Annotated in this window: 48 protein-coding genes and 1 pseudogene (2 of these 49 only partly in view); 28 read left to right on the forward strand and 21 right to left on the reverse strand. The window is 43.9% G+C overall.

From position 1 onward, the window contains the following. Positions 1–184: the beginning of a class I SAM-dependent methyltransferase gene (locus L2730_RS00910; protein ID WP_248972864.1), read on the reverse strand. Its footprint begins 356 nt before the window's first position; only the first 184 of its 540 coding nucleotides appear in the window; it begins with the start codon at positions 182–184; its stop codon lies off the left edge, out of view. Continuing rightward, positions 159–569, reverse strand: a complete 411-nt coding sequence (locus L2730_RS00915) for a hypothetical protein (RefSeq protein WP_220735815.1) — start codon at positions 567–569, stop codon at positions 159–161. Before L2730_RS00915 ends, L2730_RS00910 begins: the two co-directional genes overlap by 26 nt. A 184-nt stretch (positions 570–753) precedes the next feature. On the opposite strand from L2730_RS00915, the gene L2730_RS00920 reads away from it, so the two are divergent. Both L2730_RS00920 and L2730_RS00925 read left to right on the forward strand, forming a co-directional pair. Next, positions 754–1,743 carry a 2-hydroxyacid dehydrogenase gene (locus L2730_RS00920; protein WP_248972865.1) on the forward strand — a complete coding sequence of 330 codons (990 nt, stop codon included), beginning with the start codon at positions 754–756 and terminating at the stop codon, positions 1,741–1,743. A gap of 193 nt (positions 1,744–1,936) precedes the next feature. After that, positions 1,937–2,674, forward strand: coding sequence for a dienelactone hydrolase family protein (locus L2730_RS00925; protein ID WP_248972866.1), 738 nt, complete (start codon positions 1,937–1,939; stop codon positions 2,672–2,674). Positions 2,675–3,125: 451 nt separating this feature from the next. On the opposite strand, the gene L2730_RS00930 is transcribed toward L2730_RS00925, so the two are convergent. Continuing rightward, positions 3,126–3,650, reverse strand: coding sequence for a DUF3332 domain-containing protein (locus tag L2730_RS00930; RefSeq protein ID WP_248972867.1), 525 nt, complete (start codon positions 3,648–3,650; stop codon positions 3,126–3,128). A 307-nt stretch (positions 3,651–3,957) separates the two neighbouring features. Here L2730_RS00930 and L2730_RS00935 point away from each other — a divergent pair, with 307 nt between their 5' ends. The 4 genes from L2730_RS00935 (at position 3,958) to L2730_RS00950 (ending at position 8,835) form a co-directional block, all read left to right on the forward strand. Then, positions 3,958–4,701 (forward strand): spermidine synthase, encoded by a 744-nt coding sequence (locus tag L2730_RS00935; protein ID WP_248972868.1) that lies wholly within the window; start codon positions 3,958–3,960, stop codon positions 4,699–4,701. 339 nt (positions 4,702–5,040) lie between these two features. Continuing rightward, on the forward strand, positions 5,041–5,610 hold the full coding sequence (ahpC, locus tag L2730_RS00940) for an alkyl hydroperoxide reductase subunit C (protein ID WP_248972869.1): 570 nt from the start codon (positions 5,041–5,043) through the stop codon (positions 5,608–5,610). 423 nt (positions 5,611–6,033) lie between these two features. After that, positions 6,034–7,596 carry an alkyl hydroperoxide reductase subunit F gene (gene ahpF, locus L2730_RS00945; RefSeq protein WP_248972870.1) on the forward strand — a complete coding sequence of 521 codons (1,563 nt, stop codon included), beginning with the start codon at positions 6,034–6,036 and terminating at the stop codon, positions 7,594–7,596. Between the two features lie 171 nt (positions 7,597–7,767). Beyond that, the gene (locus L2730_RS00950; protein ID WP_346347806.1) at positions 7,768–8,835 is read left to right on the forward strand and encodes a GGDEF domain-containing protein; all 1,068 of its coding nucleotides are present in this window, start codon (positions 7,768–7,770) and stop codon (positions 8,833–8,835) included. Here the strand turns inward: L2730_RS00950 and L2730_RS00955 are convergent. From L2730_RS00955 to ohr, 4 genes are all read right to left on the reverse strand, one after another. Beyond that, complete coding sequence (locus L2730_RS00955) at positions 8,832–9,029, reverse strand: cytoplasmic protein (RefSeq protein ID WP_248972872.1); 198 nt, start codon at positions 9,027–9,029, stop codon at positions 8,832–8,834. The genes L2730_RS00950 and L2730_RS00955 overlap by 4 nt on opposite strands. 100 nt (positions 9,030–9,129) lie before the next feature. After that, complete coding sequence (locus L2730_RS00960) at positions 9,130–10,542, reverse strand: cytochrome C biosynthesis protein (RefSeq protein ID WP_248972873.1); 1,413 nt, start codon at positions 10,540–10,542, stop codon at positions 9,130–9,132. A gap of 365 nt (positions 10,543–10,907) precedes the next feature. Next, positions 10,908–11,354 (reverse strand): hypothetical protein, encoded by a 447-nt coding sequence (locus L2730_RS00965; protein ID WP_248972874.1) that lies wholly within the window; start codon positions 11,352–11,354, stop codon positions 10,908–10,910. Between the two features lie 251 nt (positions 11,355–11,605). Then, positions 11,606–12,031 (reverse strand): organic hydroperoxide reductase Ohr, encoded by a 426-nt coding sequence (gene ohr, locus L2730_RS00970; protein WP_248972875.1) that lies wholly within the window; start codon positions 12,029–12,031, stop codon positions 11,606–11,608. A gap of 113 nt (positions 12,032–12,144) precedes the next feature. On the opposite strand from ohr, the gene ohrR reads away from it, so the two are divergent. From ohrR to chrA, 3 genes are all read left to right on the forward strand, one after another. After that, entirely contained in the window at positions 12,145–12,588 is a 444-nt protein-coding gene (ohrR, locus tag L2730_RS00975) for a transcriptional regulator OhrR (protein WP_248972876.1), read from the forward strand. 176 nt (positions 12,589–12,764) lie between these two features. Further along, a complete protein-coding gene (locus L2730_RS00980) occupies positions 12,765–13,940 on the forward strand; it encodes a glycerol-3-phosphate dehydrogenase/oxidase (RefSeq protein WP_248972877.1) in 1,176 nt (391 codons plus the stop codon). A 94-nt stretch (positions 13,941–14,034) separates the two neighbouring features. Beyond that, a complete protein-coding gene (gene chrA, locus L2730_RS00985) occupies positions 14,035–15,228 on the forward strand; it encodes a chromate efflux transporter (protein ID WP_248972878.1) in 1,194 nt (397 codons plus the stop codon). Between the two features lie 89 nt (positions 15,229–15,317). Here the strand turns inward: chrA and fdhF are convergent, their stop codons facing one another. Together fdhF and L2730_RS00995 are read right to left on the reverse strand one after the other, a co-directional pair. Further along, positions 15,318–19,601, reverse strand: a complete 4,284-nt coding sequence (gene fdhF / locus L2730_RS00990; RefSeq protein ID WP_248972879.1) for a formate dehydrogenase subunit alpha — start codon at positions 19,599–19,601, stop codon at positions 15,318–15,320. A gap of 836 nt (positions 19,602–20,437) precedes the next feature. Next, positions 20,438–20,878, reverse strand: coding sequence for a hypothetical protein (locus L2730_RS00995; RefSeq protein ID WP_248972880.1), 441 nt, complete (start codon positions 20,876–20,878; stop codon positions 20,438–20,440). Between the two features lie 189 nt (positions 20,879–21,067). Between L2730_RS00995 and L2730_RS01000 the strand changes: the two are divergent. Both L2730_RS01000 and L2730_RS01005 read left to right on the forward strand, forming a co-directional pair. Then, positions 21,068–22,073 (forward strand): annotated as a pseudogene (locus L2730_RS01000) (transposase). A gap of 352 nt (positions 22,074–22,425) precedes the next feature. Next, a complete protein-coding gene (locus L2730_RS01005; RefSeq protein ID WP_248972881.1) occupies positions 22,426–22,830 on the forward strand; it encodes an MAPEG family protein in 405 nt (134 codons plus the stop codon). A 363-nt stretch (positions 22,831–23,193) separates the two neighbouring features. Here L2730_RS01005 and L2730_RS01010 read toward each other — a convergent pair whose 3' ends face one another. Then, entirely contained in the window at positions 23,194–24,186 is a 993-nt protein-coding gene (locus L2730_RS01010; RefSeq protein WP_248972882.1) for a pentapeptide repeat-containing protein, read from the reverse strand. 415 nt (positions 24,187–24,601) lie between these two features. Here L2730_RS01010 and prfB point away from each other — a divergent pair. Together prfB and lysS are read left to right on the forward strand one after the other, a co-directional pair. Next, positions 24,602–25,700, forward strand: a protein-coding gene (gene prfB / locus L2730_RS01015; protein WP_248972883.1) for a peptide chain release factor 2 whose coding sequence is annotated in 2 segments (ribosomal slippage) — positions 24,602–24,676 and positions 24,678–25,700 — 1,098 coding nt in all. Because the reading frame shifts where the segments join, the coding sequence is not laid out codon by codon here. Positions 25,701–25,712: 12 nt separating this feature from the next. Next, positions 25,713–27,215: a lysine--tRNA ligase gene (gene lysS, locus L2730_RS01020; protein ID WP_248972884.1), complete on the forward strand. Its 1,503-nt coding sequence runs from the start codon at positions 25,713–25,715 to the stop codon at positions 27,213–27,215. A 103-nt stretch (positions 27,216–27,318) separates the two neighbouring features. Here the strand turns inward: lysS and L2730_RS01025 are convergent, their stop codons facing one another. Next, complete coding sequence (locus tag L2730_RS01025) at positions 27,319–27,486, reverse strand: hypothetical protein (RefSeq protein ID WP_248972885.1); 168 nt, start codon at positions 27,484–27,486, stop codon at positions 27,319–27,321. 398 nt (positions 27,487–27,884) lie between these two features. Between L2730_RS01025 and L2730_RS01030 the strand changes: the two genes are divergently transcribed. Continuing rightward, positions 27,885–28,226, forward strand: coding sequence for a hypothetical protein (locus L2730_RS01030; RefSeq protein ID WP_248972886.1), 342 nt, complete (start codon positions 27,885–27,887; stop codon positions 28,224–28,226). A 239-nt stretch (positions 28,227–28,465) separates the two neighbouring features. Here L2730_RS01030 and L2730_RS01035 read toward each other — a convergent pair whose 3' ends face one another. Next, the gene (locus L2730_RS01035; RefSeq protein WP_248972887.1) at positions 28,466–29,065 is read right to left on the reverse strand and encodes a short chain dehydrogenase; all 600 of its coding nucleotides are present in this window, start codon (positions 29,063–29,065) and stop codon (positions 28,466–28,468) included. Positions 29,066–29,162: 97 nt separating this feature from the next. On the opposite strand from L2730_RS01035, the gene L2730_RS01040 reads away from it, so the two are divergent. Beyond that, positions 29,163–30,056 (forward strand): LysR family transcriptional regulator, encoded by an 894-nt coding sequence (locus L2730_RS01040; protein ID WP_248972888.1) that lies wholly within the window; start codon positions 29,163–29,165, stop codon positions 30,054–30,056. A 42-nt stretch (positions 30,057–30,098) separates the two neighbouring features. Here L2730_RS01040 and L2730_RS01045 read toward each other — a convergent pair whose 3' ends face one another. Continuing rightward, complete coding sequence (locus L2730_RS01045; protein WP_248972889.1) at positions 30,099–32,618, reverse strand: PKD domain-containing protein; 2,520 nt, start codon at positions 32,616–32,618, stop codon at positions 30,099–30,101. Positions 32,619–33,277: 659 nt separating this feature from the next. Further along, positions 33,278–34,357 (reverse strand): hypothetical protein, encoded by a 1,080-nt coding sequence (locus L2730_RS01050; RefSeq protein WP_248972890.1) that lies wholly within the window; start codon positions 34,355–34,357, stop codon positions 33,278–33,280. A gap of 391 nt (positions 34,358–34,748) precedes the next feature. Between L2730_RS01050 and L2730_RS01055 the strand changes: the two genes are divergently transcribed. Genes L2730_RS01055 through L2730_RS01070 form a run of 4 tightly spaced genes read left to right on the forward strand, consistent with a single transcriptional unit; the run spans position 34,749 to position 39,866 of the window. Continuing rightward, complete coding sequence (locus tag L2730_RS01055) at positions 34,749–36,158, forward strand: MFS transporter (RefSeq protein WP_248972891.1); 1,410 nt, start codon at positions 34,749–34,751, stop codon at positions 36,156–36,158. Further along, positions 36,145–38,550, forward strand: coding sequence for a GH36-type glycosyl hydrolase domain-containing protein (locus L2730_RS01060; RefSeq protein WP_248972892.1), 2,406 nt, complete (start codon positions 36,145–36,147; stop codon positions 38,548–38,550). Before L2730_RS01055 ends, L2730_RS01060 begins: the two co-directional genes overlap by 14 nt. Continuing rightward, positions 38,547–39,089 (forward strand): gluconokinase, encoded by a 543-nt coding sequence (locus L2730_RS01065; protein WP_248972893.1) that lies wholly within the window; start codon positions 38,547–38,549, stop codon positions 39,087–39,089. The genes L2730_RS01060 and L2730_RS01065 overlap by 4 nt, the downstream gene beginning before the upstream one ends. A 3-nt stretch (positions 39,090–39,092) precedes the next feature. Further along, the gene (locus L2730_RS01070; protein ID WP_248972894.1) at positions 39,093–39,866 is read left to right on the forward strand and encodes a CBM9 family sugar-binding protein; all 774 of its coding nucleotides are present in this window, start codon (positions 39,093–39,095) and stop codon (positions 39,864–39,866) included. Positions 39,867–39,933: 67 nt separating this feature from the next. Here the strand turns inward: L2730_RS01070 and L2730_RS01075 are convergent, their stop codons facing one another. Further along, positions 39,934–41,037, reverse strand: a complete 1,104-nt coding sequence (locus L2730_RS01075; RefSeq protein ID WP_248972895.1) for a PQQ-dependent sugar dehydrogenase — start codon at positions 41,035–41,037, stop codon at positions 39,934–39,936. A gap of 322 nt (positions 41,038–41,359) precedes the next feature. On the opposite strand from L2730_RS01075, the gene L2730_RS01080 reads away from it, so the two are divergent. Continuing rightward, positions 41,360–43,897, forward strand: coding sequence for a putative bifunctional diguanylate cyclase/phosphodiesterase (locus L2730_RS01080; protein ID WP_248972896.1), 2,538 nt, complete (start codon positions 41,360–41,362; stop codon positions 43,895–43,897). On the opposite strand, the gene L2730_RS01085 is transcribed toward L2730_RS01080, so the two are convergent. Continuing rightward, positions 43,894–44,526, reverse strand: coding sequence for a pseudouridine synthase (locus L2730_RS01085; RefSeq protein ID WP_248972897.1), 633 nt, complete (start codon positions 44,524–44,526; stop codon positions 43,894–43,896). The genes L2730_RS01080 and L2730_RS01085 overlap by 4 nt on opposite strands. A 365-nt stretch (positions 44,527–44,891) precedes the next feature. On the opposite strand from L2730_RS01085, the gene nagB reads away from it, so the two are divergent. From nagB to L2730_RS01100, 3 genes are all read left to right on the forward strand, one after another. Further along, positions 44,892–45,683, forward strand: a complete 792-nt coding sequence (gene nagB, locus L2730_RS01090) for a glucosamine-6-phosphate deaminase (RefSeq protein ID WP_248972898.1) — start codon at positions 44,892–44,894, stop codon at positions 45,681–45,683. Positions 45,684–45,950: 267 nt separating this feature from the next. After that, the gene (locus tag L2730_RS01095; RefSeq protein ID WP_248972899.1) at positions 45,951–46,487 is read left to right on the forward strand and encodes an SRPBCC family protein; all 537 of its coding nucleotides are present in this window, start codon (positions 45,951–45,953) and stop codon (positions 46,485–46,487) included. A 68-nt stretch (positions 46,488–46,555) separates the two neighbouring features. Then, positions 46,556–47,227 (forward strand): nitroreductase family protein, encoded by a 672-nt coding sequence (locus L2730_RS01100; protein ID WP_248972900.1) that lies wholly within the window; start codon positions 46,556–46,558, stop codon positions 47,225–47,227. 73 nt (positions 47,228–47,300) lie between these two features. On the opposite strand, the gene hmpA is transcribed toward L2730_RS01100, so the two are convergent. The 3 genes from hmpA to L2730_RS01115 all read right to left on the reverse strand — a co-directional run bounded on the left by hmpA (position 47,301) and on the right by L2730_RS01115 (position 50,288). After that, positions 47,301–48,503 (reverse strand): NO-inducible flavohemoprotein, encoded by a 1,203-nt coding sequence (gene hmpA / locus L2730_RS01105; protein ID WP_248972901.1) that lies wholly within the window; start codon positions 48,501–48,503, stop codon positions 47,301–47,303. A gap of 105 nt (positions 48,504–48,608) precedes the next feature. Next, positions 48,609–49,865, reverse strand: coding sequence for an NnrS family protein (locus L2730_RS01110; protein WP_248972902.1), 1,257 nt, complete (start codon positions 49,863–49,865; stop codon positions 48,609–48,611). 66 nt (positions 49,866–49,931) lie between these two features. Next, positions 49,932–50,288 carry a hypothetical protein gene (locus L2730_RS01115; protein WP_248972903.1) on the reverse strand — a complete coding sequence of 119 codons (357 nt, stop codon included), beginning with the start codon at positions 50,286–50,288 and terminating at the stop codon, positions 49,932–49,934. Between the two features lie 230 nt (positions 50,289–50,518). On the opposite strand from L2730_RS01115, the gene norR reads away from it, so the two are divergent. From norR to L2730_RS01140, 5 genes are all read left to right on the forward strand, one after another. Continuing rightward, complete coding sequence (norR, locus tag L2730_RS01120; protein WP_248972904.1) at positions 50,519–52,132, forward strand: nitric oxide reductase transcriptional regulator NorR; 1,614 nt, start codon at positions 50,519–50,521, stop codon at positions 52,130–52,132. Then, positions 52,125–52,442, forward strand: coding sequence for a cupin domain-containing protein (locus tag L2730_RS01125; protein ID WP_248972905.1), 318 nt, complete (start codon positions 52,125–52,127; stop codon positions 52,440–52,442). Before norR ends, L2730_RS01125 begins: the two co-directional genes overlap by 8 nt. 55 nt (positions 52,443–52,497) lie before the next feature. Then, the gene (locus tag L2730_RS01130; RefSeq protein WP_020914266.1) at positions 52,498–52,704 is read left to right on the forward strand and encodes a zinc ribbon domain-containing protein; all 207 of its coding nucleotides are present in this window, start codon (positions 52,498–52,500) and stop codon (positions 52,702–52,704) included. A gap of 213 nt (positions 52,705–52,917) precedes the next feature. Further along, positions 52,918–54,864 carry a peptidase U32 family protein gene (locus L2730_RS01135; RefSeq protein ID WP_248972906.1) on the forward strand — a complete coding sequence of 649 codons (1,947 nt, stop codon included), beginning with the start codon at positions 52,918–52,920 and terminating at the stop codon, positions 54,862–54,864. 136 nt (positions 54,865–55,000) lie between these two features. Beyond that, positions 55,001–55,375 (forward strand): PH domain-containing protein, encoded by a 375-nt coding sequence (locus tag L2730_RS01140; RefSeq protein WP_248972907.1) that lies wholly within the window; start codon positions 55,001–55,003, stop codon positions 55,373–55,375. A 47-nt stretch (positions 55,376–55,422) separates the two neighbouring features. Here the strand turns inward: L2730_RS01140 and L2730_RS01145 are convergent, their stop codons facing one another. Together L2730_RS01145 and L2730_RS01150 are read right to left on the reverse strand one after the other, a co-directional pair. Further along, the gene (locus L2730_RS01145) at positions 55,423–56,604 is read right to left on the reverse strand and encodes an AAA family ATPase (protein ID WP_248972908.1); all 1,182 of its coding nucleotides are present in this window, start codon (positions 56,602–56,604) and stop codon (positions 55,423–55,425) included. 133 nt (positions 56,605–56,737) lie between these two features. Then, positions 56,738–57,671: the 3' portion of a membrane dipeptidase gene (locus L2730_RS01150; RefSeq protein ID WP_248972909.1), read on the reverse strand. Its footprint extends 221 nt past the window's final position; only the last 934 of its 1,155 coding nucleotides appear in the window; the start codon falls outside the window, past its right edge — the gene reads right to left on this strand; the stop codon is at positions 56,738–56,740.

Here is a 57,671-nt window from a genome sequence, read left to right on the forward strand (position 1 = left end):
CAAGCTGGCTTAAGTCCCGATCAAGAAACGTAACATGGCAACTATGTTCTAAGAACCAGTTGCCATTCCGTCCTGTACCACAGGCTAGATCTAATACAGTACTGTTTGGAGGTAGCAAGGTTTGTAACGCGGGGAAGCCACTGATCAGCGCCGCGGCTTTAGCCTTTAACTTCTTTTCTGCCATCTATTCTGCGTCCATGTACGATTGAAAAGTGTCTTAGGCCTGCTGGCCCATGAGAGACTATCACCGACAGTAACACAATCGTAATCAGCAGTTCAGGTTTATAGTTTGCTAAAGGAATAAATAGCGCAAGTAGGCCTAACTTCACGAGAGTTAACACGCCTTTTAGTTGAATCAACCAGCGCCAATCTCTGACCACTTCCCAGAGCATCATTGCTGCGCCTGTGCTCATAGCCATAATCCAATAGATCTGCCATTGATCTTTAGGGACATGCATTAAAATGCCGCCGCCAGCACCAGTAATACCTAATATATGCAAAGCACGCAAACTGGTTTTTGAGAAGCGTTGGATCCAAAATTGCTTTTCGCTGAGCTCTTTTCTAGCCATAGTAAAATGAATCATCCTATCAATTTGAGTAAAGCTTATCAGTAATTGTGGCAAAGGTAAGCGGAGATTGATCACAGCTTGCTTATCTATCTTGAGAACGCAATTACAGTGTGCAAGACAAACTTATGAATATCACATAAACTTACTTCCCATATTATCTACTTATTTTGGATAAGGTTCTGCAATGAAAATCGGTTTTTTTAGCGCTAAGCATTACGATATGCAGCATTTTGACCGCACCAATAGCGCATTCGGTGCTGATATTGAATACTTTGATTACCGTCTATGTATGCAAACGGTGAAACTTGCAGCGGGCTTTGAAGTCATCTGCGCATTTGTGAATGACTCTCTTTGTGAAGAGGTGTTAGTGGAGCTTGCTAAAGGCGGCACTAAGATTATAGCAATGCGCTGTGCAGGCTTTAATAACGTCGGCCTAGAAGCAGCAGAACGCTTGGGGATGAAAGTGGTTAACGTTCCAGCCTATTCGCCAGAGTCTGTCGCTGAGCATACCGTTGCGTTAATGCTGACGTTGAATCGTAAAATTCATAAAGCCTATCAACGTACCCGAGATGCTAACTTCTCACTTGAAGGGTTAGTGGGCTTTAATATGCACGGCCGCACAGTGGGCGTAATTGGTACGGGTAAAATTGGTTTAGCCACCATTAAAGTGTTGCAAGGGTTTGGTTGTAAGGTGATTGCGCATGACCCTTACCCAAGCCAAGCGGTAATCGATTTAGGTGTTGAGTATGTCTCTCTTGAAGATATGTACCCTGTTTGTGACGTGATCAGCCTGCATTGCCCATTGACCGCGGATAACCATCACCTATTGAGTGAAAAGAGTTTTACTAAGATGAAGCCTGGCGTGATGGTGATTAACACTAGCCGTGGTGGTCTGTTGAATGCCCTTGATGCGATGGAAGCCCTTAAAACTGGGCAATTAGGCTCTTTAGGGCTTGACGTATATGAGAATGAAAAAGAGCTGTTTTTTGAAGATAAATCGAGTGAAATCATTCAAGACGATGTGTTTAGACGTTTATCAGCCTGTCATAACGTTATCTTCACTGGCCACCAAGCTTTCTTAACAGAAGAGGCGCTTGGAGCAATAGCGGCGACGACTTTGACTAATGTGCAGCAACTACTGGCTGGAGAAAAGTGTCCTAACGAACTTTACTAGCATGTAATCTCCATTAGTAGTGAAAGAAGCAGGTGCAGCGGGTAACGCGGTATCTGCTTTTTTGTGGCTAAAAATCGCTGACTGCTTTAGGCTAGAGCCTGATATTTATCTGAAACATGCTATTTACTTGATGTAATATCTTGCTAGGTTTAACTAATCAGCGTCTACGACTGACTCTAAGGAAAGAAAGCCGATGGTCATCACCCAAGAAACCCATGATATTTCAACTGCCACCGGTACGATGCGTACCTATCTTTATCGCCCAGATAGCGAAGGTCAGTTTGCAACCATCATCTTTTATTCAGAAATATTTCAGCAAACCGCACCGATTGCCCGCACCGCTGCATTACTTGCAGGACATGGTTTTGTGGTATTAGTGCCGGAAGTATTTCACGAGCTTAACCCGATTGGTACTGTGTTAGCTTATGACGATGACGGCAAAGATAAAGGCAATGCTGATAAGTTCACTAAGCCGTTAGAACATCATGATAGTGATACAGAAGCTTTGGTTGATTTCGCTCGTAGCTTGAGCTTTTGTACGAGTCAGGTTGGCAGTATGGGAGTGTGTATTGGCGGGCATCTGGCATATCGAGCTGCGTTAAACCCTGACATTCTTGGTGCATTCTGCTTATACCCAACTGATATCCATTCCAATACGCTACCTTGTGAAAAAGATAATGATTCACTGCCTCGTACTGGCGATATATCTGGCGAGTTGGTTATGGTGTTTGGCAAGCAAGATCCGCATGTTTCTAGTGAAGGCCGTAAACTTATCTATGCCAAACTAGAGGCGACTGAGCGCAACTTTAGTTGGCATGAGGTGAATGCCCAGCATGCCTTTATGCGTGATGAAGGTGACCGTTATGATGCGGCAATTGCATTGCAGATTTATCTACAAGCGGTAGCATTTTTTCAGCGTACTTTGAAATAGTTTGCAGAAAGGGTAGCGATAAAAAAGGGCGATATTTGTCGCCCTTTTTTATTTTTAGCAAGGATTCATACCAATTGCATTAAGTATTTGACCATTTCAGAGCCCTCAGCCTTTTCAATGCAAAGCAGAAGTGGAAAGACTGAAGGGCTCACGTAGTGCGGCTGAGGTTAAACAAATTGGCAAAACGCTGTATGCTTCGCTATGGGATTTGGATATACGACTAAATGGTCTATTTTGTTCCATAAAAAATAAGACATTCCGGCCCTCCTTGGCGGTCAGATTTAGGAGGTACGAGACCAAGGATGGTCGAAGGTAGAATAATGCAGGAGCAATTATCGAGAGCGAAGCAGGATGCCAGAGCCGAGAATAACTATTAACTCAAATCCCACTACTTGCCTACAACGTTTTGAATTCCCGCTGAATGGTCAAACTTTTAATGCAATTGGTATCATTAGCTTTGCTGATATTTTACCAGTTCATCTAAATCTACTCGTGCGATAAAAGTATCATCTAAGTAAAAATCCACATGCTTATCTTGCTTGAGGCCTGACATCAATTGCTGGCTGCCATCTTCATAGGTGAGCACCATCAGCAATGTATTCTCATCTTTTGCTTCAATGGTCGCCTGGGTCAGTTTAACCTCAGGAAGCGGTGCTTTCGTTAGATCATCGTTTAAGTGTTGATTGACTTTGAATATTGCCTCTACTGGCATATCGACAACAGCAGGAGAGCGGCCTGTTACTGGGTTTGTTCCTGTCCAGAATTCAATGCTATTAACAATAAACAGGTCTGCTGTTGCTGCGAGCCCATAGACTGGGCTCATTAAAACAAATAAACCAGCACGGCCGTAGCGATTATCGACGGCACTTAAGTTACCTTTGGTGACCATCGCACTCAGCCCCATTTGCCCCATACAGCCCGTCAATTGACTTGTCAGTAATCCTGTTAGTACTAGCGTAGATATTTTCTTTTTCATAGGTAGATTCTAGTTTTTAGATCATTTAAGCAGGAAGCTGATTGTAAGTATTAGCGCAAAATGAATTGCGATCGGCTTCTCATTATTAGGTTGATATTTTGCTGGGTAAGTTATCTATTTGTGCTGCTATGATAATGATTCTGGGTACTTTGGGATTAGTAGCTGAGCAATGACTTTATTAGTAAGGATAGTGTTACGTGCTAGTAGGTGAGGAATTGGCTTTATAAGGGCAACTTTGACTGTTTTCATCCCATTCAATTGTTATTCAATTTAACGCATAATAGCTACCGCTATTACTGGAGAGCACATGTCAGAACACCAAGTATTACATCAAACTGAAGATCAATACGGACCACTCATCGTATTAGACGATAAAGAGAGCAGGATTTTAGCTTTCGCTGAGCATGATGAGCAAAGCAAGCTACTTAAAGCGGCGCCGCATATCCCGCAGCACACCTATGTACAAGCGATGTTACTGGTATTGCTCTATAGCCAACCAAAAAGTGCCATAGTACTTGGGTTAGGCGGAGGCGGGCTTATCCATGCTCTGCGTCATTTCGACGCAGGTATTAAGTTGACCGCGGTCGAGCTGAGAGCTGATGTGATTGAAATTGCCAAACGCTATTTCCAGTTACCCCTTAGCAAGAAACTTAAGCTGATTAACCAAGATGCGACTCAGTTTTTGGCTACGGGTGAGCATAAGCGGGTTGATATCATTTTTACCGATATCTATAGCGCCGAAGGTGTCGATGCCGCGCAGGTATCAGAAGCATTTATCGCCCAGTGTGCAGCGCTAATAAAAGCCGATGGTTACTTGGTACTTAACTGCTGGAAAGAGCACAGCAAAAATCGAGAACTATTAGCCTATCTGGAACAATACTTTGTTGAAGTGCGAGCTTGCCTCACTGGCAGCGCTAACTGGGTGGTGATTGCGGGTAAAGCTAAGCGAGATATCAGTGCTAGTGGACTTAAGCAACAAGCACAAGTCTTGTCACAAAAGCTTGATTTTCAGTTGGGGCGTTCTCTCAATCGATTTGATATTTGGGAGTAGGTGAAGCCTCTTTGCTATTTAGAACAAGTAAATTAGAACAACAAAGTTTCCACCGCAGAAGTGGATGTTATTCGCTAATTTCTAACTCAATTTATACAAGACCACTCACAGCAATATTAGCGCTGTCGGTGGTACCGCTTTTCATTTTACTCTCCATTCGGAAAAACAGATTAAGATAATAGCTTTTATCCGTTATATTAATTTCTCGTGCTGCTCTATTATTCTCACATCGGAAACGAACTGGCTTAAAGAGACTCATCATCACTCACCCTAGTTTGTTGAATTATAAAGACTCATCATCTTATTTTTTAATTTTTAATATTTAAAACGGAGCTTCACATGACTCAATCAATTATCAACTCAACGATCAAGCCTTTTTCAGCAACTGCTTTTCATAAAGGTGATTTCCACCCCGTGACTGAGCAAGACCTATTAGGCAAGTGGTCAGTAGTCTTCTTCTACCCAGCTGACTTCACCTTTGTTTGTCCTACTGAACTAGGCGATATGGCTGACCATTACGAGAAGCTACAATCTATGGGCGTTGAAGTTTACTCAGTATCAACTGATACTCACTTTACGCACAAAGCATGGCATGCAAGCTCTGATACTATTAACAAAATTCAGTACCCAATGATTGGTGACCCAACTGGCGCAATCACTCGTAATTTCGGTGTGATGATTGAAGAAGACGGTCTAGCACTTCGCGGTACTTTCGTTATTAACCCAGAAGGTGAAATCAAAGTGGCTGAAGTACATGACCTAGGTATTGGTCGCAGTGCATCTGAATTGGTTCGTAAGATTCAAGCTGCTCAGTATGTTGCTACTCACGATGGTGAAGTATGTCCAGCAGCATGGCAGCCAGGTGAAGAAACACTAGCACCATCAATTGACCTAGTAGGTAAGATTTAAGCGATAGATAAATGAAATCAGTGTGCTAGCGAGCCCCATCTCTTGTTATCACATTGATATTCATCTTCGAATTAAATCTCCATTGTTCAGCTTAGCGCCCCCTGCAGTTTAAGCTGAACAACCCTTAATTACTAACCGTTAGTCGCTGCACCTTTTTATTTTCGATTCAGTTTTATTTTATTTCTTATATTTATACCCGTGCTACCTGAAGATGCAGGGTTCAGTGGCATTGTGCCAGTCCACTTCGTTGTTGCACTAACTTAAAAGGGAATAACCATTTCCACATTAGTGCGCCTAGAATTGAACGGGCACAATGCCTCTGAAGCGAGCATCTTCAAGTAAAACGGGTATAAGCGCAGGCTTACGACCACGGCTGTCTGTAAGTTGACCAACCAGCATTGCTTTACCTTATTAGGAGTCATCATGTTAGATGCAAACGTAAAAAATCAACTGAATACTTACCTGCAGAACCTCAAACAGCCAGTTGAGCTTGTTGTATCTGCCGATGACAGTAAAAAAGCCCAAGAACTTAAATCACTTGCCAGCGATATTGACAGCTTATCGCCACTTATCTCTGTCACAGAAAAAGTGGGTAAACGCACGCCCTCAATGGCGGTGATAAACCCACAGCTTGGCAGTCAAATTACCTTCGCAGGTTTACCTATGGGCCATGAATTTACCTCTTTGGTATTGGCTTTACTGCACAGCGGCGGACATCCAATCAAGCTCGATGCGGATGTGATTGAGCAGATCCGCGATCTTCCTGGTGAATATCAGTTTGAAACCTATGTATCGCTAAGCTGCCAAACCTGTCCTGAAGTTGTGCAAGCGCTCAATATGATGGCGGCAATTAACCCTAATATTACTAACGTGATGATTGATGGCTCTTTGTTCCAAGATGAAGTCAATGAGCGAAATGTGATGGCGGTTCCTTCGGTATTTCTTAACGGTGAGCAGTTCTCTATGGGGGCAATTAGTACTGTAGAGATCCTTAACAAACTAGACGTTAATGCAGCCGGTCGGAAAGCTGAGCAACTTAATGAGAAAGAACCATTCGAAGTCTTAGTCGTCGGTGGCGGACCTGCTGGTGCGTCAGCAGCTATCTACGCTGCTCGTAAAGGTCTACGCACAGGGATTGTTGCCGATAAATTTGGTGGGCAAGTGGCTGAAACCGTAGGCATTGAAAACTTTATCTCTGTTAAAGCGACTGAAGGCCCTAAGTTGGTGGCAAATCTTGAAGCACATGTTCACGAATATGATGTAGATATTATGGATAGTCAGCGCGCATTGAGCTTAAAGTCAGGTGAACTGTTTGAACTCACGCTGGAAAGCGGCGCGGTGCTGCGTAGTAAAACCATATTGTTAGCAACTGGTGCACGCTGGCGTGAAATGAACGTCCCTGGAGAACAAGAATACCGTGGTAGCGGCGTAGCATACTGCCCACATTGTGACGGCCCACTGTTCAAAGGTAAACGTGTGGCGGTCATCGGTGGTGGCAACTCAGGTATTGAGGCTGCAATTGACTTAGCCAATATCGTTGAGCATGTCACTGTACTGGAATTTGATAATTCCTTGCGCGCAGATGACGTTTTGCAGCGTAAAGCCAAATCAATGGGCAACATTGAAATCATCACTCAGGCAATGACCACTGAAGTAACCGGTGACGGCAAACGAGTTAACGGCCTTAACTACACCAATAGAGCTACAGGCGAGTCACACCACGTTGAACTGGCTGGCATTTTTGTACAGATAGGTTTGGTGCCGAACTCTGAATGGTTGAAAGAGACAATTGATATGACGGCTAGAGGCGAGATAATTGTCGATGTTAAAGGTGAAACATCACTGCCAGGCGTATTTGCCGCAGGTGATGTGACCAACTCAGCTTATAAGCAAATTATCATTGCAATGGGCAGTGGCGCTACCGCTTCACTGGGGGCGTTTGACTACCTTATTCGCCACAATGTTGATGAAGCGGTTGCAGCATAACGCTTAGTATTTTGTTTGCTCGACTTATTTATCTCGTAAGAGCCAGTGTTTACTGGCTTTTTTTATTGGAAAACTCAACTAACATTGAAGGAGTGAAATCGTTATCAATACTAGGGCGTTAGTCTGAACAGCAACCAATATAAACATCAGCTCAAAATTGAAACTCAAAAAATCCTTCAGACAGGGATCTTTTGGGCGATGTATATGACGCTGTTTTTGGTGTTGGTAGTGATACTTAATACCTATTATTTTGCCCATGATATCTATGATCTCAAAGATATTCTACCTGAGCTAGCGCCAGTGACCTTGTTAGTTCTCATAGGCTTTGCTGCAATTAAATTAAGGCATATCGATAGCGTAACCCCCAAGCAAAGCCAGCTCTTTTTAATGTTGCTTATTTTAGCTTGGTGTTATCTGCTGTATGGGCTGATTCAATTATCAAGCGAGCCTCTACCTGGCATAGAGTCTCTGGCTGATATTCTCGTGATGGTGTTCGTGTTTGCCTTGTTTCCCAATCGACAGGTGATGTTACTCGGTATTTTACCCTTTCTATTGTTCTCCTGTTTTTATCGATTACACGAGTTTCCTGAATCCCCTGTATATCCACTAACAAAATTCGCCTGTGTATTGGCGATAATCATCTCTGGACAAAAAATTATTTCTGGCTGGTTTATTAAGGCTGTTATTCGTGATTTTGAAAAGCAGAAGCTGGTTAAACAATTTAAACGTTTAGCACTCATCGATGGGCTTACTAACATTAGCAATCGCCGTCACTTTGATGAGATTTTGAGTCAAGAGATACGCGTTTCCGAAAGGAATCATCATGCGCTAACGATTATCCTGATTGATATCGATTTCTTTAAACGACTTAATGATACGTTAGGGCATCAAACGGGTGATGAGTATTTGATCAAGGTGGCGGAAGTGATTAGTTCTGCGGTCAATCGTCCGCGGGATTTAGTCGCGCGTTATGGCGGCGAAGAGTTTGTTATCGCCCTGCCCAATACTAATCTTGACGGTGCAATTAGAGTCTCTGAAAAAGTCAAAGAGTTACTGCAACAAGCTGAGCTACTGCACCCATGCTCAGATGTATCGGAACAAGTGACATTATCTCAAGGTTTAGCACAATGGGAGCAAGGCATGAGTCAAGACCAGCTAATAAAGGCGGCTGATCGCATGTTGTATCGTGCTAAATCAGCCGGTCGAGATCGTTACTGTTTTGAAGGCAATGATGACTAAGCTTTAGTGCTAATAATATGCCCGGCATTACCAACTGGGGCTGGAGGTGTTTCAGGCAAAGCTGCTTCAATCAATTTTAGCGCAATATCACCCTCAATTTTTTGCTGCTCTTTAGACATCTGCGCGACTTTCAAACCGACACTACCGTGGCTCATATTAGGTTCGAGATTTGGGGTGGAGAGTGAAATAGTCATAATGGACTCGTGGTTAAGGGATTCAAGCTTCTATCGGCGCTGCACACTGTAACTTAAGTGCTTGTTTGTTACAGTGTGTATCGCCGTTTTAGCTTGAAAATTAACTTAGCTTTTTATTCCTTTTTTCTATCAATTTGCGAGTCAAAGTGATGATAAAGGTGAGTACTATAGAGCTTAAGATAAGTCCAATTGCCAGTACAACGTTTTGCAAGGCCGTTGGATCCATCGCCAGCATACCGCCAAGTCCAACCATCATGATGCCTGACATTAACTTTAATGTTTGTCCCTCTTTTTCTGTGAGCTTACGTTTGCCCAAAGAGATACTGAAGGCGATAACAATAATGGCCAATGGAATGACATAGACAATGTTATAGAACACTAAGTACATGTAGCGCTCTGCGGCCTCTAAATCATGCATCGACAACACACTGGTGTAGATCATTGGGAAGCCAGCAGTGCAAAGCAATTCATAAGCATTAGCTAGTATTGAGAGCACCACAGTACCGGCTATCATTGCGGTCATGCTACTCGCACTGGTGAGTTTGCCCATGCGTTTAATGAGTCCCGTTCGATTTTCTGCAGACATGGAGAGGGTGACTTCCCCTTTAGTAAAGAAGTAGTCTTTTATGTTCACCGCCCCCGCAATGAGCGCCAGAATACCTGCCCCGAGAATGATTAAACCGCCATCGCTTCCAGCGCCAAGTAGTTGGAAAATATTCAGCCAGGCGCTCATAAAGATAAAGTAGATAAAGCCTGAGAAGAACACAAAAATACCACCAACAATGAGCATTCGAGTGCGGCTTTTGGCGTTAACCATTATCGATAATAGGAATAGCAACACGAAGAATGCGCATGGATTAAATGCATCAACGCCAGCAAGAACTACGGTTAACAATGGCAGAGACATCTGTTCTGGGTGAACCACGCCCACAAGTGGTATTTCTACTGGCTGCACATCAGAGGTACTGATGTCGCTGGTAGTCTCAAGGCCTAAATCACAGGTGCCTTCATCGGCACTTTCACTACAAGTTTCAAAAAATGCACCGGCAGCTGGTGTTTGTACGGCATAGCTATTGCCGTCTTCTGGCTGCAGCTTACCGCCAAGGGAGGTGTAATAAGACTTTAATCGGCTCACTAAGAATTCGCCAGTAACCGCTTGGCTGCTATAACCTACTACCGCTTTTTCGCCGCTAGCAAAGTAGGGCACTGAGCGGGCTTCGGTACCTGTTTTACTGGCAATATCTTGCCAGATTTCCATAGTACCCGGATCTGACACTAAATGTTCTTCCACTTCGATCCACGGAAAACGTTCAGGCAGACTATTAATAAAAGGGTGTGCTTCTTTACAGTGTGGGCAGGTTTGCGACCAGAAGAAGTGGAGTTTAACCTTTAGCTCACCAGCATCATTGGTATAGTGCCAAGTTGTAGGTTGCTCTGTGGTGGAAGCTGCAAAGCTTGGGAGTGAAAAACTCGAAAATAACAGGGTAGCTAAGAGTAAAATATATTTCGTCATAGGGACTCCGAATTGGCAAATGACGTAGAGCTAATAGGGTTAATTGTTATTTTACTGAATCGTAATGTTATTGGTAAATAAATGTGTCAGTTCTGCGGCGAGATTCTCGAATTAATAACTTTTGGGAACAGCAGTTTGTTTTTAATAATATTTTGAAACTTTCCTTGGTGTTGAGAGTCTGCTATTTAAGCCTGTTATCAATTAGATATATTCAATGAATCGTTGAAGGAGCATTTACCTGATGTTGATAACTCACAAATTCTGCAAGTGTCATTGCGCCATAAAAACATAATCTAATGATGCACTCAGCATCAATGCTGCAACATAATATGTTGCAGTTAGCGCTTTAAAACGTTATCTGCGCTTTATTGAGTGATAACCGTTGGAGTCTCAAGCTTTGCCACTCGCAAGTTTGACTCTTGTTCGGGGAAAGCGCACCAATGTATGGCAACTGAACGATCGGTATTAGTACTAGCCGTTAAAATTCTACTGATAATAGGCGCAGAATATTCAGACTCATTGAGGTAAGTTCTAATACGATCCACTCTACGATTTGCCAACCATTTATTATACTGACGCACATCTTCACTGGGCTGGATCTTATTTACTTTAAACTCCAGTAATAAGTAACCTGATTGTTTGGGAGGATGAGCAATCAGTTCATCAAGCTCAGAACCGTACTTACTGCTGAAGTAAGAGCTATTTTTAGCATACGGAATATCAGTAATATGGACTTTTTGGTTACACTGCGCCATCACTGAGGTTGCAGTGAGACTGATGAAAATTAGCCACGTAACAGTTATAAACCTCATTTCTAACATTCCTTTGTAAAATAAAAGACTTAAAAATACTGTGTTGGCAGCATTATACGTTGATTTTATCGCGAGGAATTTATGCTATTGTGCAGTTGATTGCAATGGAAAATTGTATTTTTTTAAGACGAAAGTACTGCAAAGTAACGCTGCAATATGAGTGTCATTAAATGGTCGCCCGATTTCACTCGGCTAGCTTTAACTGTGACCAATTTAATGACAATTATTTGACTCTTTTTTGAGCAAATGAATTATGCTAATACTTGCTTATTTACTGTCAATTCAACCTCAATATTGTTACGTATTGCATTGGAGTATGGGCATACTTGATGAGCAATACGAACCAATTCAACAGCGGCAGATTGTTCAAGTTCAAGCTCAATTGCTAGCGCTGCTGAAAGTGAAAATCCACCTGATTGATTAGCGCCTATACCAATTGTTGCGCTTACCGGTGCCGCACTAATAGCTATTTTTTGTTCACGAGCGACATGTAAAATAGCATTTGAAAAACATGCTGCGTAACCCGCTGCGAAAAGCTGCTCAGGGTTAGTGGCATTGCCGGCTCCGCCCATCTCCTTTGGGTAGCTTAAATTTACTTCCAGTAGGCCATCTTCTGTTTTAGCGATGCCGTTACGGCCAGCAGTAGCATTTGCAGTTGTTTGGTAGATAGTTTTCATAATTAGTTCCCAGATTTAAAATTGCGCGCAATTCAATTGCTGGCAAGTTTACCTCGATTTTTATGTTTAACGCAAGTATATTGTGCGCAATTAAATTGTTAGAGTATTTTTAGATGGCTAATGACAGCATGCGCGACCCACTTTGTTTAGATAACCAAATCTGTTTTTCGCTGTATAGCGCGACCAATGCAATGGTGCGAGCATACCGACCATTGTTGGAGAAACTCGATCTTACCTATTCACAATATTTGGCGATGATGGTGCTGTGGCAAAGTGATGGGATTAGTGTGAAAGATATGGGCGAACAACTGCATTTAGATTCTGGCACGTTAACTCCGTTATTAAAACGTTTAGAAACTAAAGGCTTGGTGATAAGAGGCAGAAGTGAACATGATGAAAGAGTGCGTGTACTGAATATCACCGCTGCTGCCAGAGTCTTAAAGTTGGAGGCTGAAAAAGTACCCGAGCAGATGAAATGCCAGATCCAGATTTCAGAGGCCAAATTAATGCAGTTAAAGTCGCTTTGTGATGAGGTATATAGCAACTTAACTGAGTAGCTGATTTTTTCTTAGCCAACCTTGCATTACAGTGCCAAGAGAAAGCTTAGAATTGAACAGTAGTTTAACTAGGTTACTATTTAGCGTGCCGTCGACTCCGAAAAACTAACAAAAGGCTGTGGCATAGGGTAAGTTAGATAATACTTAAGACAAGCTAATTCACGCATGGAGGTGGAATGTCGACAGTCGATCTGGTTATCGTAGGAGGCGGCATTAATGGAGCGGGTATCGCCCAATGCGCAGCCGCTGCAGGTTACAGTGTTATATTACTGGAAAAAGGCGTGGTAGCAGGCCAAACCTCGGCTAACTCCAGCAAACTTATTCATGGCGGTTTACGTTACCTAGAAACGGGCCAGTTATCATTAGTTAAGCAGTCGCTTGCTGAGCGTCGAGCCCTGCTAAAACTTGCCCCATCGTTAGTTAATCCTATCCCTTTTTATATCCCTGTTTACGAAAATAGCCGTAGAGGTGCGGTTGCGATAAGAGCTGGTTTGAGTATGTATTCAATGCTCAGTAAGTTTGATGCTTTAGGTCAGTTTAAATCAGTTCCTTCAGTGCACTGGGCAAAAATTAAAGGGCTTAAGCTCGATGGGCTTAAGGCGCTTTACCAGTATTGGGATGCGCAAACAGACGATAAATTGCTGACAGAGGCGGTGGTTCGTAATGCACGTAGTTTAAGTGCACATGTGCTTGAGCACGCAAAGTGTACTCAAATCGAGCACTTGAAAAGTCATTGCGTAGTGCACTATCAGCACCAACAAGCGTTGCATAAAGTTGAAGCGTTAGCGGTGGTTAATGCGGCAGGGCCTTGGGTCAATGATGTACTCGATTGTGTGACACCTGCTGTTGCTCCATTGCCGATTGAATGGGTGCAAGGTAGCCATCTACTGCTCGATATTGACGCTGCCGATGGTATTTTATATCTGGAGTCTTGTTTCGATAAACGGGTCATTTTCGTGATGCCCTGGAACGGAAAAACCCTGATAGGCACCACTGAAATTGTGCTCGATGAAATAACAGGGCGACCGACACCGACAACTGATGAAATTGATTACTTACTCGGTATTTATCAGCACTATTTTCCAACGATGGGTGATGTTGATAGCTTAAAAGCACAAATTATTGATACGTTTTGTGGTGTACGAGTGTTGCCTAAACAGCAGGGGAATGCCTTCGATCGTCCTCGTGATACCTTGCAGCAAGCCACAGCATCCCATCCACATTTGTTGACGCTATATGGCGGTAAGCTAACCACCTATCGCACCACGGCAGTCGAAGTGCTTAACTGGGTCGAGTCTCATATTGGTCGGCGTAATGTATTGGCGGACTTTAACCAGTTACAGTTAGACTGATAAAATTTGGCATTGTGTTTAGCGCTTCATTAAACTGTCATCTTTGTGTCATATTCTTTGGCGAATTTATTATTGGCATTTTAGGACGTTGAACATGCTGCAAATATTTATACGATTTTTCTCATTAGGGTTAGTGTCCTTTGGCGGCCCTGCAGCCCACATCGGCTATTTTAGGCAGACATTTGTTCAAGAACTGCAATGGCTTGATGATAAACACTATGGCAGCTTGGTGGCACTAAGCCAGTTTATGCCAGGCCCTGGTTCGAGTCAGGTTGGCTTTGCTATTGGCTATCATCGAGGCGGCTTATTAGGCGGCATTGCCGCGTTTTTAGGATTTACACTGCCCTCATTCATTTTGCTATTTTTACTGGCGGTGACCAGCAGTCAATGGCTGGAGTATTCTATCACTCAAGGGGTGATTCATGGTTTAAAACTATTGGCCGTTGTGGTGGTTGCCGATGCGATTTTAATCATGTTTAAGCAGTTTTGTCAGCGAAAAACAGCCAAGTTATTGATGGTGTTAAGTTGTGTGGTTATTTTGCTGCAGCCTTCAATGTTAGTGCAATTTTCACTGTTAATTATTGCCGCAATAGTGGGACGTTATTATCTGTCGGCAGCCGACGATAAAGAGCCATTAGCGAATGTCAGCCCAGCACCAGCAACAGAGCCTGTGCAGCTTAACTTCTTCTGGTTAAGCATTTTTGCTGGCCTGCTTATCGCTTCGTTAGTGGCTATTGGCTTATCTAAACAAGCTGGCATAGGTACCCTGACAGAACTGTTTAGCCAGTTTTACCAAGTTGGTAGCATGGTATTTGGTGGCGGCCACGTGGTATTGCCACTGCTGCAATCGAGTATTGGCGATGCGGTTAATAATGATCAGTTCTTAACAGGCTATGCATTAGCGCAGGCAGTGCCGGGACCTATGTTCGCCCTAGCGGCATTTCTTGGCGCCGAAATTTGGATCTCACAACCGTTAGTGGGTGCGTTAGTGGCAACCTTAGCCATATTCCTACCGGGCTTTCTACTGATGTTAGTTGCGCTTAAAAGCTGGCATGCCATCAGCAGTCGCCCTAAAGTGACTGGGGCAATAGCTGGGGTTAATGCGACGGTAGTGGGCTTCTTGTTAGCTGCGCTGTACAACCCTATTTTTAGTAGTGCGGTACTGTCACCACTGGATATGGCATTAGTGGTGTTAGGTTTTGGTTTGTTTAAGATTTTTAAACCGAATATCTTTATTTTAGTTGCAGGGTTTGGCGTTTCAGGAGCGATGATCTCAGCGATTATTTGATAGTTTTTTTATAAAAACATAACGCAAAAAAAAGCCGCAGACTTATACTTATTGGTATAAATTCGCGGCTTTTTTCATTGCTGTATTCGCTACGTCAGCTCTGCGCTCATGGGAGCGGTAACTTTTTCAACCTTCACCGCACAGACCTTAAACTCAGGGATTTTAGCCACTGGATCTAACACATTGTTGGTCAGTTTATTTGCTGCCGATTCTGCAAAGTGGAACGGCAAGAAAATCACCCCAGCTTGTGCCCGTTTAGTCACAAAGGCATCGATCTCTATCTCACCGCGACGGGTAGATAGCTTTAACTTATCGCCGTTGTTTATCTGCAGCTGCTCAGCATCGAAGACCGATATCATCACCCGTGGCGCGCCCAGTTCATTAAGTCCTGGCGTTTTACGAGTCAAGGTGCCGGTGTGGAACTGCTCCAATAAGCGTCCGGTCGACAACATCAGAGGGTATTCATCACAAGGCATCTCTGCTGGTAAGCGATATTGCACTGGGCGCATGTTCCCCTTGCCATGGGTAAATTGCTTGCTGTGCAGTATTGGTGTGCCTGGATGGCCTTCTGCTGGGCAAGGCCACTGCAAACCCTGTCGGCCATTGGCTGTTTCACTGTCGATGACTTTCCAAGTAATACCACGGTATTGCGGTGTCACTAAGGTTATTTCGTGCCAGATCTGACGTTCAGATTGATACTGCCAGTCTTCACCCATCTTTTGTGCGATCTGCTGCACTATCTGCCAGTCATTCATCGCCTCGCCCGGCGGCGTTACTGCTGGTAGCAGTTGCTGCACTCGGCGTTCGGTATTAGTAAAGTGACCCTGTTTCTCAGCAAAGGCTGCAGCAGGTAACACCACATCGGCAAGCTCTGCGGTTTCAGTTAAGAAGATATCTTGTACCACCACAAACTCTGCCGCTGCTAAACCAGCGAGAACATGCTGTTGATCTGGATCGCTCAGCACCGGGTTTTCACCCATCACATACAAGGCTTTGAGTTCGCCATGGGCAAGCCCATGCATCATTTCGGTGGCTGAAACGCCTTTGTCTGAGCAAAGCTCATTTTTGCCCCAGGCCTTTCTAAAGCGTTGCTGAACCAAAGGATCATTGAGTTTTTGGTAACCGCTGAAGTAATTTGGCAGTGCACCCATGTCACACGCACCTTGAACATTGCTTTGACCACGTAATGGGTTAATACCTGCGCCCTTAATGCCGATATTGCCGCACAACAGCTGCAAGTTAGAGATAGCAGTGACATTGTCATGGCCTGAAGTGTGCTGGGTGATCCCCATGGCATAATAGATGGCGGTCTTGTTAGCGGTGCCAATTAATCGAGCCATCTTGATAATATCAGCTGCGCTTACGCCGCAGATTAACGCGGTATTTTCAGGGCTATAATCGTCACTCATCACCTCGTCGAAAAGCTGACTGAAACCTTCAACACGCTGTTGAATATAATCTAAATCGTGCCAGTCGTTTTTGATGATCTGCTGCATAATTGCATTCAGTAGCATTACATCGGTGCCAGGCCTTTGCGCAACATAAAGCTGGGCTTTATCAGCAATAGAAACCTTTTTCGGATCGGCAACGATTAAGCGTGCACCATGATTTTGTAGTGCCAGTTTTATGTGTGAGGCAATGATTGGGTGCGCACTTTCAGTATCTGAGCCAATGATAAAAATCAGATCAGACTCTTTAATGCTGGGAATGTCATTGGTCATTGCGCCACTGCCTAAGCTTTCACGCAGGGCGGTAACGGTAGAGGCATGACACAACCTTGCACAGTGGTCGACGTTGTTATTGCCAATCACACTGCGAAATAACTTCTGGAACAAATAGTTATCTTCGTTAGTGGCCTTCGCCGACGAAAGTCCCGCTATTGATTTGCGACCATGCTCGGCTTTAATGCTAGTGAACTTCTGTGCAATTAAGCTGATAGCTTCTGGCCAACTGGCAGGCGTGAGCACTCCCTCTTTGCGAATTAACGGTGTGGTGAGTCGTTTATCACTGTTGATAAAATCGAAACCAAAACGTCCTTTCACGCACAGCATACCAGCGTTGACGGGTGAATCTGTGTCAGCGCTTATGTGGCGGATTTGATTCTTCTGTTTATCTACATGCATCTCTACTCGGCAACCAATACCGCAATAGGTGCAAATAGTCGACACCGTTTCAAGTGGCGCTTTTAGCTCGGTCGTTAGCCCTTGGGTTTTATCTCGCGAGTCAACCAGCGCACCTGTTGGACATACTTGCACGCAGTTACCGCACTGTACACAATCGCTGTCGTTCATGGTCGCGTTAAAGCCAACTCTTGGCGCATTGCGCTTGCTTGCCCCTTCTATAACGGGCAGCGCTTGATAATGATCTTTCTCAAAACAAATTGCGTGATGTCCGCTCGCACCTTTGCAGGTTTCTACACAGGCACCACAGCTAATACAGCGATTAGCGTCGAAAGTAATAAATGGCGCGCTATTGTCGACACTAAAGTGCTGTGCTTCGCTAATATCGAGCTCTTCAGCTTTGACTTTGTACTCAGTGGCATAATCGCGCAGTTTACAATCGGTATTGGCTTGGCAAGCACACTCAAGGCAGCGGGCTGCTTCTTTCATTGCTTCATCGGCGGCAAAACCAAGCTCAACTTCACTAAAATTTAATGCCCGCTGCAGTTTGGCAAGCTCCGGCATTTTACTGCGTGGTTCAATGTTTGTATCGGGATACATGGTTTGAGCGTTGAGCGTTTCAAGTTGACTGGTCTTGCAGGCTTTAGTCGAGTTAAAAGGCTGCTTTTCAAGTTCGCAAGTAAGGCCTTGGGTCAATAGTTTCTCAATTGCATCAGAGGCCTTTCTGCCATCAGCTACGGCTGCAACCGCAGTGGCTGGGCCCGTGCGTGAGTCGCCAATCACAAACAGTTTATCAAGTCCAGCCGCAAGCCCTGCAGACATTGTATGCTCGCAACCTTCAAAGGTATTCCAGCGAGTGAGGGCAATCTCACCGGTGGCCAGTTGACTGTCAGGATGGTTGAGAAACTCCATATCTGGCGTTTGAGATACTGCAGGGATCACGGTATCAAAGGCTTCGGTAAAGGTTTCACCGGTTGGTTTTGGCGAGCGGCGACCAGAACTGTCAGGTTCGCCGAGTGCCATCACTTCGAAGGTGACCCGGTTAACGCGGCCATCTTCATCGCTGTGATTCTCAATAGGATTGGTTAAGAAGTGAAACTTAATCCCTTCCTCTTCCGCTTCATGGATCTCATAAGGCTCAGCAGGCATCTCATCGCGAGTACGGCGATAAACTAAGGTGACATCTGCGCCATCGCGTTTGGCGGTGCGGGCACAATCTATGGCAGTGTTACCACCACCAATAACGGCGACTTTGTTGCCTGTGCGGTACTGTTGTTCGGTACAATAATCTTTAAGGTAATCGACGCCCAAGTAGCAGCCATCAAGTTCAATACCGGGGTAGTTCATCGGCACCGCTTTTTGTGCGCCAATCGCTAAGCAAACGGCGTCATAACCACTTAGTAGCCCGTTTAAATGAATATCTCGGCCGAGGCGAACATTGGTTTGAATGTCTAATCCATTTTTACATAACAGCGCTATCTCTTTGTCGAGAATCGCTTTCGGCAAGCGGTACTCAGGGATGCCATATCGTAACCAGCCGCCAGCTTGGGGCATAGACTCAAACACGGTAACCTCATGACCATTATTAGACAGGTAATAACCCGCTGAAATACCCGCAGGGCCGCTGCCTATGATGGCGACTTTCTTATTGGTCGGCGCTTTTTTAGGTGGCACATATGGATTATCGTCTTCAAGATCGAGATCCGCAGCGTGACGCTTTAGCTGGCGAATCGCCACAGGCTCGTCGACTAAGCCACGTCGACACTCTGTTTCACAAAATGCCGGGCAAACACGGCCGATAGATAGCGGCAACGGCAGCGTTTGTTTGATGACTTTAACCGCTTCTTGATGATCGCCTTGGGCAATATGGTACAAGTAAGATTGCACATCAACACCTGCAGGACAGGCGGTTTGGCAGGGCGCTTCACAATCTGCAAAGTGGTCAGAAAGTATATTGTGTAATGCCGCTTTACGCTGTTTGCTTAGCGCTGCAGATTGAGTGCTAACTTCAATATTCTGAGCATCTAAATCGGCAATTTTGGTTTCGCAGGCGCGTACTGAACAGAGCTCACCGTTGGCTGATTTAAGTTCAACATGGCACAAGTCGCAATGTTGTTTAGTGTTAGTGACTAAAGAGCCTGCTGGGCTTTTACACAAATTAGGGATCGCGATATCGGCGTTTAACGCAGTATCGAGTATGGTGTCTTGTTGATTGGCAGTGAGGGTTTTGCCATCAATAGTGATCTGTTTCATCGCAAGGGCCTTTTAGTTATAGGGCTCACAGCTTGCGACAAGGTATTGAAACACTAAGTCTCAATTGTCACTGCGGCGCTTTGAATGTGGACTCGGCGAAATGAGTGACTTTGAGTATACCTGTGCACCTTTTTTACGCAGAAAATGCAGCTTAAGTTTGTGCTAAATTTGCAAGCAAATTCACAAAGGCTAATAGAAGTGTGCGCTAGCTGGGTGGCGTGGTTTGGGGAGTGTGCGCTAAGTCGGGTTTTCTATGCGTCCGCTAACAGCTGCACCGATACACCAAGCTGCGCTGGGCCAGAGTTGCTGCGCATAGCCCACCTCTAGCCAAGGGAAAAGCGCTTGGTTTCATAAAAATCAAACCCTCAGCGGCTTGGTGAAATTTCCCTTGTTAACCAAACGTTGGAGCAGGGGGGGGGCGTTATGTTATTGATTAATTGACAATTTTTGGTTATAGAAGGAAATATGAATTATGGGTGGAAATATGTAAAAGTGTGAGAGAAATTTAAATTATAGCAAAACCTATTTTCAACCGTACCAGCATATTTTTAAATTTCAAAGAGTCAATGGCTAGATGGATTACACATGGTAGCGTTACCCAGTTTTGGTAACGCTTATTAGTTATTTATTACCAAGAAATAAAGAAGCAGAATCCCCAAAAACAACCACCGATTTGTCCAGCAAAAACTGGAGCTGCTGTAACTGTTGTTAGAATAGCGAATGTGCCTAGAAGTTTATTTTTCATTTTTAAATCCTTTTAGTGTGTTAAGAGTGTTTTTTAATATAGAGTATTCTTAATAATCTAACTAAGTATATTTTTATGATGCTAATTTTATTTAAATTAAATATATATTGATGACGTTAATGTTATTTAGATTTAGTATTTTTACGTAACTTTCTTGTTCAGTGCACGGGCCACATGTGAATAACTTACTAACTGAAACATTAATAAGATAGCCTTTTTTTATGTCAATACCCTGGTTGTTAATTGACTTTAAAAGCAATGTGGTCATTTTTTTTATTTTTATTCTATCATCTTCTTCAATATCTACTTTTAACTCATTTTTATTTAGTTTCATTAGGAACTCACTGAGATGGCTGAAGTTTTCACCAGTTTCAAAATACAGTGGAGTTATTTTTTTTGAAACGAAAAATGTTTGAGGGAATCTGTTTGGAAGATCTAGTTCCTTCCATTCTGTTCTTTTGAAATCAATGTTAATAGCAAAGGCGTTAAATGAAAGTAAGTAAACAATTATAAATGAAAATAGTGTTCTCATCCGTGAGGTACCTCTATGTGTAAATGCTGTGTTATATACAATATGTTAACGAGTTAATTCTATCAATAAGTAGTTCGTTTTATATTTCAGCTCTCAGTATTGCCTGAACAAATACATAACCACCCATAGTTAATGGCACATATACCCCCTCCTACTATACTTGATTTGAGTATTTAACAAGAAAGTTGTATGCCGCGCCCAAGACGAATTCTCATTAGTATTGAGCACTATGTTTGGTAAGAAGACCCTATTATCACTGTTGTAGCCGTGTTGTTCGGCGTGCATGCTGTAGAAGCAGAAAGTGTGTGGTGACGATAAATACACTGGCAAAAACTACGACCATCGCCGTGGTTGGGTCAAAGAACAAATACTCAAGCTAAGTGAGGTATTTGCTATTGATGTCGCAGCTTATGCTGTGATGAGTAATCACTTGCATGTGGTGCTTTATATTGACCTTGAAATGGCGAATAGCTGGTCAGATAGAGAGGTTGTAGAGCAATGGCATAGGTTGTTTAATGGTACAGCACTCACGCAGAAATTCGCTATAGGTGAAGTTATCGATGAGCATTTAGTGGTGCAACTCAAACACCTCATCGCAACTTACCGCTCTAGGCTCAGTGATATAAGCTAGTTTATGAGGTGCCTCAATGAACCGATTGCTAGACAAGCTAACCTTGAGGATAACTGTACCGGACACTTCTGGGAGGGGCGCTTTAAGTCTCAGGCATTGCTGGATGAAGCGGCTGTTCTAGCTTGTATGGCGTATGTCGAGCTTAACCCCGTACGCGCTCAAATAGCGTGTACACCTGAAAAATCAGGCTTCACCAGTATCAAGTTAAGAGTCAAAGCGGCGCTGAGCGGTGAACAGCCCAAGCAGCTGTTACCCTTTATTGGTAATGAGAGGGTACATCAGCCTAAAGGCATTGCTTTCTCACTAAAAGACTACTTAATTCTGGTTGATGAAACGGGTCGAGTTATCCGTGATGACAAGCGTGGCGCAATATCTTCCAGTGCAGAAGCTATCCTCAATAGGCTAAATATTCCAGCTGCAAATTGGATTAAAATCGTCGCCGAATTTAGCCAACTATTTCGTGGTCCTGTGGGGACGCTGCAAGAGTTGAGTCGTTACTGCGAACACCTCAACAGGCGACGACGGCATTTTTCAATCAGTTGCGAGCATATGCAAAGCTACTAACTCTAAATGTTACTAAAACATCAACTGACCTCAGACAAATTCGCTGAGTTAACCAACAGCACTTCTCTGAAAGCTATTTCAACCAAATTTCATCATTTTTTGCATAATTCACACTTAGATTCTCTTGAACGAGTAATATTCATGATAAGAATACGACTAGGTCGTTGAAGTCTAGCTCCTAGCTCGTTATGTTGTTGATTATCAATGGCTGGCTAATGATTATTTTGAACAAGCCCGTGTTTGTAGGGAGTGATACCTTTTACATAGTTAATAGCGGCGCGAGAGTTCGCGGGTAATATATAGACCCCCATTGTTAATGGCAATCACATACATAGTCAAAAGGAATTGAAAAATGGAATTTATCGAACCATATAAAATCACTGTACTAGTCATGGGCTTAGCCGGATTAATATTTTTTATTCAGCTAGTTATTTTGGATGTTATCGGGCTTAAAACAAAGCACACTCCGGGTCATCCGATCAGCGCTGACCACAACGACTTCCTTTTTCGTGTATCAAGGGCACTATCAAATACAAATGAAAGTGTCGCGATATTTATTCTTTTTGTCGCGTTTTCTATTTTATCGTCTGCAAATCCAGTATGGCTTAATATTAGTGCCATAGTTTATTTGGCTGGTCGTATCGCTCATATGCTATTTTATTACTCTAATCTAAAGCTACTCCGTAGTATCTCATTTTTAGTTAGTTTAATCGGCCTAATGGCAATGTTCGTTGTAGGCATCTTGGCATGGTTTTAGTCAATTAAGCAGAGAAGTGTCAGCTATAGTTAATGATGCATTTACAGTCTCCGCCCGAGCTTGAGTGACTGCTCTGTCGTCGTTGATTATGCCGCGCCTAAGAGACGCTCCCATAAGTGTTGAACTCTAAGAACTTGGCCAATATTAATTGACCACACTGCAACAATAAGCTTGTTAGCTATTGAGCTGAGTTGAGCTATGCAAGCTTCTAAATCATGGATGATTTAGCAGAGCCTATAGGGATATATTCACGGCGACTTGCAAAAGTTCAATGGGGATGAGTTGTATTTGATTGCGATATATTCTCTTAACCCCGCGCTGCTGCACTTAATACATTTAAGCACTGGAGCCACTAAGCTCTCGTTAACGGGTCATCTTCTTCACAAAAACCACTACAAACAACGCAATGGTGAAGCTGCCGGTGAATGCTTCGAATGCGGCGATTGCGCGGGAGATCCCTATGGGGGTGAAGTCGCCGTAACCGAGTGTGGTAAAGGTGACGACTGAGTAATAGATGCAGTTGAGAAAGATAAATAGATTATCGACCAAGCTGTTGTTTAAGCTAAATTGGTGAATTTCACCGTCGAAGTTAAGCCCAGTGAAAAAATACAAAATGGCACTAAACAGGATCAATACTAGCGAGAATCCTATCACCCTTAATGGCGCTTCGCCGTAGCCGCAAAACAGGTCAATCGCTTTAGAGATAAATCGTTTTACGCAACGTTTTGGCATTTGATGGCGGCGCATGGTCAGCTCTTTACGAATATACTCACCTGACATGGCGAACAGCCCTTCACGTTCTGCAGCTTTGCGTAGATCGCGATAGATCTCTTCTGCCTGCTCAAAATAGTCCATGGCTTTTTCTGTGTTACCACATTTTTCAGCCGCTAGCGCGAGCTTTTCCTGACGCAGGATCTTGCCTGCATGCATGTTCTCTATTTTGGATCCAATCCATTTCACTCCCAGCAAATTACAACCATTAAGATTGGCGCAGTGTAGGTTAGCTTCTCGTAGATCTGCCTTCATTAAACTGGCATCGGTAAGGTTAATATTAAACAGGTGACCGCCACTTAAATCGGCGCGATAGAGCTCGGCGTTACTGAGATCGTAGCCAACTTTTTGCTGGTGGCGCACCAGATCTACTCCACTAAGTTTGGCATGGTTGAGGCTGATGCCCCTAAGTTGCCCACCACGCCTGGCGTATTGTTCAAGCTGTTGAATATCTTCGGGTCTGTCTTTAATAAACTTTGGGTCGTGCCAGTAGCACAAGCCTGAGTCACCTGCGGGTTCTCGGCAAGTGTGGTTATTTTCCTCATGATAACGGCATATCAACGCTTGGTCATGTGTTGGCGGCATTCGCGGATTATGGGCTCTGCATTCACTGGTCTTTTCAGTATAGAAGTTGTTGCTGTTTTCAGTGTTTTTTTTGTTTCAGAGACTTTTGAGATATGGTGCTTATTTTAGCTATGTAGACTGTGGCTGCTTATCTTTCATCTAGAATAGGTTAACCACAAAACTACGGTTTACTGGTTGTGTTGCAGCTCAAATTTCGGTGACTAAGAGCAATCAGCAGAATACGAAAACAGCTTAAAAGTCACTTTTTAGCGCTTTAGCTAATATTGTTGAATAAAATTGCTGTTTTGATCGGTTTTGCGGCTAGGTTTCAACCCATGCATAGGTTAAAATAGCGGGTTTTCTATCTGTATATAATTGAGACGCTTGCAAGTCATTGCTTGTCGTCGGCAAAACTAATTAAAAAGTTGGCTAAATCATGTTTGAAGTAAATCCAGTTAAGTTCAAAATCAAGGAGCTCGCTGACCGTACCGACCTTCTTCGGGGGTATCTTTGACTACGATGCTAAAAGTGAGCGTCTAGAAGAAGTTAGCAGAGAACTTGAAAGTGCTGAGGTTTGGAATAATCCTGACAATGCACAAGCGCTAGGTAAAGAGCGTTCCGCACTTGAAGCGGTAGTGAAGACTATCGACGATATGGATAGCGGTTTAGAAGATATTGAAGGATTACTTGAACTTGCTGTTGAAGAAGATGATGAAGAAACCTTCAACGATGCAAGCGCTGAATTGAATGACCTTGAGAAACGGTTAGAGGAACTTGAGTTCCGCCGTATGTTCTCTGGTCCACATGATGCAGCCGATTGTTATTTAGATATTCAGTCTGGTTCTGGCGGAACAGAAGCGCAAGATTGGGCCAATATGGTACTGCGTATGTTCTTGCGTTGGGGTGAAGCCCACGACTATAAGCCTGAACTGATTGAAGTGACTGATGGTGATGTTGCTGGCATTAAAGGCGCTACCATTAAGTTTACTGGTGAATACGCCTTTGGCTCACTGCGTACCGAAACCGGTGTACATCGTTTAGTGCGTAAGTCGCCGTTTGATTCATCGGGCAAACGTCACACCTCTTTTTGTTCGGTGTTCGTTTACCCAGAGATTGACGATTCGATTGAGATTGATATCAATCCGTCTGATCTTAGAATTGATACTTACCGTGCATCAGGCGCGGGTGGTCAGCACGTGAACAAGACTGAATCTGCGATTCGTATTACTCACGTGCCAACCAACACTGTGGTGCAGTGTCAGAATGATCGCTCGCAGCATAAGAACCGTGATGCTGCGATGAAACAGTTAAAAGCGAAACTGTATGAGCTAGAGATGCTTAGACAGAACGCTGATAAGCAAGCCGCCGAAGATGCCAAATCAGATATTGGTTGGGGGAGCCAGATCCGTTCATACGTGCTCGATGATGCACGTATTAAAGATCTGCGTACTGGCGTTGAAAACCGAAATACCCAGAGCGTTTTAGATGGCGATCTGGACAAGTTTATTGAAGCTAGCCTTAAATCTGGCCTTTAACGAGAGAAGAAGATGACTGAACAAACACAAGATGAAAACAAGTTAATTGCAGAACGCCGTGCCAAGTTAGAGCACATTCGCGCGAACTGCCCTGCAAACGGTCACCCGAACAACTTCGATCGAAAACACAAAGCGGCAGATATCCAAGCTGAGTATGGTCACCATACTAAAGAAGAGCTTGAAGGCATGGATGTTCAACGTTCAATCGCTGGTCGTGTTATGGCTAAGCGTGGCCCATTTTTGGTTATCCAAGATGTGAGCGGACGTATCCAAGCTTATGCGGGTAAGGATGTTCAAAAAGATCTTAAAGCCACTTTCCAAGGTCTAGATATCGGTGACATCATCGGCGTGACGGGCAAGCTGCACCTTTCTGGTAAAGGTGACCTTTACGTGAACATGGAACAGTACCAGTTGCTAACTAAAGCACTGCGTCCACTGCCTGAAAAATTCCACGGCTTGTCAGATCAAGAAACTCGTTACCGTCAGCGTTACGTTGACTTGATTGTTAATGAAGAATCTCGTGAAGCCTTTATCATGCGTTCAAAGGTTGTTTCAGCAATCCGTAACTTCATGATCAAAAAAGAGTTCATGGAAGTTGAAACCCCAATGATGCACAGCATCCCAGGTGGCGCTTCAGCTCGCCCGTTTGAAACGCATCATAATGCCTTAGATATGGCTATGTATCTGCGTATCGCACCGGAGCTGTACCTTAAGCGTTTGGTTGTTGGTGGCTTTGAGCGTGTATTTGAAGTTAACCGTAACTTCCGTAACGAAGGCTTGTCTCCTCGTCATAACCCAGAATTCACTATGATGGAATTCTACATGGCGTACGCTGACTATAAAGATCTGATGGATCTTACCGAAGAGATGCTAAGCTCTATTGCCACTGATCTGTGTGGTTCAACTCAGCTGCCATACGGTGAGCATACGGTTGATTTTGGTGGCCCTTACGCGCGTTTAAGCATGTTGGATGCGATCAAGAAGTACAACCCAGATAACGAAACGATTCAGTCAATGACTTATGAAGAAGTTAAAGACGTTGAGTTTATGCGTAACCTTGCGAAAAGCATCGGCATGACAATCGAGAAGTTCTGGACTTGTGGTCAGCTACTTGAAGAGATCTTCGGTGAAACTGCTGAGCCTCAGCTAATGCAGCCTACTTTCATTACTGGGTACCCTGCAGACATCTCTCCGCTGGCACGTCGTAATGATGAAAACCACTTTATCACTGACCGTTTCGAGTTCTTTATCGGTGGCCGTGAAGTGGCTAACGGTTTCTCTGAGCTTAACGATGCAGAAGATCAAGACAACCGCTTTAAAGCACAGGTTGATGCTAAAGATGCTGGTGATGACGAAGCAATGTTCTATGACGCAGATTATATCCGCGCACTAGAACATGGCCTGCCGCCAACAGCGGGTCAAGGTATTGGTATCGACCGTTTGGTGATGCTATTTACTAACACGCACACTATTCGTGACGTGATCTTATTCCCAGCGATGCGCCCACAAGGCTAATTGTTAGGAACGTGTCTTTTGCTCTTTGAGTAAAATAAAAAACCAGCCAATCGGCTGGTTTTTTTATTACCGAATATTATTCGATAAATTGTACTGGTTGGTATTACTTAATAAAGCATACCTTTGCACCACCGCGATACTCGCAGTAACAATCGACAGGGTTAGCTGCACAGTAGCGTTGTTCATCTTGCATTGGGTTAGCATTAACCGCTGCGATCAATCCAGCGCCAAAAGATAAAGTAGTCAGTACTGTCAGTAGTTTAGTTTTCATAATCATCCTTAATTAAGACCAACTGCAAACATCTAGCCTAGTCAATTTATTCGCGCCGAATTGCGCGTTACAAAATTAGCATAAACGACTATGTAAATGAGATTCAATAACCTAAAAGTCTAATTTGTTGGCTGGCCAAATTTCCTATACATGTGCAGCTAAATTTTTATAAAATATAATCTGTTAAGGCTTTAAAAGGTAAGCTTAACAGTTAAAAATTTAGTGATAGAGCACACAGAATTGATTCGAAAACGGTTAACTCGGTTGGGTATCACATACAAATAAATAGGCAGCATGCTAGCCTCATCAATAGAGAATGATGGCTCTAGATACAAGAGAAACACTGAATACCATAAAGGTATCAGGAAGATGATGACTTTTTAAAAGGGTTTATCATAATGAAAAAAGTTTTATTGGCGGGTCTTTTAAGCTGCTTGATTGCAGGACAAGCAAGCGCAGAGCAGTTAGACCAAGATGTGGCATTAGGCATGGCAAGTCTAATGATTTGTACCACATTTTATGCTGAACATGGCATGCAGATAGAAGGTAGTATTGTCGGACAGTCTGCCATGGCACATAGAGGTGCTGGTATTGAAGATATGGTGATGTCAAAGGAGACAAGTGACGCACTGGATCTCTATATGAAGCACTTCCAAGCGGCCAACAAACAACAACAGGTTAAGATCTGTGATGCTGCAATAACATTTGCTAGAGAAAGTGAATTTGTTAAAGCGAGTTAGTCTTGATTGAGACTTACAGGCTTTAGTTGCTCACCGATATTAATCCGAATTAAAGCAGCTAAGCCTGAGCTTAACTGCTTTTTTTATAACTGAAATATGTGCTCCGCTTAGCTAAAGCTGTTTAAACGCGTTAGCTATTGAGATTAGAAACACTCTCGTCGACAGAGTGCTTCTATTGACTGACATAAGCGTCCAGTTAAAGCAGGCGTGCAAGACGTTCAACTTAGGCTATAAAAACATTAGACAAAATCCGGTGCATCGAGTGTTTTGCCACTCATGTCGCCGGTTACAGCTGCAACGTAGGCGTTTGCTGTATCTGCAGCAGATAAACCTGACGTTGTATCCATGCCCATCATTGCCATGGTTTCCTTTACAAAGATAGGTGCGACGACGTTAACACGCAGTGTATCGAGTTCTAGTGCTGCCGCTTTTACAAAGCTCTCTAAAGCCCCGTTGGCCATACTGATAACGCTGCTACCATGCATAGGCTCACGTGATAATACTCCAGAGGTGAGGGTAACCGAACCGCCAGTGTTGATAAATTGTTGACCAATTCGAATCAGGTTGATTTGCCCCATGAGCTTGTTCTGTAGCGCTAGTTGATAGTCTGCTTCGGTCAGCTCATTCAATGCCGCAAACGATGCTAATCCAGCAGTAGAGATAACGGCGTCTACCTTGCCTACAGAGTTGAACATCGCGTTAATGGATTTAGTATTGCCAAGGTCAACCTGCACATCGCCGCCACTAAAACTAGCTGTGATGACTGTATGCTCAGGCTTAAGAGCAGTTTCTACTGCTGCGCCGATAGTTCCAGATGCACCGATAAGTAATATTTTCATGTGTTGCTCCAAGGTGATTCGTTGTAGATGATGGAGTCACTATAATTGTTCATGTATATTTGATAAATAACCTAAAAATGAAATGAATATTCTCCAAATGAGAAAAATAGATCTATTAAAAGCTATGCGAAGTTTTGTCATCGTGGCTGAAAGAGAGAGTTTTACTGAGGCGTCGCGAGAGCTGAATATTGTGGCGTCGGCGGTAAGTAAACATGTATCTGATTTGGAAAGTCATTTTTCATCACAGCTGCTATATCGCACCACCAGAGCGATGCATTTAACCAGTGAGGGCGAATATTACCTCGAGCAGTTTAAAGAGATTATTGCGCGGATAGATAGTCTCGAAAATATTGCCAGTGAAAGGCTGCAGCAAGTAGCAGGGCAACTGACTATATCCGCGCCTCAAGGGAGTGCGGCATTAGGTTACCTGCACAGCACTAGCGAGTTTATTAAGCGGCATCCTGATGTACGGATCTCATGGCTATTCTTAAATCGTTTCGTCAACATGGTTGAGGAGGGGGTGGATTTAAGTATCAGAATTGGCGAGCTTGCGGACTCTAATTTGATTGCACGGCAATACACCTCTATTAAGGTGCATTTTGTTGCGAGCCCTGACTATATTAAGCTACATGGTTTGCCTAAACATCCGAGAGAGTTGAGCCAGCATCAATGTGTGCTTGATAGCTCGAACCGTCAGCCAGGTCGTTGGCGCTTTAATGAAGCGGGCAAGGAGTCGACGATTACTGTAAAAGGTTTTGTGCAGGCCAATGACGGTGAAGTTGCTGCGAGATTTGCCGCTGATGGCCATGGAATCGTTTACCTGCCTTCATTTTTGATGCAGCAGTATTTAGATTCTGGTGAACTTTGCCCAATTTTAGAGGATTATGAGTTTGATGAAACGCCTGTTTCACTGGTATTCCCAGCCAACAGATTGATGAATCCTGCCCTTAGAGCGTTAATCGAATTTCTTATTGAAAAAAAACCAGCCTAATGGCTGGTTTTTTAGCTGATAGATAATCAAGGCTATGAGTGACTATTGACCTTTTTTGAACGGCTGATAAAAGTTAGTGCGGTGATGCACAGCAATATCTTCTAGGGCTAATGGACCATCTTGCCAAGGGTTACCATTGTCATAGAGTGACTCAAGTACGTAATAACGATTACCATGTAGACCTAATAACTGCCAACTTCTGTACTGACGATATGAGCAGTTACTATCGCTTCGAGGATCGCAATTACTGCTAGTTGGATTACCATTTTGCCATTCAAGCGAACGGTACAGAACCACTCGGTTGTTTTCCATATACCATTGTAGCGGAGTTGTTTTGTACAAAATGCTGCCATCTGCAGAAGTTGCTTTTAGGTTCGCGCTACCGTCGGCTAACAACTCCCATTTGATCCCATAACCCATGACATCATATTTGGGCTGACTGCTGCTAAAACCATGATCCCAGTTACCCACCAAATCACTGGCTTGCCAGCTCGATGTTGATAGTGTGGTTGCCATATTAGTGTACTGTACATTGATCTCCCCTTTTTTATATAGGGCAAATACCGATGCGCCACCTTTACGGTCAGAGCGATCGTCAAACAGTTTTAGCCAACGAATGCTATAGTCAGCGAAACTCATTGTGAGTGCGCCATCAGCATCGATAAGCCAAGTGAAATTAGCATTATTTTCCAACACCGAACCGCTGCCATTATCATCGAACTGATAAGTCATTGCAGGTAAGCTATCTTGCAGGCGGTTTAACTCAAGTGCGGTTTCAGAATAATGTTCAAAGACAATAGATTGTCCTTGTAGATCTTTCTCTTGCCAGACTTCTATATCTTCGATATTAAAGGCTGTGAAATACATCTCTTCATCGATGATTTCGTTAGCAACCTCAATGCCATTATCTCTATCTACGCACACACGATGACGCTTAAAGATTTCGACTGCTTGTTGCACACCTTTAAAGCGCCCCTTGATCATCTCAAAACGTTTATTTATTGGTGTATAGGTGCAATTGGCTGGATCTTGAACCCCTTCTATCCAATCAGACTGAACTTGCGTTGACCAAGATGAGGCATCAACTACAATGCCACTCCCATCAACCGACCAACTCGCTGTAATGATTTCGTCAAGACTCTGCTGGGTGAAGAGACCATTTTCTGCAAAGGTGTAGGATAAGTTAAATGGCAGGCCTAATCTAACAGTGCCAGGTGCACTGGCTAAGGTCGCGTAGTAGGTTTTACCATTTGCTAAAAATTCACTAGCCTTATTGCCAGTGTGTTGTTTTTGTTGGCTTAATAATGAGTCAAACAGCGCTTTACCTGCATCGTCGGCATAGATATCACTTAAATATTCTTGGAGTCCTACCATGCCATTGCTGGTTGGTAGTGTTTGGTTGGTATCCGCCGCATAACTCAATGCTGTCGCTATTTCTAACAGTAACTCTGTATCAATATTTTTATAACGTGCGGCAAGTGCCTTGGCATCAACTTCTGCGTCAGTAATAAAGTCACTATCGCCAAAAAGGGTGACTAAATACAGGTAGTCAGCAGTGGTCAAACTATTGAGGTCGGCTTTTATATTGCCATTCGCTGTTGAAGTCTGTTGTAGCGCAGCGGCTTTTTTTGCTAACGCTTTTGATGCTGGCTGAGCTTGGGTGACATTTTGCAGCAACTCAGCAATTAGCCCGGTTCGAACAAGTGGATTTTGAGCTATGTCTGCACTCAGTTTGTAGGAACCTTGTTGTTGCAACATATCGATATCTACAGGCAGAGTATAATTACCATTGGCGTCAGTTGTGGTGACAAAGTTTTGCTCATTTAGCGTTAATGTAATATCGGTATCACTAATGAGATTACCATTGTTATTGGCATTACCTGAGAGTTCGATGTTGTGATGGGTGTTGTTGAGAGTGAAATCGAGTAACAGCTCCGTTGATTCGCCGTTGTCATCGGTGGCGGTAAATTTAAGCTGTCCTGTTTCAGCCTGAGCAACCTTGGGCATTGTTATCGTGAGTGTGTCGCTCATTTCACCTGAAAGTGCAGCGGTACTGCCCGAGACCTGCTGCCACTGGGTTGCTGTTATATCACCATCTTCATCTGCGACTGTGGCTATTACAGTGTAAGTCTTGTCTTCATCGAATTGATTGAGAGGTTCAATGCTCACGGTTGGCGCTAAATTGTTGAGCAGTGCTACATCAACTGAAGTAGAGGTTGTAGCGCCTTCATTGTCTGTAACGGTGAGCTTAAGTGTTACGCTTTGGTCTTCGTCGACAGAGGGAATAGTTAAGTTGACATTAGCACTATCAGTATTGCTCAGTTGTACCTCAATACCCGCGGTTTGCTGCCATTGATAGCTAGAGATGCTGCCATCGCTATCTGAAGCACTAGCATTGATTGTCAGCGATAATCCTTCTTTAACTGTCAGCCCTGCAATGGGTGCTATTTGTGGTATCTGGTTCTGGGGAGCGGGCGTTGATTCATCACTACCGCCACCGCACGCTGTTAACGCCAATGTAAGAGGCAATACAACTAATGAAGTGAGTGTTCTTTGAGACATACGTTACCTTTTTAATAATTATTATTTGGTAAACCTGTTGCCCACATAAAGATTGGATACTGCTCTAATTCCTTTTTAAGCACTTACAATAAATATGTAGTGTTTAAGGTTGTGGCTAATTACAAATAGCTGCCGTGAATTTACATTGTCATAACTAAAAGGCAACTAAATTTATTTGCCAACAGTTTAGTTAGGGTTTATCGACTGAATTTGTATCTTCATACGGTTATTTATCTTAGCTGGGGAGTAAGAGGTGAACTTTACGACTGCAGTTTGGATCTAAAAAGTAGTTTTCTGTTGATATAGTAAAGGATAAGGCGTGATTCTTTACAAGAATATTTATTTATTTGTATAAAATCAAGGTATTACTTATTTAGTTTTTTGGATTTAATGACAGCGAATTCTCTACATCAAATTAACCCAATAACGACTTGGGATATTAAATGTTAACCTTGGTTGAACATTGAGCGACTGTGAGCTAAATAGGCTTTAGATAAGATGGGTTGCGTTGAATATTGCAACGTTACTGCTTAGCAACCACTGTCGTTCATGACCGCGAGTATCATGGTGGTAATAAGGTGGGGTTTATTAAGTCATTTGTCGAATACTATCGACAAAAAACCAGCCTGACGACTGGTTTTCTATTGGATTTTAGAATCTTATAAGCTTGTTTTTTCCTCTGGAGTTTCAGCCGTTTTGGTGTTTATTGCTGGGGTAAAATGCTCTGCACTAATGGGTAAGTTTTTAGCAGAGTTGGCTGCATAGCGAGTTATTTTCTTATGGATTGGCTTTTGAGCAAGAGTTGCTAATATCTCTTTATAGCGGCCATTTTTGCTGTTGCTTAATACTTTACATAGCCAAGCAAGGGAGTCTGCAAATTGGTCATTTTGGGTGTCTTGGTTGTCCCAAATATACTGCGCGATATGATCGAGTGTTACTTGATCGGTTAATGGTAGTTTTATTGCCTCTCTAGCGGCGCTGCGAATTTGAGTGACATCATTGCTGACAAGGCGAGAGAGTAGATCGCGAAAATCTGCAGAAACTGCAGAAATATCAGCATCAGTTTGTTTTGATTTTAGGTCAACCAGCCAATGTGTCTTCTCATACCTAAGTTCCATAGATCCAAAGTTAATGTACGATAAGCGCAAATTTTGAAACGTCTGACGACCAATAAAAGGGCGTCTATAACTTCGGATATACTGTCCGACCCCATCTGGCTGCCCAAGCAATGAAAGTACCACTTCTAAGGTGTCGCCAACTTTTATTCTTTTGAAGTTTTCAGCGGTCGCCCGAATATGCTTAGGGTCACTCAACGCTACTTGTGCAGTGTAGTTTGTAGCATCAAATTGTAGCTCTTCAGTATTGTTGAGTTCTTTGATTGCCCCCTTAAAGTAGCGCCTTACTTTACTCGATTGTGCCAGCTTTAACTGTTCGTTTAACAGTGTTTGGTATCGCCCTCGCTGACTTTCACCAATGGCTTTCGCCAGCCAAGAGATAGTGTCGTCAAACTCTGCATTACTCTTGTCACCATTGTCATTCATTGACCAAATGGTAAAGGCGGCTAAATCCCATAGCTCGACATTATCAGGTAGATCATGGTGTAGCGCTTTGGCACCCAGTTTTACATTCTGCAAATTATTACTGTTGAGTAGGTTTGCGTAGACAGATTCTTTACTGTCAAAAGCTGCATGAGCACTGAAAGTAAATAGCATTAAAAGGGTAACGATGAGCTGTTTCATTTTGAGGTGTGTCCATTATTAGTAGTCAAACGTAAATGTCTGAAAACCTTCCTTAGTTAGCACTATGATGACTGAAATTCGTCAGAGCTTCAATTAATTGCCACTGCTGCTATTTAGCTCGGACTGCTGTGCGCATATGAGGGGAGCGAGCTTTTCACCGGTGATACCACGGGAGTGTCTAATAGAGGTTGTTCGCCTAAAGCTGTTTTGGATAAATTGAGTGTTGATATTAACGATTATTTTCGTATGAAAAACCAGCTATCAATCTAAAAGCTATCATGCTAGGTTAAAATGTAAGCGGTTACATTTATGCTTCAGTGAAATTTAACCATATTTACGATCTACAAAGTGACACCATTTTACTGTGGTGTAGTGCTAAGGTGCTTCAAGGATGCAACAACAAATCATAAAGGGACGCTCGGGTTTAGTGCAGCAATCCTCTAGTCAAACCATCTCCTTAAAAGAAAAACTAGGTTATGCCTGTGGTGATGTCGCCTCTAACTTTTACTGGCGGGTGTTTGATGTTTTTCTATTTATTTTCTATACAGACGTGTTTGGCTTATCACCGGCCGTAGTCGGCACAATGATGTTGGTCACGCGAATTATTGATGCCTTTTCAGATCCTCTCATGGGCGCATTAGCGGATAGAACTAACACACGTTTTGGAAAGTTCAGACCCTACCTTATATGGGGGATCTTGCCTATTGCCGCTGCGGGCATACTGACATTTACTGTCCCTGATTTAGATGAGCCGGGCAAAATTATTTGGGCTTACGCCACATACATTTTGATGATGCTGGCCTATACCTTTATCAATGTACCTTATGGTGCGCTACTCGGGGTTATCACCGCCGATACTCAGTCTAGAACCGCGCTGACTAGCTTTCGCTTTATTGGCGCTTTTTCTGGCGGAACCTTGGTGGCTTATCTCACCCCTGAATTGGTGAGTTGGTTAGGTCATGGTGATGAGGCATTAGGCTGGCAATTAACCATGATGGTCTATGGGGTTGCGGCAGCGGTGTTATTTACAATTAGTTTTGCTACCACCACTGAGCGTATTAGGCCAGCAGCGCATCAACAAACGCCTATCAGGCAAGATATTAAAGACCTATTTAGTAATCGCCCTTGGATAATCCTATTTTGCTTAGCGCTCATTATCATGATGACAATCTCGCTGAGAGGCAGTACTGGCACCTTTTATTTTAAATATTACGCCGAGCGCGAAGATCTCATCGGCAGTTTTGCCATGGTGTATATGCTGGCCTTGGCGACGGGGGCTGCACTCACACCGTTATTGACTAAGTGGTTCGATAAGCGCCGTTTACTGCTTATTTTGATGACGGCTGTGACGCTGTTATCGGCGCTATTTTATTTTGTACCTAAAGAGAGCATCGGCTTGATGTTCAGCTTACAGGTTTTGATAGGTTTGTGCTTGGGGCCAAAATCACCGTTGGTATTTTCAATGTATGCTGATACCGCTGATTATTCTGAATGGAAGAATAAACGTCGTGCCACGGCAATGATTTTCTCTGCCGCCTCTTTTGCACAAAAGCTTGGCGGTGCGTTAGCGGGCGGAATGATAGGTTGGTTGCTTGCATCGATGGGTTATGTTGCCAACCAAGTTCAAAGCGGTGAATCTCAACATGGCATTGTATTATTGATGACTCTGCTACCCGCACTGTTCTCCTTGTTATCATTGGTGGTGATTCGAATGTATCCATTGGATGATGCAGCGCTGCAGCAGTTACAGCAGGAATTGATTGAGCGCCACCATGGGGAGTTCGAAGATGCCCGTGGTTAATGCTAACGCACCTCTTTTCTCTGTGAGCCAGCACAGTGTGCAGTTAAATAGCGCCACCGAGATGCCCAAAGCTGCGGGCTTCTTGTGGAATAGACAGATGATGTTACATATGAATTGTCGCGGTTACGCTACCGCACAATTCATGCAGCCAGAACCGGCAAAATACAGCCATGGACCCATGCTAGAAGCTAAAACGTTTATGCAGCCTGAGCATAGTTATTTTGCGCATCATCCAGGGCGGTTTTTCTATATCAAAAATGAAGATACTAACGAGCTTTTTTCCGTGCCTTATGAGCCAGTTCGATGTCGCTCGCAATCTTTTAGGTTTGTGCAAGCTAGCGCTGCAATAGCGTGGCAGGTCGAGTGTTTTGGCTTGTCGGTTTCAGTTGAAGTTAATTTGTCCGCGAGTGACCCGCTTGAGATGTGGCAGTTCGAGGTCAGAAACACTCGCAATAGCGCAGTTAATATCAGTATTTACCCGTATTTCTCGATTGGATACATGTCATGGATGAATCAGAGTGCATCTTTTGACTCTGCTATTAATGGCATTGTGGCGACGAGTGTTACGCCTTATCAAAAGGTGGAGGATTATCCAAAGCAGAAGGGTTTTAAAGATCTAACCTTTTTAATTGCCGAGGATAAACCCGATAGCTGGACAGCAAACCAAATTGGCTTTGAAGGAGAGGGCGGCTTGGCCAATCCCGACGGAATCAATACTCAGCTATTGGCCAGCAAAGTTAGCGCTTATGAGCCGCCAGTCGCGGTGATGCAGTATCGTCATCGGCTGCTACCAGATGAAATTAAACGGCATCGGTTTGTGTTTGGACCGGCGACTAATAAAACTGAGGTTAAGCAGATCCTTCAACGCTATTTTGGTGAACCCAAAGCATTTTCTACGCAGCAACAGCGCTACACGGATTATATTGAGTCTGGTAAAGGTTGTTTAAATATTAATAGTGGTGATCCGCTGTTCGATCCGTTTTTTAATCAATGGTTGCCGCGGCAAATGTTTTATCACGGTGATGTCAATCGCTTGAGCACCGATCCACAAACACGTAATTTTCTGCAAGACAATATGGGCATGAGCTACATCAATCCTACTACTGCTCGGCAATCTTTTTTATTGGCGGTGTCGCAGCAGTTATTTTCAGGTGCGATGCCCGATGGAGTGTTGCTAAGTGAAATTGCAGAGCTTAAATATATCAATCAAATTCCCCATACAGACCACTGTGTATGGCTGCCTATATGCGTGATCGCCTATCTCAATGAGACTGGAGATATTTCGCTGCTAGATGAGCAGGTTAAGTTTGCTGACAGTGAGCAAACCTTGAGTGTGCATCGCCATATTGAGTTGGCTTTAGGCTGGTTAATACAGCGTAGAGATAACCGTGGCCTTAGCTATATTGAACAAGGTGACTGGTGCGATCCAATGAATATGGTGGGTCATAAAGGGCGTGGAGTGTCTAGTTGGTTATCTTTGGCGACAGCATTTGCACTGCAGCAATGGGCTGAGATAAACCAAAGGTTAAATAAAGATAGCCAGCGTCTGCTCGCAACTGCAACTGAAATTAATGCTGCGGTGAATCAACATTGCTGGGATCAAGACTGGTTTGCTAGGGGAATAACCGATGACAATGTTGTCTTTGGTGTTAAGGCTGATGCAGAAGGTTCTATCTACCTTAACCCGCAAAGCTGGGCACTAATGAGTAAGGCAGTTGATGCCGAGCAAACCACGAAAATACTTGCTGCCGTTGAGAAACAGTTGATGACGCCCTATGGTCCTATGATGTTGGCCCCGGCCTACACTGCAATGCGTGAAGATGTGGGGCGGCTAACGCAAAAATATCCAGGCTCAGCTGAGAACGGCAGTGTTTATAATCATGCAGCGGTATTTTATGCCTATAGCTTATGCTTGATTGACGAGCATCAAAAGGCGTTTGAGATCCTAATGAAAATGCTGCCTAGTCAGCAAGACGCGTTTATTCGAGGCCAGTTACCTACTTTTATCCCAAACTATTATCGCGGCGCATTTTTTCAAAATCCTCAACAAGCAGGCCGTAGCAGCCAGCTGTTTAATACCGGTACTTTGGCTTGGTATTACCGCTGCATTGTGGAAGAGATCGTCGGGGTGAAAGGTGAGTTAGGTTGTTTGGTTATAGAGCCGCATCTTCCAAAAGAGTGGCCGAAAGTAGAACTGCGACGAATGTTTAATGGGATAGAGCTGCATCTCAAAATTGAGCAAGCTGCGGTTGAGCAAATGAGCATTAAGGTGAATGGTGAGCAGATTTACGGTAATCGTTTACAAGGGCTGGTCGAAAATAAAAGTTACCAAGTGGAAGTGCTGGTCCCAAAGACTGCTGCGCAGCAAAATGCTGTCATGGAGGCTGTATGAATACCAGCTCCGCACTGCCGCAATTGATTATAGTAATGGGCGTTAGTGGTTGCGGTAAATCAACACTAGCGCGGCGACTTGCAAACGTATTGGCTGCTCAATTTATTGAGGCTGATGATTTTCATAGTGCTGCAGCTAAGGCCTGCATGGCACAAGGTATTGCGCTAACTGATGAGCAGAGGCAGCCGTGGATTGGCAGGCTTTTGCATCAGGTTAATAACCTGACTGAGCTGCAAACGACTGTTTTGGCATTTTCTGGACTCAAAAGATCACATCGAGATTGTTTTAGGGCGCTCGGTTATCGCACGCTGTTTATCTGGTTAGCCGTCGATGAAATTGAGGTTTTACAGCGGCTCAGCAATCGCAAAGATCACTTTTTTCCAGCTTCATTATTGAAAAGCCAGCTTAGCGCGTTGGAGCAGCCGACAGATGAGCTCGATGTTTTAATACTGTGTCAGAATGAGAATATCGAAGAGCAAATAGTACGGCTCTTAAAAGTATTTTCAGTAAAGGTTATCGATAACAAGCTTGGAGTATAAACAATGATCTCGTCAGATAAATACTTAAATCCATGGTTGCCACTGGCGCTATTGCTGACTACATCAATAACTAGTTTTGCCTATGAAGCGCCTTTTGCTGTGAATGAGCCGATAATTGATGCGGTTGCTAATGAGTCTATTTGGCAGCAAGCCAAATGGTACAATATTGATCAGCTTATTTTGGGGAAACCGCCTAGCCATGATGACTTTAGCGGGCGTTTTAAGCTCGCATGGACTGAAGAGCACTTGTATTTATTGGTGGAGATCACTGACGATATTTTGTTTGATCAACATGCTGATCCTTTGAAGAGTTACTGGGACGATGATTGCCTAGAAATTTTTATTGATGAAGACCATTCTGGTGGTGAACACCAGTTTAACTTTAACGCCTTTGCTTATCATATCGCACTGGATAACCAAGCTGTTGATATCGGCCCGAATTATCAAGATGGCCAAATGCAATTTTTGTTGTTAAATCAGCATGTAGAAAGTCGCTGGCAACGGCAAAGTACAGCTGATAATAGGATTGTTTGGGAGGTTAGCATAGAGGTGCATGATGCTAGCTTTTCAGTGAGTGGAGTAAACAACTCTAGAGTCAGCTTAACAGATGGAAAAACCATGGGCTTTATGTTGGCTTACTGTGACAATGATGGCTCAAAAGAGCGGGAACATTTTATTGGTTCTGAGGCCATTAAAGCGGTCAATGGCGACAAAAACCTCGGCTACAAGAATGCTGATGTGTTTGGCGAACTAAAGCTATTGAAAGCGGTGCCATAGCAAAAGTGCATTGCTAGACAGCTAGCAATGCACTTAAAAATAAATGAAATGACCACAGTGTTACGGCTTACTTGCCTTTGTAACTAATGCGATAGATAGCATTAGCCGCATCATCAGAGATCAATAATGAACCATCATTTAGGGTCAACACTGCAGCGGGTCTACCCCAACTCTGCTCTCCTTGCAGCCAACCTGAGGCGAACACATCTGTGTGCGCGACTTGGTTACCATCAAGCTTCACATTAACAATACGGTAGCCCACTTTACTGCTGCGATTCCAAGAGCCGTGCTCCGCAATAAAGATACTGTTTTTGTAGCTTGCTGGGAATTGTTTGCCCTGATAAAACTCCATACCTAATGCGGCCACATGGGCGCCAAGGTTAAGCGTTGGTGGCTGGTTGTTAATACTACTGGCTTTCTTACCAAACTCAGGGTCGAGAATATCGGCGTTATGTATATAGGGAAAACCAAAATGTTGTCCCTCTTTAGTCACATGGTTGAGTTCATCATCGGGTAGATCATCGCCCATCATGTCGCGGCCATTATCGGTAAACCATAATTCGCCAGTGTGTGGGTGAAAATCAAAACCGACACTGTTGCGAACTCCATTAGCCACAGTACTGACTTGCTTAGTGTCAACATTGAGTTTAATGATACTGGCAAAAGGAGCGGCACTTTCACACACATTGCAGGGCGCGCCAACGGGGATATAAAGCAAACCGTCAGGACCAAAGCGGATGAATTTCCAGCCATGATGTGACTTATTAGGCAGCTTGTCATACACCAATTCTGGCTCTGGTATTTTAGGCAGGCTTGCTTCTATATCACGGTAACGCCAAATCTTATCCACCTCAGCGACATACAAATCGCCTTGGTGAAAAGTAATCCCTGATGGCAGAAAAAGATCGCTGGCTACTTCAAACATCACATCAGCTTGGCCGTCATTGTTACTGTCTATTAGCGCATGGACTTTGCCTGCTTTGCGGCTACCAACAAACAGTGTGCCTTTATCTCCAAGAGCCATCTGCCGTGCATTTGGTACATTGGCTGCGTAGGTGGATATTTCAAATCCCGCAGGGACGGTTATTTTATCAATTGGTAGCGCTGCATTTGCGATTGAGGGCAGTAGTAAACTCATTGAAACGGTCAGTTGTTTTAGCACAGGCTTCATCCTTGTTATTGTTATCTTTCCATAATAGGGCTAAGTGGCAACAGATGAAAAGTACCTGTTCGATCACAACCCTTATTTTATCTAGCTAATGCGCTTTAGTTACTGCTGAGTGGGTCGCCAATTAGTGTAAAGGTAATATATACATCCAATTTGCAATATAATTACTCGCTAATGCTAATAATGGTTAGTAGATTTGTCTTTTTACGATAAAATAACTGATTAATTACCTGTAAATGTTGGCCTTTCAAGAATAATCTGGCAGGTTATATCTTGTAGTCTGAATTTTGAGCTGATATTTGGTAGTCACTAGGTGGAGCGTTGAATGATAGAGATTGATGTCTCAGATACTCAACAAGTTCAGTGGGGAAGCTCCATTGAGATGCTTGCGCGTGTTTCTAGTTGTGGGGTTGCGCTATTAAGGATGGGCCATGATGGCTGTTTTGATGTGCTTTGTGCAACAAGGGTGAGTGACTCTTGTTTAGACCGCCTCTGTCAAAATTGCACTCAACAAACTTTTTTGAACTCAAAGCCATCAAGCTCTGCAATCCCCTTAAACCCGCAAAAAGTGATTAGACCTATTGCGGCCAATGACCAATATTTTGAAATTGATTTAAGCTGCTCAATGCCTATCTATTGGCCTTCACAGGCGCTATTCGGCTATCTCTGTATTATCCTAGAAAAACCTCAAGCAGCTGCCACTTTAAGTAAGGCTGATTTAAGACTATTGCTCAAACAGTCTGCCGATAGCATGGAGTTGGATCTAAGCAAGCTTTACCGTGATTATATTAAGGGGATTCAACGTAGTGGAGACAAGCAGCAGAAGGTGAGTTTGCAGCAATTTATCGACGCAATGAAAGAGCATGTGTGGATGAAGGATGCTGATGGCCGCTATATTATCGTTAACCAAAGCGTCGAGATAGCCTGGGAGCTATCAAGTGAACAGATCCTTGAACATACCGATGAAGAGTTGTTTCCCCCACAACTGGCGCAGCAGTTTATTGAAGGCGATAAAGAGTCCATCACCAAAGGCGTGCAAGTCACGGCGGGTGAGTGCAAAGGGCTGGATATTGGTAATGTCGAATCTTGGTTAGAGACCACTAAAGTGCCTGTTGTCAGTGAGGCTGGAGAGCTTTCCGGTATTATCGGGATCTCCCGTAATATCTCGACACATAAAGCGGCGCAAGATCAACTCGAACTCGCATCTCGGGTATTTGAAAACTCGGTTGAAGGGGTGTTAATCACCGATGTCGATGGCATCATTATTGATGCCCATGGTGCTTATACTGAGATTACCGGCTTTGAAAAAAGCGAGTTAATTGGCCAAAATCCACGGGTGTTTAGCTCCGGTCGTCATGATAAGGCTTTTTTTGAGTCACTGTGGCAATCTTTGCTGATGACAGGAAGATGGCACGGAGAAATTTGGAATCGGCGTAAGAATGGTGCGGTATTCCCACAACTATTAACCATTAGCGCAGTTTATGGTGATGAACATCAGATCCGCTATTTTGTTGCCGTGTTTGCTGATTTATCGACCCAGAAAAAGAATGAGGCAGAACTCGCCCAATTAGCCTTCCATGATCCGTTAACTAAGTTACCTAACCGGATGGCGGTTACTTCTCGCTTAGAACAAGAGATCAGATTGGCAAACCGCAGCGAATATCAGTTAGGTGTTATTTACATCGACGTAGATCTGTTCAAACAAGTTAACGAGAGTTTTGGTCATGTTATTGGTGACGAGGTGCTGGTTGAGTTAAGTCAGCGTTTAACGTTAGCTATAGGCAGCCTGGCAACCATCGCACGCCTTGGCGGTGATGAGTTTGCAGTAATATTACCTAATATTGAAAGCAACGATATGCTATTGCTGCGGCTCAGTAAACTGCAGCAGATTTTTGAACGGCCCTTTATGCTAGGTGAACATGCGCCTGTGAGGCTTACCGCAAGCATGGGGGTTGCCCTCTACCCCCAAGATGGTCGTGACTCGAGTACATTATTGGTTAATGCTGATGCGGCTATGCACAGAGCCAAACAAGATGGCCGTAATAACTACGCTTTTTATACTCAGTCTTTGACGTATGAATCGGTCGCCCACCTTAAGTTACAAAGTGCGCTGCATGATGCGCTGGCTCAAGAAGCTTTTTACTTGGTTTATCAGCCAAAAGTTGATTGTCAGACGAAGGCGTTAAGCGGTTTTGAAGCACTACTTCGCTGGAACGATCCGCTTTTAGGTAGTATTTCTCCGGCTATTTTTATACCTGTTGCAGAGAAGATAGGTCTTATTCAGGAAATTGGACGTTGGGTATTACAGCAAGCATGTGAACAGGGGGTTAGTTGGCTGGCTGAGGGTAAAGATTTTGGCCGTATCGCGGTCAATGTTGCTGGGCCGCAGCTGCAACGACGCACCTTTGTCAATGAAGTCGCCGATGTGCTTAAGGCGACTGGATTGCCAGCAAATCGTCTTGAATTAGAGGTGACAGAAAGTTGTATGATGTCAGATCCTGAATCGGTTGGGCGTGATCTTGTCTTGCTGGCGGATATGGGAATTATGCTTTCAATTGACGACTTTGGTACCGGCTACTCTTCGCTTAATTACCTTAAAAAATTACCGATAAATAAGCTGAAAATCGATCAAGGCTTTGTCAGAGATATCCCTGAGGATGCCAATAATACCGCTATCGCTAAGGCGGTTATTGCATTGGGTCGCTCTCTTAACTTGAAGGTGATCGCAGAAGGGGTTGAAACGCCCGAGCAAGCAAAGTTTTTTGCCGACAATGGCTGCGATGAAGCCCAAGGTTATTTGTTCAGTAGACCTAAAGCTGCATCTGAATTGGAACACTTTTTTAAAATACCATATTGCGCCTAAGGCCTTGGCTCTAGCGCCGCATTAAAATCTGATAGAGGCGTGACATCGCCTGCTTGCATGTCATCAATAAATATATTGCCAATTCTTACTCTGACCAACCTAAGTGTGGCAAAACCTACTGCAGCGGTCATCTTTCTTATCTGACGATTTTTACCTTCACACAAGGTTACTGAAATCCAACTCGTTGGCCCATGGCGGGGATCGCGAATTTTACGTCCTCTTGCTGGTAGCTGTGGTTCCTCAGCCAACCTAAAAGCATTGCAGGGTAATGTTTGATACTTCTCGCCGTTAATACCGATCTCTACACCTAGTTGTAGCGCAGTTATCGCGCTGGCTGTAATATCACCATCGACTTGCACGTAATACTCTTTTTCTATGCCTTTACTGCGAATTTGATGACTCATCATACCGTCTGTTGTGAGTAACAATAGCCCCTCTGAGTCATGATCTAGCCTGCCTATTGCCATGGTTTTGTCTGGGAAGTTAAACAGTTCGCCCAGCAGTTTCTTGCGCTTACGAGTTTCAGGCAGAAACTGACTTAAAAAACCATAAGGTTTATAGATTTTAAAGTGCTGATGACTGATGTCATCATTAATAGCGCAGGCTTGTTCTTGATCGTTTAACGACATGCAGATGCTCTTAATCAACGGAGTTAATCTTTTAAGGAAAGTTCATTATAAACCCGTTCAACTTGAAGATGCAGAATTCAGTGGGAGTTTAATGGACTTTAATCACGGCATTGATTGCTATTAATGTTCGTTCCCTTAGTAAAACCGATAACACAGAGTAAAGCCCATTTAGTCTGTGTAGTGGCTGTGTAATACTAATTTTTATATCAAGCCATTAATAGTAATGACAGCGTTGTCATTTAAGGTTATAGTTATGTTACATAACGCGTTGGTATAATTAGCCGCTGTTATCCCTGTTTCTGTTGTCAGCATATTGTACTGGCATCGCAGTGACTGTTAGGTATTCACTTTTATTGGATCAATTTATGCAAATCGTAATATTAAAAGATAGTGCTGCAGTCGCGGCCTATGGCGCAAATATTTTTATAAAACAGCTGCAGAAGAGATCGCACTCAGTGCTGGGCTTAGCAACAGGGTCAACACCAGTATCGCTTTATCAGCAGCTGATTGAAGCGACTAAGGCTGGCAACATTTCATTTTCTAATGCCACGACTTTTAATCTTGATGAATATCTAGGTCTTGCAGGCTCTCATCCGCAAAGTTACCGTTACTTTATGAAGCAGCAATTGTTTGATCATATCGATATTGATCAAGCAAACACTCACGTCCCCCCAGGTGATGCTGCTAATCCTATTACGGCTTGCCAAGGCTACGAGCAACAGATTAAGGCTGCGGGGGGGATCGACATCCAGCTATTAGGGATAGGCCGCAATGGCCATATTGGTTTTAATGAACCGTCATCGGGTTTAATGTCGCGCACTCGAGTGAAGACGTTAACTAAAGCAACAATTGACGATAATGCCCGTTTCTTTGACGCCGATGAGTATCAACCGCACCTGTCGATTACCATGGGTATTGGCACCATCATGGATGCAAAGAAAGTCGTGCTATTAGCGACTGGCGCCAATAAAGCTGAAGCGATTAAGGCGACAGTTGAAGGTCCGTTAACTGCTGCATGCCCTGCATCGGCGCTACAGATGCATAAAGATGTGGTACTGGTGATAGATGAAGCGGCGGCAGCTAGTTTGTCTGATTGTGATTTTTACAAGCATATAGAGGCTGAAAACCAGAAACTAATGGCTAGGCTCGGGCTGTAAAGGTCGTCAAAAATTGTAGGACAAATCTAATTAGTAAAAAGGGACGAGCTAAGGCTTGTCCCTTTTTGGTGTAGGGCTTGAGTAAGTTACAGCTCTTTGTCGTGAGTGATTTAAGCATCACCAAACTAGGCTAGCGAACCACCTCAAATACCACCACTGTTCATATGTTAATTATTTGTATACTCTTTATTGGTTAAGATAATTTGTTAGGCCAAAATTAGGCTTGCAAGAGCAATAGCCCTTAATCACTTATTAGAGAGTAAAAAAATGCTAAAAAAATTCTCAATAGCAGTACTGATACTCATCGCGCTGCCCTTTATTATCGCGCTATTTGTACAGAAAGAGTATTCGGTAGTGACTAATATCACCATAGATAAACCTGTGGTTGAAGTGTTTGATTATGTGAAGTATTTAAAGAATCAGGATAACTTCAGCGTCTGGGCACAGATGGATCCTGATATGGTTAAAAGCTATCGCGGTACTGACGGAACCGTAGGTTTTGTATCTCGTTGGGAAAGCCAACTGGAGGATGTTGGAGTTGGTGAGCAGGAGATCATGCGCATTGATGAAGGCAAGCGTATTGATTTCGAGTTGCGATTCTTTTCGCCTTTTGAGTCAACCGACCCCGCTTTTATGAGCACTGAAGCCGTAGGTGCTGAGCAAACCTTGGTGCAGTGGGGTTTTGATGGTCATTTAGAATACCCAATGAACCTGATGTTCCTGTTTCTAGATTTCGAAACTATGATTGGCAACGATCTTAACCAAGGGCTTGAGCAGTTAAAGCAACAGCTTGAATCACAGTGAGCTTAGCTTGCATAGGTAAGCCGAAACGGTTAAAAATCTATAATAATAACGATAAGCTAGGAAATAATATGACAGAGGCCCATCACCCGTTAACGGACTTTATTGAGTATCCTGAAGACGAAATGCTTGTGCGCGCAGAGCAAAACTATCAAGACGTTAAACGTCGTCACTCGATTCGTAAGTTCTCTGACAGAGCTGTACCAAAAGAGATCATTGAAAAATGTATTCTAGCGGCGGGAACAGCCCCTAACGGTGCTAACCACCAACCTTGGCACTTTGTCGCGATAAGTAGCCCTGAAATTAAAGCGCAAATTCGTCATGAGGCAGAGGCATTAGAGCAGGCTTTTTATGCTGGGCGAGCCGGTGAAGAGTGGCTCGATGCGTTAAAGCCTTTAGGCACAAATGCCAGCAAACCCTATCTTGAACATGCACCTTGGTTAATTGCGATTTTCAGTAAGAAGCGCAGCGAAGAAGAGGGTGAGCAGAAGACTAACTACTATGTGCATGAGTCGGTGGGGATCGCGACAGGTTTTTTGATCCAAGCATTACACAATGCGGGACTAGGAACGCTTACTCATACTCCCAAACCTATGTCTTTTCTCAGTAAAGTCTGTGGCAGAGATAATTCAAACGAACGACCTTATATGCTGATTATTGCGGGTTATCCAAGTGAGGATGCAACGGTGCCAGAACATGCGCTGCAAAAGAAAGAGTTGGCAGAGATCTGCGACTTTATCTAAAAGCTAAAAAGATAAAAAAAGAGCATAGCGTCAGTCGACGGTATGCTCTTTTTATGGCTTGTTAAGCTAGCGCTTAAAGCGAAGCGTGTGGCCCAAATACCTCGTAGTGAATGCGCTCAGCTTCGACTCCAAGCTCTATCAGCTGTTGCTTAGCAAACTGCATAAAAGCAACTGGTCCACACAAGTAATAGTCGCCATGTTCAATCGGCAGTGCATCTCTCAGCGTGGCAAAATTCATAAAACCTTGGTGTATGTTGCTAACATTAGTAACTTCATTTGATTGAGCAATATCGCGGTACCATGTGTGATGTTGTAGATCTAAACTTAGCCCTAGTGTTTCCACTCGTTGGTTAAATGAGTGCTGCTCTACGCCTTCGCAGGCATGCAGGTAGAATACTGGCTTAGCGAAAGACTTAGCCGCCAACATCTCCAGCATTGATTGCATCGGTGTCACCCCTACACCGGCTGAAATAAGTACTACAGGGGCTTCACGCTCCTCGTAGTGAAAATCGCCAGCGGGTGGGTAGACATCAAGACTGTCGCCAACATTCATGTGATCATGCAGATAGTTCGATACTACACCAGGCGTTGCTTGTGCTTCACGCTTAACTGAGATGCGGTATTGCTTACCATTAGGTTTATCCGATAGTGAGTACTGACGCATTTCACGATATTCATGTTCAGCAGGCTCTACACAAATTCCAAGGTACTGGCCGGGTTCAAAATCAATAACTGCTAGGCCATCTACAGGAGTAAGCACAAAGCTTGTTACCAGCTCTGATTCTTTAGTTTTGTTGGTAATTGTAAACTGCCGCGCACCTTGCCAGCCGCCAGTTTCATTGGCACTTCTATGGTAAAGGGCACCTTCGCGCTCGATAAAGATCCCTGCGAGTACACCGTAAGCTGCGCCCCAAGCTTCTTCGACTTCAGGAGTAAAAGCATCTGGTGCTAATTCTCTTAGGGTCTCAAGTAGGTGATGACCAACGATTGGATAATGCTCTGGCTGAATATTAAAGCTGGTGTGTTTATGGGCGATGCGCTCTACAGCGCCAGTTAATGCACCCAAGTTATCAATGTTTTTAGCATAGGCTGCAACGGCATTGAAAAGGGCTGCGGGCTGGCCGCCAGAATGCTGATGGCTCAAGTTGAAGATATGTTTTAGCTCTGGATTGTGGCTAAACATACGTTTATAAAAGTGTTCGGTGATGGCAGTACCAGCAGACTCTAATAATGGAATGGTGCTCTTAACTATGCTGATATGTTTTTCAGATAACATCTAAATATCCTTAATCAATTTTGTGCTCGAAAGCGGCACTGTTAGGGTGTGATTTCTGGTTATAATTTTTCAGAATCTATTCTGATTCGACGCTAAAAATTCGCTTTAGTTCGGCCTTGGACGCACAAGGATCAGGCTGTAGTGCCAGATGAATAAACTGAAGGCGACTACCCAGCAAGTTGCGCTAATATCCCAAGCCAAGATAGGCTGCTGAGCTAACGGTAATATCACTCGTGCTAAGGCTCCTGCAAGAATAAGCATGAAGGCGATATTGATTGAAAAGTGAGGCTTTAATGGTCGACCGGTATGGCCTAATGAGACGCGGGCAATCATCGCGAGGATCATCGCGCCGAGTGTACCGACCGTGATTAAGTGTAGCGCATCAGCAAAACGTAATGCGTCAATATGATAGCTAGCCCCGAGCGCAATCAAGCCCAGTGCTAAAGCTAAGTATGAACCGTGCAGTGACCATAATAATGGCACCTTTAAAGTGGCTAGGCTATTCCAGTTGAACAAACGCAGTAGGTGCATAACACCTGCTAATATCAGTAACGTTGCTGGAGTGAAAGGAAGCTCGATAAAGTAGCCTGTAAAAAAGACGGCCAGTCCAAGTAGAGAAACCCAAGGTAACCATTTATCAAGTTGCGGTGTTGATTTTACCTTGGCATTTTCAGCACCTCTGCCGGTGAAAAATGGAATGACGCGGCCACCAATAATGCCGACTAACAAACAAAACAGTAAAATAGCGCAGCGAGAAAGGTGCATTGCTAACTCTGTGTAGCCATTTATATCAGCCAATAAAAATCCAATATTAAATGACATCATTGCCGTTAGTAATGGAATGAATTGATAGTTACGACTACTTTTAGCTTTAATCACCATATTGGCCAAATAACCAATCGAGATAAGCCACCAAGATGCTTGCAGTGCGACCGCTGCTAGCTGCAGTTTGGGGTCGTTCGACCAGAGTAAGCCACGTACCGCTAGCCAGATTAGTGTTAGCGCTATTAGTGGTAAACCGTTTATGCTGCGGCGGTTAGTCCAGGTCTGGGCGGCAGTGAGCAAAAAGCCAACCGCAATGGTTGCTGCAAAACCAAATAACATTTCATGGATATGCCAAACAACAGGGCTTAGGCCTGTTGTTGCTAGGCTAGGTAGCTGGCCATGTAAAAAGAGTAGCCAAGCTGCAATGCTAAGCACTGATGAGAACGTGGCAGCTAAAAACCAAGGTCTGAAAGCAAGCTCCCATAAAGGCATATCGCTGATCTTGCTCAACAATGAATCAGGTTTTATTACCACAGCCTCTACTTCACCGCTGGCTGAGAGTACTTGCTTGGTCTTGGGAGCGCTAATCGTTTGCATCAGTATTGTTGTCCAAATGGTAGTCATAAACAGTAATTGCGATCAAAATTCTTTCGTAGGGCGTTGCTACAACTGTAAGTGCCCCATGCCATCGAGCCCTATGCAGCGCATCACGTAGCCAATTTTTACTGCGGTCGCAAACAGTATCAAACCGATGTGGCTAGCTACTTGTGCCCACAATGAAAAACTATCTGCATAGGAGTAACCGACTAAAATGCACAACAGTAAGCCAATGATCGCAATCAACATGGTGCTATTGCCGCCAATCAGTGCATGTGAATAAAATCGATTCGATGCCGCACCGAGTTGCACTAACGTACGTTGCTTGACTGTTGATGTAGCAGAAAGCTGAATGTTTTGCTTTTGAGTTAACTCGTCGACTAAATCTTCGTGAGAGTAGGGCATTGATTGTGTTGTTATCATGAGTTTGCTCCATTTGCTCTGCTACAGTGTGCTTGAACTAGAGTACTGCGATAACCGTGCCAACATTCACGGTAGTGATAATTACTAGCATTTAGCCTCCTAACTGAATGGGTGTAGTCATTTTGACTACACTTGATTGTAGTCATAAAGACTCGTTGGTGTGTTTTTGATGGATAATGGCTAGCGTGATAAGCTAAAGCCAGTTTTAGTTAATTAGGTTTACTGTTCTTGTGAGTGAAATATCTTCTGCAGCTTTGGTTCAACTCGCCCTAGATCTCACCAATAGCCTGACAAATCATGACAGATTTGAGCGCTTACTTAATACTGTGCGCCATACTGTTAATTGTGACGCTGTGGTGCTGCTACATGTGCAAGGTGAGTATTTGAAGCCGCTAGCACTACAAGGTCTGACTAAAGAAACTTTAGGCCGTCGATTTGAGATCGCTGCTCATCCAAGGTTTGAGCTAATATCTTCATCGCAAACACCGGTTCGTTTTGCTGCAGATAGCAAGTTAGCGGATCCCTATGATGGACTGCTGCTTTCCCATGAAGGAGACCTCCCTGTGCATGCTTGTATGGGGTTACCACTATTGTCAGATGACAAACTGATCGGTATTTTGACTTTAGACAGTATGGTTCCCAATGTATTCGATGAGATCCCTAAACGTACACTAGACATCATTGCTGCAATGTCAGCAGCCACCTTAAACACAGCGATATTATTACAGCAGCTTGAGCAGCTTTCTAAACATAATCAGCAGGTTGTTGCTGAGCTGACCCACGAAGCGTTAGTTAAGGACGGTGGCGAGCTCATCGGTAACAGCGAGATCATGGTGAAACTCAAGCGTGAAATCGAGATGGTTGCAGCCTCTAATTTTTCTATTTTAATCGAGGGCGAAACCGGCGTGGGTAAGGAGTTGGTGGCCAGAACTCTACATCGACAATCTAGTCGCAGCGAAGGACCTTTGGTTTATGTTAACTGCGCCGCGCTACCTGAAAGCCTAATTGAGAGTGAGCTGTTTGGTCACGTTAAAGGTGCATTTACAGGCGCCGATCGAAATCGAACTGGTAAGTTCAGCCTCGCGAGCGGCGGCACCATATTTTTAGATGAAATTGGCGAGTTACCACTGGCGGTACAAAGTAAGTTACTTAGGGCGCTGCAGAATCAAGAGATCCAAGTTGTAGGTAAAGACGATGTTGAGTATGTCGACGTGCGCATTCTAGCTGCAACCAATAGACAACTAAAAGTAGAGGTCGAGCAGGGGCGTTTTCGCGCCGATCTGTATCACCGTCTGAGTGTGTATCCCGTTATTGTCCCGCCATTAAGGCAACGTGAAGGCGATATCAGTTTGCTTAGTGGCTACTTTATTGAATTAATGCGGCGTAAGCTTGGCATGAGTCAGTTGACCTTAAATGCCAGCGCGATAAAAATGCTAAATCAATATGACTGGCCCGGTAATGTACGTGAGCTAGAGCACGTTATTAGTCGAGCAGCGTTGCGAGCTCGAAGTGAGAGCACTGCAGCTATAGTGCGTATAGGGCTCACCCATTTGGCTTTATTGTTGCCGAATAGTCCTCAAGAGGATGATAGCAAGGAACAAGCTGAAGAGTCGGCACTGCAGATCGAGGTGTTAGCGCAGGGAAACCTTAAACAGCAGACCGATGATTTTCAGCGGCAACGTATTTTGCAAACCTTGACTCAGTATTATGGCAACTGGTCCGCAACCGCTAAAGCACTGCAGATGGATCGCGCTAACTTAAATCGTTTGGCAAAACGTTTGGGTATTCGTGTGAGCAAGAGTATTGTGATTGAAGTTGGTGAGGCTGGGGTGGACAATGGATAAAGCTAATATTCTTGGTAACTTGGCTAAAGATCTTACTGAAGAGCAGTTTGAGGTAATCGTAAATACAGACAGCGTTTTAGTCGAGCGTATTATCTCTAAAGCCCACGTGACTCCTGCTGGACAGTGGTATGATCAGGAACGCAGCGAATGGGTGATGGTGATGCAGGGCGCGGCTAAATTGGAGTTTAAAACGGGTGAAATGGTGAGCTTAAAGCAAGGCGACTATGTCAATATTGGCGCCCATGTAAAGCATCGTGTTGCTTGGACTAGCGAGCAAACTGAGACAATTTGGTTGGCGGTACATTACTAATTTTAAGTCGTTATTAGCCACTATAGATAGTAAATCAATAAGGAAGATAGTCACTATGCAACATGACAAATGGACATGTATTAAGTGTAACAATAGAGAGTTTGAAACTGGTGAAATTCGTGTGTCAGGTGGCTTTTGGTCACGTATTTTTGATATGCAGAACAAGCGTTATTACGCAGTGACTTGTAGCAACTGCAGCTATACCGAATTTTATAAAGGAAAATCTTCCGCCTTAGGTAACGCCTTCGATCTGTTTACTTAAGTGATTCCTTATAAATCGTACTGGATTAATGAGAAATTAATCAGACGGTTAACTTCCTCCTAGTAAGTCACTCTTCTCGATTGATACTGACTAGCCGTTGATGTTCTTCATTAATGGCTAGTATTGCTGAGTATATTAGCTAACGCCAAATGTGAGATTTTGCTATAATCTTCGCCCCAAATAATAGTCTTTTCCTTTTTGAGTGATTTTTTTATGAGCAATGTTGGCATCTTCAGACCTAATGAAAAGCCTGCTGGTGAGCCTTTGGCGCCACTAGAAACCAATTCTAATCGTCTTGAGTTGTTAGCGCCTGCTAAAAATGCAGACTTTGGTATTGAAGCTGTTCGCCATGGTGCTGATGCTGTATATATCGGCGGCCCAGCATTTGGCGCTCGTGCAACCGCAGGTAATAGTGTCGAAGACATTGCTCGTCTATGTACCTTTGCTCATCAATATCACGCTCAAGTTTTTGTTGCTATCAATACTATCTTGATGGATGAAGGGGAGCTTGAAGCGGCACAAAAGCTGATTTGGCAAGTTTATGAAGCCGGTGCTGATGCGCTGATCGTGCAAGACATGGGGATCCTCCAACTCGACTTACCGCCAATTGCGCTGCATGCCAGTACCCAGATGGATAACCGAAATCCTGAAAAAGTGGCATTTTTAGAGCAGGTTGGTTTTTCGCAAGTTGTGCTTGCCCGTGAACTTGGCTTGAGCCAGATCCGTGATGTTGCTGCTAAAACCAATATGCAAATTGAATTCTTTATTCATGGCGCGCTATGTGTTGCTTACAGTGGTTTGTGTAATTTAAGTCACTCTTTCAGTAACCGTAGTGCTAACCGTGGTGAATGTTCTCAATTGTGTCGTTTACCGGGCGATTTAAAGACCCGTCAAGGTGAAGTGCTAGCGCAGAATGAACACTTACTATCATTAAAAGACAATAACCAAACAGATAACTTAGAAGCGTTAATTGATGCCGGTGTACGCTCATTTAAAATTGAAGGCCGCCTTAAAGATCTCAGCTACGTAAAAAATGTGACTGCTCATTATCGCCAAGAGCTGGATAAGATTATCGCTAAGCGTCCGGAGTTTAGTGCATCATCCCATGGTCGTTGCGAACATACTTTTACGCCTGATCCAGAGAAAACTTTCAACCGCGGCAAAACCGATTATTTTGTCCATGAACGTAGCCAGGGGATGAATGACTTCCGTTCACCAAAATATATTGGTGAAGAAGTCGCAACCGTTAAGCGTATAGGCAAAGATTTTATTGAAGTCGCCTCGGAGCATACGTTCAACAATGGTGATGGTCTATGCTTTTTCCCAAGTAACTATGCCGAAGCTAAACAGTCGGACGACAAGTTAAAAGGGCTGCGAGTCAATCGCGCAGACGGCTTAAAGCTATTTGTTGCCCGTATGCCTAAAGAGCTACAGGTCGGCATGACCATTTATCGAAACCATAATCAGGCCTTTGAAGCGGTATTGGCGAAAGAATCTGCCAAGCGAATTATTGGCGTCGATATTACCCTTAGCGATAGTGATGAGGGCGTGTCATTGACCATGACTGATGTCTACGGTCACACTGCAACACAGTCTTTAGTTTGCGAAAAAACGCCGGCCACCGATGTTGAAAAGGCACTAAAAGGCTTACGTAAACAGCTGGGTAAACTGGGTAGTACCGACTTTAATGCTCAACAGATTAACATTGAAACAGCACAGGCGTGGTTTATTCCTACCTCTGTACTAAATGGCTTACGACGTGACACAGTGGCAGCACTAGAGTTGGCACGAGTCAATGATTATCAACGGCCTAAAGCATGGGAGTATAATCGTGATGCGGTATACCCAATGAAGCACTTAAGCTACTTAGGTAATGTGGCTAATGATAAGGCGAAAGCGTTTTATCAGCGTCATGGGGTTATTGATATTCAAGACACCTATGAGAAAAACGGTGTTACTGAAGATGTACCATTAATGGTTACTAAGCACTGCCTGCGCTTTAACTTTAATTTGTGCCCGAAAGAGGTGCCAGGGATTAAAGCCGATCCTATGGTGTTAGAAATAGGCAAAGATGTATTAAAGCTGGTTTTTGATTGCCCTAAATGTGAAATGCTGGTGGTTGCAGAAAACAGGCAAGTGCCCAGCTCACAGAAAGTGTAAACAGTAAAAAGAATCGCCTTATGGCGATTTTTTTATGCCTCATGTAAGTTATAGCTATCAGTTTACATTGAATAAAGATAGCTATGAACTCGTAGGGCTACTGCAGTTCTATACATAAAATATTAAGGAAAATAAAATGGGATTGTTAGATTCGCTGATGGGAAATGCTTCTGAGGTTAACCTTGAAGAGCTAACTGAAGAACTTAGCCCGATTATGGCTGACAATGAGTCACTGGCTCTGGCATATAAAGTGGTTAGAGACATGTTTGTGTTTACCAACAAGCGGTTAATTCTCATTGATAAACAGGGAGTAACGGGTAAGAAGGTTAGCTACCATTCTGTACCGTATAAAGCGATTACTCATTTTGAAGTAGAAACCGCGGGTCGGTTTGATATGGATGCAGAGCTAAAGTTATGGATTTCTGGGCAAAAAGATCCATTAGTTAAAGAGCTAAAGCGTGGCACTGATGTGGTCGGCATTCAAAAGACTATCGCTAACTTTTCGCTGTAAGTCCCGTGCTTATCACGTTTGCTACTCAGTCAATGGCCGCAGCACATTTAGCTGCGGTTGCTCCAGCGCCAACTTGGCTTGCTGAGTATGTCTTGGCCTATAATCTCAGTTTGCCCTAACTGCTTATCCAGCTCTATCAAATTACAATCTTCAAACTGATTCAGTGAGTTAATTAGTCGATTGGCATGGGAAACTACCCATAACTGACAGCGCTCGGAGGCTTTAACGATTAAGCGAGAAAGCGCTGGCAGTAGATCGGGGTGCAAACTCGTTTCAGGCTCATTAAGTACCATCAATTCTGGCGGACGTGGAGTCAGCAATGCTGCGACCAGTAAGAGGTAGCGTAAGGTTCCGTCTGATAGTTCAGCAGCATTAAGTGGCCTTAACAAACCTTGTTGATGAAACTTAAGGCTCAACATGCCATTTGACTCATATTCAATGACCACATGAGCGCCCGGAAACGCGTCGCTTAAAGCGGTATCGAACGCTTCTCTATCGCCCACTTCAAAAATGGTTTGAATCGCGGAGGCTAGATCTCTGCCGTCATGATGTAGAACCGGTGTGCGGGTTCCAAGCTGTGGTTTACGGGCTGGAGCGTCGCTGTCACTGCGAAAGTGATCGTAAAAGCGCCAAGCGCGAATGTTATCGCGTAGGCGGATCACCTCGGGCGTTCGCTCAGGGTCAGCAAGTTCAGTAAAGATACTATCGCTATGCTGCATATGGACATTCAAGGTTTGCCAGCCAGCAGGTTTATCCTTGCCAGTACGGCTTTTGACTAAGGCAGAGCGGCGTTCAACCAGCACAGTGGATGGGCGATAAACATTACCAACCCAAATTGCCTCACGCTTAATTTGCGGATCTAAACCGAATAGAGTGGTGGAGTCGGGCTTAGGTAAGCCAAGCTCAATTAAGTAACTGAATTCGTCGCTGGCAAAACCAAGCTTTAACCGTTTGACCTCTTGCCTAACGGTCGGCTCAACCGGTGTTTCCCCAGCAAGCATCGCACGCGAAAGTGTTTCAGGCCCGGCCCAAAAGCTAGAGTCTAATCCACCTTCTAGGGCCAGTGCGTTGACGACTCCACCTTGAGCTGTTTGAGCCAATAGCCTTAGCGCTTTGTAAAGGTTGGATTTACCACTGCCATTGGCCCCTGTCACCAGGTTTAGCTGTGCCAGTGGTATAGTAATATCACGTAAAGAGCGATAGTTTTTAATGGCAAGTGCGGTTAGCATTTAGAGCTCATGTCTGACAATAGGTTAGGTATCACTTTAACGAGCAATTAATACTACTGTCTATGGTGTATTTATAATTAGGCTTGTTGATACTAAACGTAATCGCTATATTAGTTTTCTGATCTTTTATCGATTAGACCAACACCTCATTAAGCACTCTTTGCCAGTTTTGTCCCATGATCTTATCGCGTTGGTTACTCGTAAAGCCTGCCTTACCCAGCGCCAAGTCAATACGCTCCATGCGATCGATATGGTTCAGTTCAGGGATCACCACATGCACAGGTTCAACATCGTAACCGAGTACATTTTTCTCTCGTAGGCTATGCCACCAATCAAGATACTGCTTAACCCCTTCAGCGTTGTTGTTATTAAGTTTTAGTAGATTTTTCTGGCCTCTAAGGGGGTAATCATTGGCAATAGCGACGGCATCAATCCCAGCCACTTTAGCGACATGCTTCAAATGGCTTATATAGTGCTCTGTTGTCGGTACTTTATCGTTAGTAAGCCAAAAGCTCATCATAAATACCCCAAACAGGCCGCCGGTATCACTAATGGCTTTAATCACTTCATCAGGGCTGCAACGTGCATGATTAACAATAGCGCGCACAGCGCCATGGCTTTGTACGATTGGGGATCTGCTTATTTTTGCAGTGTCGAGCGCAGCTTGCGGACTTGAGTGGCTGACATCCACTAGAATGTTTTTCTGATTGAGTTTATCAATGAGCGCTTCACCCGCTTTGGTTAACGGCAGGTTTAAGCCGCCACTGGCATCGTTATCCAATGCCCCGCCGCTAAATCGGTTACCGTAATGGTGAGTAAGCTGCAGGGCGCGTAGACCTTGAGCATGAAATTCATCGACTTGGTTTAAGTTGTTATCAATACTCTCCTCAACGCAGTCAGCGCCTTGGATTTGAAAAAACACAGCGGTGCGATCGGTCTGCTTTGCCCGTTTGATATCAGAGCTATTTAGGCCAAGGATCAACTTATCCCTGTTAGCCTCAACTCGGCTTTTTGCCTCTGCAATACTTTTGATACAAGCTTTATAAGTACGCTTATAGTTAGTGGTG

It is taken from the genome of Shewanella kaireitica (genome assembly GCF_023284045.1).
Classification (GTDB): domain Bacteria; phylum Pseudomonadota; class Gammaproteobacteria; order Enterobacterales; family Shewanellaceae; genus Shewanella; species Shewanella kaireitica.

Bases quoted from the DNA above. Each gene is read 5' to 3' on its own strand.
- hmpA (WP_248972901.1), bottom strand. From the start codon at position 48,503: ATGTTATCTGAAAAACATATCAGCATAGTTAAGAGCACCATTCCATTA.
- L2730_RS01130 (WP_020914266.1), top strand. From the start codon at position 52,498: ATGCAACATGACAAATGGACATGTATTAAGTGTAACAATAGAGAGTTT.
- ahpF (WP_248972870.1), top strand. From the start codon at position 6,034: ATGTTAGATGCAAACGTAAAAAATCAACTGAATACTTACCTGCAGAAC.
- L2730_RS01035 (WP_248972887.1), bottom strand. From the start codon at position 29,065: ATGAAAATATTACTTATCGGTGCATCTGGAACTATCGGCGCAGCAGTA.
- L2730_RS00980 (WP_248972877.1), top strand. From the start codon at position 12,765: ATGTCGACAGTCGATCTGGTTATCGTAGGAGGCGGCATTAATGGAGCG.
- L2730_RS01110 (WP_248972902.1), bottom strand. From the start codon at position 49,865: ATGCAAACGATTAGCGCTCCCAAGACCAAGCAAGTACTCTCAGCCAGC.
- L2730_RS00920 (WP_248972865.1), top strand. From the start codon at position 754: ATGAAAATCGGTTTTTTTAGCGCTAAGCATTACGATATGCAGCATTTT.
- L2730_RS01115 (WP_248972903.1), bottom strand. From the start codon at position 50,288: ATGATAACAACACAATCAATGCCCTACTCTCACGAAGATTTAGTCGAC.
- nagB (WP_248972898.1), top strand. From the start codon at position 44,892: ATGCAAATCGTAATATTAAAAGATAGTGCTGCAGTCGCGGCCTATGGC.
- L2730_RS01100 (WP_248972900.1), top strand. From the start codon at position 46,556: ATGACAGAGGCCCATCACCCGTTAACGGACTTTATTGAGTATCCTGAA.
- fdhF (WP_248972879.1), bottom strand. From the start codon at position 19,601: ATGAAACAGATCACTATTGATGGCAAAACCCTCACTGCCAATCAACAA.
- L2730_RS01005 (WP_248972881.1), top strand. From the start codon at position 22,426: ATGGAATTTATCGAACCATATAAAATCACTGTACTAGTCATGGGCTTA.
- ohr (WP_248972875.1), bottom strand. From the start codon at position 12,031: ATGAAAACTATCTACCAAACAACTGCAAATGCTACTGCTGGCCGTAAC.
- L2730_RS00960 (WP_248972873.1), bottom strand. From the start codon at position 10,542: ATGACGAAATATATTTTACTCTTAGCTACCCTGTTATTTTCGAGTTTT.
- L2730_RS01140 (WP_248972907.1), top strand. From the start codon at position 55,001: ATGGGATTGTTAGATTCGCTGATGGGAAATGCTTCTGAGGTTAACCTT.
- L2730_RS00965 (WP_248972874.1), bottom strand. From the start codon at position 11,354: ATGAGGTTTATAACTGTTACGTGGCTAATTTTCATCAGTCTCACTGCA.
- L2730_RS00915 (WP_220735815.1), bottom strand. From the start codon at position 569: ATGGCTAGAAAAGAGCTCAGCGAAAAGCAATTTTGGATCCAACGCTTC.
- L2730_RS00935 (WP_248972868.1), top strand. From the start codon at position 3,958: ATGTCAGAACACCAAGTATTACATCAAACTGAAGATCAATACGGACCA.
- L2730_RS01135 (WP_248972906.1), top strand. From the start codon at position 52,918: ATGAGCAATGTTGGCATCTTCAGACCTAATGAAAAGCCTGCTGGTGAG.
- L2730_RS01065 (WP_248972893.1), top strand. From the start codon at position 38,547: ATGAATACCAGCTCCGCACTGCCGCAATTGATTATAGTAATGGGCGTT.
- L2730_RS01025 (WP_248972885.1), bottom strand. From the start codon at position 27,486: ATGAAAACTAAACTACTGACAGTACTGACTACTTTATCTTTTGGCGCT.
- ahpC (WP_248972869.1), top strand. From the start codon at position 5,041: ATGACTCAATCAATTATCAACTCAACGATCAAGCCTTTTTCAGCAACT.
- L2730_RS01085 (WP_248972897.1), bottom strand. From the start codon at position 44,526: ATGTCGTTAAACGATCAAGAACAAGCCTGCGCTATTAATGATGACATC.
- L2730_RS01075 (WP_248972895.1), bottom strand. From the start codon at position 41,037: ATGAAGCCTGTGCTAAAACAACTGACCGTTTCAATGAGTTTACTACTG.
- chrA (WP_248972878.1), top strand. From the start codon at position 14,035: ATGCTGCAAATATTTATACGATTTTTCTCATTAGGGTTAGTGTCCTTT.
- L2730_RS01010 (WP_248972882.1), bottom strand. From the start codon at position 24,186: ATGCCGCCAACACATGACCAAGCGTTGATATGCCGTTATCATGAGGAA.
- L2730_RS01070 (WP_248972894.1), top strand. From the start codon at position 39,093: ATGATCTCGTCAGATAAATACTTAAATCCATGGTTGCCACTGGCGCTA.
- lysS (WP_248972884.1), top strand. From the start codon at position 25,713: ATGACTGAACAAACACAAGATGAAAACAAGTTAATTGCAGAACGCCGT.
- L2730_RS01040 (WP_248972888.1), top strand. From the start codon at position 29,163: ATGAGAAAAATAGATCTATTAAAAGCTATGCGAAGTTTTGTCATCGTG.
- L2730_RS00930 (WP_248972867.1), bottom strand. From the start codon at position 3,650: ATGAAAAAGAAAATATCTACGCTAGTACTAACAGGATTACTGACAAGT.
- L2730_RS01045 (WP_248972889.1), bottom strand. From the start codon at position 32,618: ATGTCTCAAAGAACACTCACTTCATTAGTTGTATTGCCTCTTACATTG.
- L2730_RS00925 (WP_248972866.1), top strand. From the start codon at position 1,937: ATGGTCATCACCCAAGAAACCCATGATATTTCAACTGCCACCGGTACG.
- L2730_RS01080 (WP_248972896.1), top strand. From the start codon at position 41,360: ATGATAGAGATTGATGTCTCAGATACTCAACAAGTTCAGTGGGGAAGC.
- ohrR (WP_248972876.1), top strand. From the start codon at position 12,145: ATGGCTAATGACAGCATGCGCGACCCACTTTGTTTAGATAACCAAATC.
- L2730_RS01055 (WP_248972891.1), top strand. From the start codon at position 34,749: ATGCAACAACAAATCATAAAGGGACGCTCGGGTTTAGTGCAGCAATCC.
- L2730_RS01145 (WP_248972908.1), bottom strand. From the start codon at position 56,604: ATGCTAACCGCACTTGCCATTAAAAACTATCGCTCTTTACGTGATATT.
- L2730_RS01030 (WP_248972886.1), top strand. From the start codon at position 27,885: ATGAAAAAAGTTTTATTGGCGGGTCTTTTAAGCTGCTTGATTGCAGGA.
- L2730_RS00955 (WP_248972872.1), bottom strand. From the start codon at position 9,029: ATGACTATTTCACTCTCCACCCCAAATCTCGAACCTAATATGAGCCAC.
- L2730_RS01050 (WP_248972890.1), bottom strand. From the start codon at position 34,357: ATGAAACAGCTCATCGTTACCCTTTTAATGCTATTTACTTTCAGTGCT.
- L2730_RS01060 (WP_248972892.1), top strand. From the start codon at position 36,145: ATGCCCGTGGTTAATGCTAACGCACCTCTTTTCTCTGTGAGCCAGCAC.
- L2730_RS01095 (WP_248972899.1), top strand. From the start codon at position 45,951: ATGCTAAAAAAATTCTCAATAGCAGTACTGATACTCATCGCGCTGCCC.
- L2730_RS00995 (WP_248972880.1), bottom strand. From the start codon at position 20,878: ATGAGAACACTATTTTCATTTATAATTGTTTACTTACTTTCATTTAAC.
- L2730_RS01125 (WP_248972905.1), top strand. From the start codon at position 52,125: ATGGATAAAGCTAATATTCTTGGTAACTTGGCTAAAGATCTTACTGAA.